This is a genomic window from Tissierella praeacuta, from assembly GCF_040396155.1.
Classification (GTDB): domain Bacteria; phylum Bacillota; class Clostridia; order Tissierellales; family Tissierellaceae; genus Tissierella; species Tissierella praeacuta_A.
Genome location: NZ_JBEBOY010000007.1, coordinates 57,672 through 115,342 on the forward strand (window position 1 = coordinate 57,672; position 57,671 = coordinate 115,342).

Sequence of the window (57,671 nt, forward strand, 5' to 3'; positions counted from 1 at the left end):
CCCCTATTATCAACCCGTCATGATCATTATGCATTAAACGATAAAGTGCATCAGCAGCATAAACGCTGCTATGATGTATTAACACCATAATCAAAATTAAAGCTATGCAATACTTTCTAGGAATTCTCAAATATATCACTCCCTATGAAATTATATTATACTTTATCACTATACTACTGACATTGTCATTCTACTTTTACTTTCTTCTTTCCATTGTTTCAATTATATACTAAACCAAATTGATTAATCAAGATATAATAAACTTAATTAACAAAATCTATTATCTTTTCATCTTCTTAAAGAAAGCAGATGGATAATTAATATTGTTAAAATTGCCTATATAATAAAATAAAAGAAACATCTCATTACTAGATATTTCTTTTATTAAAATTTCATTTATCTTTGTTCATAAATCTTTCTTAAGGATTCTAATGCTAAAATAATTTCCCTTCTTTCTCCTTCTACTGTGCCTACACTTTCCATAGCATAATCTACTATGCCTTTTTTTGTATCCGATTTATACTCCACAACATTATTTAATATACTGGCAGTTTTTACTTTTCTAATTTGCCCCACTACAAATAAGGATGCTGTTTCCATGTCTGATGCAAGTATATTTTTTTTATTCCATTTTTCCATTATTTCATCTTCTTCATCAATATAGAATGAATCATGGGATCTAATTACACCACAATGATATCTATACTTCAATTCCTCACATGTATCCATAATTAAATTTGTAAATCTAATATCTGATACTGCAGGATAATTTGATGAAACATACATATTAGTAGTTCCATCCTCCCTTACAGCTGCTGAGCAGATAACCAAATCTCCTAATCTAATATTAGGTTGAACTGCTCCCGCTGAACCAATTCTAATGAGATATTTTGCTCCACAAGATATTAATTCCTCTATGGCAATTGCAGCAGATGCTCCTCCTATTCCAGTAGAAGTAACTGTTATAGGTACACCTTTATAATATCCTTTTATAGTTCTAAATTCTCTATTATATGCTATTTCCTCATAGGAATCTAAAAATTCTCCTACTCTCAATACCCTTGCTGGATCTCCAGGAAGTATTACATATTCTGATATATCTTTTTCTTCACATAATATATGAGGTTGTCTCATTGTATCACCTTCTTATATTTTGATTGCAATAAAGCTTCTAATATTGTTTCTGTTAATGTAGGATGAATGACTAAGTTAGACAGTATTTCATCTACTGTTTTCCCTTCCTTTATTAAATATCCCATTAGTCCAATATGCTCAGATACATTTTCCCCTATCATCCATATGCCTAAAATCTTATTGTCTTCACCTATTATGACCTTTACAAAACCTTCTTCTATGTTCTTTGCCCATCCTCTCCAGCTATCTTTAAACATAGAGATTCCTAATTTATATGGAATATTATCTCTCCTTAGTTCCCATTCCTGATTACCTACTCCAGCCATTTCTGGTAATGTAAATACTGCTCTAGGTAGGATTTCATATGATATATCTATTGGTATATCTTTTAATATATAATCTGCCACCTGTACCCCCTGCTGAATAGCCACATGAGCCATACCTAAAATCCCATTAATATCTCCTATGGCAAAAACATTTTCTTCATCAGTTAATAAGTTTTCATTAACTATAATTCTGTCTTTACTTATTTTAATTTTAGTGTTTTCAATTCCCTTTGGAAAATTTGGAACTCTCATTAAGGTAACTAAAGCCTTTTCACCTGAAACAAATCCTTCATCATCAAGTAGTATTTTAACACCATAATTATCTATTTCCGCACTTTTAGCCCCTACACCTTTTATTATCTTTACGCCTTTTCTTTTGAGATACTCCTCTATAGGAAGGACTAAATCTTCATCATTTCCAATTAAAATATTGTTTTCTTTCTCTATAAGAGTAACTTCTATACCCATTTCCGCATATAAAGCTGCAAATTCTACACCTTCTACATTTCCACCTAAAATTACTATACTTTTAGGCATATTACTTAAATCTATAGCTTCCCTATGAGTAATTATATTTACTCCGTCAATTGGAATATCCTTTATACTAGCTGGTCTAGTCCCTGTTGCAATAATAAAATACTCAGCTTCTATTATCTTATCCGTTAATTTAAATCTCTTAGAATCTATAAACTCACCATTTGCCCAATATATATCTATATTATCCTTTAGTAAATTATCATTCATTTTCTTTTCTAATTTTTTTAAATCGTCATTCCATTTTGTTACTAGATTTTTTCTAATTTCCTTTATCTGAGTATAATTATCTTTCTTTATACCTTTAAATGAATCTAAAATCTTCTTTACTGGCAATGCACCCCATCTTAATGCAGTACCTCCTAATTTATCCTTCTCTATTAAGGCTACAGACTTTCCTCCTCTTTTTAAAGCCCTAGCACTGTAATATCCTCCTACTCCTCCACCTATGACTACTACATCATATTTTTTAACCCTCAACATTGTTTGCACTACCTTTATTCTTCTTAGACATCTGTCTTTTAGTTACAATAATTAATGCAAATATAGTTGCTAAATAGGGAATCATTTGAGTAAATTGAGAAGGAATTCCCACAACTTGTAATCTACCGCCTAAGGCATCAAAGAATCCAAATAATAAAGCTGCAACAAAAGTACCTATAGGATTAGCCTTACCAAATATTATTGCTGCTAAGGCAATAAATCCTCTATTGGCACTCATATTTTCCGTAAATAAAGTTAAATATCCTAAGGAGAGATGGACTCCAGCCAATCCACATAATATTCCACAAGCCATTGAGCTAATATATTTCATTTTTCTTGGACTAACTCCTGCTGTTTCTAAAGCATCTGGATACTCACCAGAAGCGCGAAGCCAAATTCCCTGTGGCGTTTTATATAAATATATATATATCAATATTACTAAAATCCAACTAATATAAATAAATATTGTATGATTATTAAATATAGTATTTAAAAAAGGAATCTTATCTAATATTGGAAAACTAAGTCTTGGTAAAGGTATTATATCTGGTGAAGAAAAGGCTCCTTTAACTCCAAATATACTTCTAAGCAAAAATACTGTTACTCCTCCTGCAAAAATGTTTATAGCTATACCTATTACGAATTCATCTGATTTTAAATCTATAACAAATAGAGCAAATAATAAACCTACTAATAACCCAATAAAAACTGCAAAAATCACGCCCGCAAGTGAACTTCCAAAGAAATAACTCCCTACTACTCCAAAGAATGCCCCTAAAAGGATCATTCCTTCCATGCCTATATTGAGTATTCCTGCCTGTTGAGTAAGTAATCCACCCAATGCAGCCAATATAAGAGGTGTAGCAGTTCTTATAGTATGTTGTATCAATGCTAAATTAAAAATTTCACTAAACATTTTTCTCACCTACTCTTCCTTGAGCAACTTTTTTTAATCTCCAATTCTTATAAATATTTTTAAATCCTGGTCCTCCAGCAATAAATAAAATTATTATTGACTGAATAACTGATACTAACTCTGATGGTATGCCAGTAGCATTTTCCATAGAAATAGAACCTGTTTTTAAAGCCCCAAAGAATATTGACATAAATAATACTCCTATAGGATTGTTTCTTACTATTAAGGCTATTAGCATACCATCAAATGCATAGCCTGGAGATAAATGTTGTAAAAATCTATAATGAACTCCTATAACTTCAAATACTCCTGCAATACCACATAATGCTCCAGATATTACCATGGCTATTACCATTTGCTTTTTATCTTTTATTCCTCCATATCTTCCGAATAAAGGATTTTGTCCAACCATCTTACAATCATATCCAAATGATGTTTTCTCCATTAAATAATATATAAATATGGCAATAATCCCCATATAAAATATACTTGTATTTAATGTAGATAATCTTACTAATCGGGAAAATTGAAATTGTTCTGCTATAATTTCTGTTCCTCCCATCTTTCCCTGAGCTGCAGCAAAAGGATAGTTAACCAAATATCCGGTAAATAATGTAGCTACTGTATTTAGCATTATTGTAGTTATAACTTCGTCTACATTATACTTCACTTTAAGTAAGGCAGGAAAAAAAGCATAAATTCCTCCTGCAATGGCTCCTGCAATGATTGCCAAGATTATACCAATAAAACCCGGAAGACTAGTAAAGGTTATACCAACATAAGCTGCTGCAAAAGCACCTAAATAAAGCTGCCCCTCACCACCAATATTTGATATTCCTGACCTAAAGGATATGGCAGTTGCTAATCCTGTTAATACTAATGGAACCGTTTTGGCAAGAGTTGTAGCTACATTATATTTGGAGCCAAATCCTCCCTTTATTAATGCACCATATCCTACTAAAGGACTTCTCCCATTTGCCATCATAATCAAAGCACCTATTAATAATGAAGCAAATATAGATATAAAAAGTGAAGTTAGATATTCTAAATTTCTTTTTCCAAATATTTTTTTCATCTTATACACCTTCTCCCGAGCTACTCATATTTTTTCCAGTCATATAAAGTCCTATTTCTTGTTTTGATATATCTCCTTCATTAAATTCACCAGTAATACTGCCTTCGTAAATAGTCATTATCCTATCTGATAATCTAAATATTTCATCTAGCTCTGCGGAAATCAATAGAATAGCACAACCTTCATTTCTCTTTTCAATTATTTGATTGTGAATAAATTCAATTGCCCCTATATCTACTCCTCTAGTAGGCTGAGATATAATTAATATAGGAGTATTAAAAGTAAATTCCCTAGCAATAATCATTTTCTGCATATTTCCCCCAGATAGATTTCCCGCAAGAACTTCCTCTGAAGGTGTTCTTATATCAAACCTATTTATAAGTTCTTTACTATTTTCTTTAATCTTAGATTTATTTAATTGTATTCCTTTAGCTGCATAAGGCTTTTTATGCTGAGAACCCATAAGAATATTTTCGGAAATAGTGGCATCTTTGGATAATCCCATTGCTAATCTATCTTCAGGCACATGTGCAATCCCTAATTTTCTAATATCCCTTGGAGATTTATTAGAGGATTCAACTTCATTTATATAAAATTCTCCATTCTCTTTCTCCCTAAGTCCAGTTAATACTTCAACTAATTCAGATTGCCCATTTCCTTCTATTCCAGCTATACCAAGAATTTCACCAGATTTCAAACTAAAGCTAATATTCTTTATAGCTAAAAGTCCTCTATTATTTTGGGCACTTAAATTTTTTACTACTAATACTTCTTTCTTTTCAGTATTTTTCCTATTTAATTTATCGAATAAAACTTCCCTGCCTACCATCATCTCTGCTAATATATGCTCATTTGCATCCTTAGTATCTAAAGTTCCTATCATCTTTCCTTGACGCATGACACTTACCCTATCTGATATTGATAAAACCTCTTGAAGTTTATGAGTGATGATTATTATTGTCTTGCCTAATTCATCTACTAGTTTTCTTATAACCTTAAATAGCTCATCTGTTTCCTGAGGTGTTAAAACTGCTGTCGGTTCATCTAGTATTAATATATCTGCGCCTTTATAAAGTGCCTTCAATATCTCGACTCTCTGCTGAATTCCTACAGATAACGCCTCTACCCTCAACATTGGATTTACCATTAATCCATAAGTATTTGATAATTCTCTTGTAACTTCAATGGCTTTTTTCCTATTTACAAATATTCTTTTTTTCCTAGGTTCCGTACCTAATACTATATTTTCTGCCACAGTGAAAGATGGTAATAACATAAAATGCTGATGCACCATCCCAATTCCTAACTCTATTGCATCTAAGGGACTCGTCAATTTTACAGATTTACCCTTGAAATAAATTTCTCCTGTAGTAGGCTGGTGAAGTCCATATAATATGTTCATTAATGTAGACTTTCCGGCACCATTTTCTCCAATAATTGCGTGAATTTCTCCTTTTCTTATATCGAGGTTTATATTATCATTAGCTAATACTCCAGGAAATCGCTTCGATACATTTTTCAATTCTAAAAGTTTCTCATCCACTTAAATTCTCACCTCTTTATCCTATATTTTATTGTAAAATGGAGAAGTAGATAACTACTCCTCCATTGAATATTACTTACCTATTTGTCCTTAATTGTTAGTTTCATAATTTAATTTCTTAACAGGTACTTCTATTTCTCCACTGATGATTTTTGCTTTAATATCTTCAAGTTTTGCCTTCATTTCATCTGTTACAAATTGAGGCATATCATCTGTACCATATCCGATTCCTACACCATCTTCAGGTAAACCATAATAAACTACCATACCTTTTTTAACATTACCATTTTGTATGTTTTCTATAGTCTCATAAATGGATTTCCCTACTTTCTTAATCATGGAAGCCATTATAACATCAGGGTTTATATGGCGTTGGTCAGTATCTACACCTATGGCATACTTACCCATTTCTTCAGCAGCTTCAAATACACCTTCTCCTGTTTTTCCTGCTGCTTGGAATACAATATCTGCTCCTTTTCCATAAAGAATTGTTGCGTATTCTTTACCTTTTGCTGGGTCTTCAAAGTCTTCAGCAAATACAGTTTCCACTGTGATTTCAGGATCAATATATTTTGCTCCTGCCTCATATCCGACTTGGAAGTTTCTGATTACAGGAATATCCCTTCCTCCAACCATACCTATGAATTTACCATCATCTATGCCTTCTATAGATGTTTCAGTTGTAAGCATAGCAGCTAAAGCACCTGCTAAAAATGCTCCTTCATTTTCTGCATAAGATATAGTAATTAGATTGTTAATTCCTCCAATTTCATTATCTACATAGATATATGAAACTTCCGGAAATTCCTTTGCTATCTCTTGTACAACATCATAAAACTCAACTCCAACAACAGCTACTATTGAACCGTATTGAGAAGCTTGTACTAACTGGTCGTTAAATAAAGATGAATCATTTCTACATTCATACACTTTGTATTCAATGCCTAAATCATTTTTAGCTTGTTCTACACCTTCAAAAGATGAATCGTAGAATGAACGGTCACCTAGTCCACCTGCTAATACTAACCCTACCTTTGTTGCTTCACTACTATCTGATGAATCATTAGTAGCTGGCACATCACTTGAAGATGGTGCATCAGTTTTCTTGCATCCAAGTAATGATGCTGACACCATTAACATTAGTGATAGTAAAATTATAAGTTTCTTTTTCAAAGGAAACTCCCCCCTATTATTTATTACATAAAATCGATTTCTCTCGATTTTATTGACATAATTATTCTTTTCGACTTAAGATTTCTTCCTTCCTAAGTCCTTCCATATCAATAATATTAATCGAATTATTGGATACCTCTATGATATCCTTTTCCTTTAACTGCTGAAGTACTCTGTTTATGCTTCTAGATGTAACTGCAAACTGCTCACTTAACTGCTCCTTATTTATTTCTATTTCTATGCCAATACTTGATTTAACTCCTGAATCTAATCTATATAAAAGATAGTTACATATTCTGTATTTTAAAGAATACAAGGTGTTCTCACCTGCTAATTTTGACAGTTTATAAAAACTATCACATAATGTTTTTGTTATATGTAAAGAAAAACACCTGTCCTTATCAATCCATTTAAAGAAATTTTCCCTTCCTATACGGATTACTTGGGTATCTGTTAAAGCCTCAATAGAACAAATATATGGTTTGTTATCAAATATTTCTAGCTCTCCAAAATAATCACCATTTTTATATATGGCTTGAGAATACTTTTTCCCATTTTCTGCTGTCAAAAATATATTTGCATATCCTTTGACTATGATGGAAAAGTATTCATATTTCATGTCTTGATGACAAATCGTTTGTCCTTTAAAATATTCTTTGAATTCCCATTTTTTCAAGATATCATAGGGACAATCCCTTAATATCCTTTTTATTGCTTTGTTGGACTCAATAATTTCAATTATACGCAAAACTCCCACTCCTTAAAGTATATAATAAAATTGATACTCTAATGAAGGACATATGTCCTAAAAAACTACAAATTTCTCATAAATTATATCACATTTAATAAATACTGAGAATTATGTCCTACTATTTATTGCTATAAATTTATCTGCCTAGATTTTCCCTAAATTTGCCTCTTTATTTTTAAGTATTGATCTTTTATCTATTTCAACATCTTTATGATTATGATAATTCTATATCTTCCTTATTATATATTCATATAATAATTAATAGCTTCATATCAAAAATTTGTATTGTTATTATATTCTCCGTGATATAATGTACTATAAAAAACTTAAGGGGTGATATTATTGGCTAGATTAATTGGCGATAGAATAGTATTAAGAGAGTATAGAAAAGAAGATTTACCTTATATGAGAAAATGGGTAAATGATATTGAAATTACCCAATATTTAAGCAATATATTTTTATATCCCCATACTTTAAATGAAACCGAAAATTTCTTAAATAATATTTTACAAGGTAATTCTAACTTTAGAGGTTTTGTTATAGCTCATAAGGACACTGAAGAATACATTGGCCAAATTGATTTAATAAGGATAGATTTGGTTAATAGAATTGGGACATTAGGCATTGTAATAGGTACTAAGAATAATTTAAGTAAAGGCTATGGAAGTGATGCAATTAAACTCATTCAAGAATTTGCTTTTAATAAATTAAATCTTCATAAATTAGATTTAGAAGTAAGGGCATATAATGAAAGAGCTATTCACTGCTATGAGAAATGTGGATTTAAAGAAGAAGGCAGAATAAGAGAAAATTTCTTTGTTGATGGAAAATATACAGATACTTTATTTATGGGAATATTAAAGACAGAATATAATGAAAGGATGGTCTAATCCATCCTTTTTTATGACTATAATTCTAATTCATTTAATATACTTTTAAGCTTTTTTAACTCCTCAGTATTTAATGTAACTCCTTTTCCCATTTTAGTATGTTCTGGATCCCACTCTCTTATATCATACTTAGCTGGATAATTATTCCATGACACTAAATTGATTTCCTTAGTCCAACCTTTAGCTGATTCTGATAGTACACCTAAGTTTTCTTTTATTTCATATTTTATTTCTGCCATACTACTCCTCCTAATTAATCTTATAAAAGTATTTTTCTTGAATTCTCTTTAGTTTATATTTCTACAATAGTATAACACAAAATATTTATTTTTCTATATAATATTTAAATCCTATTTTTACTCTGTTCTTTCATTATATTTCTGGGTATAATAATACTATAAAATATTTAATTAGGTGATATTATGTGCGGTAGATTTTCTCTAGATACAAGTATAGATATGTTAATAGAAAGATATGAAGTTATAAAGACTGTAGGAAAATTTAATCCTCTGGAGGAAGTATTTCCTACAAATATGGTTCCTATTGTAATAAATAATAAGAGTAATGAACTGAAGGTAATGAAATGGGGATTTATGCCTGCATTTGCTAAGAAACCCATAATAAATGCAAGGGCTGAGACAGTAGATATTAAACCATTATTTAGAAATTCCTTTTACAATAGAAGATGTTTAGTTCCTGTAACCAGTTTTTTTGAATGGCAGAATATAGACGGAAAGAAAATAAAGAGAAAAATATCTGTGAAAGATGAAAATATCTTTTCCTTAGTAGGATTATATAATATTTTTAGAGATACAGATGGTAAAGAATATGAATCCTTTACCATAATTACAACAGATGCTAATGAAGATATGAAAGAAATCCATCATAGAATGCCTGTTATTTTACCTAGAGAAATGGAAAAATACTGGCTAGATGCAAATCTTAGAGATTTAGATATTATAAAATCTATAATGAAACCATATGAGGGGAAAATAAAAATATCCTAATAAGTTTGCAAACTTATTAGGATATTTTTATAAACTTACTCTATACCATAAATCAATCTATCAATTTTTTCTATTAGTCAAAATATACCCAACCCTGGTATAATATACACTATGGATTGTAAGCTTTAATTATATTCATAAATTTTAATAGGGGGAATTTATAATGAAAAGTCCTAGAGAATATTTAGCTGATTTCAATAATGGTATGGGAAAGGTTTCAAAAACAAATTCAGAACATTTATCTGCCTTTGGAAAATTTGTAGAAACTACATTTAAAGATGGGGCTATTGATGTAAAGAAAAAAGAACTAGTCGCTATTGGAATTTCTGTATATAGCAGATGCGAATATTGTATAGTCGGACATGCCTATAATGCTCTAAAAGCAGGTTTGACTAAGGAAGAAATAATGGAAGCTGCAATGGTTGCAATTGCATTTGGTGGTGGTCCATCTATGGCTTACACAGTAACTTTACTGGAAAGTTCATTAGAAGAATTTGCTAAGGATTTTGAATAATAATATCGACTTAAAACTACCCTAAAATTAGGGTAGTTTTTATACTTTCTAAGATATATAATAATCTTGAAAGGAGCGAGGTTTTATGCTTACTATTAGCTGTCAAGAAATGAAAGACATGGATTCTTATTCTATAAAAGAAATTGGTATTCCCAGTATAGTTTTAATGGAAAATGCGGCTCTTAAAGTAATTAGTCATATTGATTCTAACAATATAAATAGCTTTACCATAGTATGCGGAGTTGGAAATAACGGTGGAGATGGTTTAGCTATAGCTCGTCATCTCGTGATAAAAGAAAAAAATGTAGATTTATTTATTATTGGTAACCTAGACAAGGGGACTACTGATTTTAACATTAATTTAGATATCCTTAAAAATCTAGGATTAAAAATTAATTATATAAATGAAGAAATAGATTTAAACTCCCTGAAAAAAACTTTATTAAAAAATGATTTAACCATAGATGCAATATTTGGCATTGGTCTTACTCGTAAAGTTGAAGGAATATTTAGAGAAGTAATTTCTTTGATTAATGATTATTCTAATAATATTCTTTCAGTAGATATTCCCTCTGGGTTAGACGGTGATACAGGAGAAGCCTTAAGTGTCTCTGTTAAAGCGAATAAGACTATTACCTTTCATCTTATGAAAAAAGGATTGTTAAAAGGTAAAGAATATACTGAAGAAATAATAGTTGAAACTATTGGAATCCCTGAGAAAGCTACTAAGACCATATTAAAAAGGATGGAATAATCTATCCTTTTTAATATATAATAAGATTTTAAAATATATTACTGACCTAGCATCAAAGAATGATTCCATTCTTCTTCCTTAAAACCAACTAATACAATATCTTTACCTACGAAAATAGGTCTTTTAACAAGCATCCCATCAGTAGCTAAAAGTTTGATTTTATCATCATCTGACATATCTGCCAGTTTATCTTTTAACCCTAATTCTTTATATAGATTTCCACTTGTGTTAAAAAATTTCTTAATAGGATATCCACTTTTTGTTATCCATTCTTTAAGTTCAGACTCAGTAGGATTATTTTCCTTAATCTCTCGTCCATTATATTCTATATTATTTTCATCTAACCACTTCTTAGCCTTTTTGCAGGTACTACATTTGGAATAGCAAATAAATAAGTTTTTCATAAAATCCTCCTATTGTTTATATGCAAGCTGTAATTTTAAGAACTATAGCTCTCTATTAACTTATTCCCATTTTTTCTTATTTACCTACATTTTAATGTCAAAAAACTTACCTTTTTCCTCATGAAGTAAATCTTTAGTATTATCCTTAATATCTTTTATATCCTTATTTTTATAATTCACTTCAGCCTTATTTACTGCTTCTACTAGATATTCACCATATTTTTCATCAACTTTATCTAAGACAATGTTTGCTTCCATTTTTGCCTGTAATATAATGTCCCTGGCCTCTTTTTTATTTTTTGCACGTTTCAATCTACTTTCAAGCTCTTTTCTTCTTTCATTTGCTCTTTTAGCTTTTTCCAATTTTTCTGGATCAATTTCTGTGAGTTTATCCCTTTCTTCTCCTGTTAGACTTTCTCCTCTTGCTATCTTTTTTGCAATCCTATCTTCTACTATATCATCTATAATCTTCTTATTCATCACAGAGCCAATATTTCCGCCGCCCTCTACATTCTCATTCTTCTTTTGTTTTATATTATTAAATCCAAATATATTCTGTCCCGACATAATAGTTTTACTGTTCCAAGGTTTAAAGCCTATATCTTTTTTATTATTTCCCATAAAGTCATTGAGTTTTAATTGATTTCCCATTATTTTCACATCATCAACTCCTTTTTCTATCCTATAAAATATATATCGGTAGAAAATGGAATACTTACATATTAATTATAAAGATTTGGCATACTTTCATTGCATTTAAAGCATTTAGATGGCTTTCTGGTGTTACTCCTGCACAGCATTTTGCATCTACCAATATCTTTATCTCTGGTAAAAATGCCTTAATTAATAATGCATTGGAGATTACACAGATATCAGTGCAAAGGCCTACTAGCTCTATTTCATCTATTTTCTCTTTTCCATCCATATTCATAAGATATTGAACTAGATCCTTTGAACCAAAGGTATCTTTATTATAAATATTATTTTCAGTGTCCTTCATTAATTTTTTAATATCTTTATGTACTTCCCATCCTTCTGTATTTTCTATACAATGCTCTACAGGTAAACATCTTCCTTCTTGTATAGATAAATAATCCTTATTATGAGTATCTCTTGTATATATGATTTGTCCATCATAGTTCTTTATCTTCTCTATTACATTTGGAAGAATACTGACTGCTTCCTTTGTACCTAATGCTCCGTCTATAAAATCATTTTGCATATCAACAACTATTAAAACTTTATTCATTTTTCATCTTCCTTTCTATCTATAAAAACTTGTACATCCACCAAATAGCACTCCAAATCCAATTAAAATTGCCCCTATTATTAAAGTTGCCCTAGAAAAGTTTTGTAAGTTTTTATTTGTGTTCTCACTAAACCCCCACACAAAATACATTAGTATATTTAGAATAGGAATAGCAAGCACAATCAATACCCCTATCCATTCTCCTACTGTCATTACATCATCGTTGCTTTTCTTAAAACCTGAACTCTCCCAATGTCCAGAACTATGGTCATAATTATTATAGTTGAACAAATTCCTCCCCCCTACTATCCTTTTTAATCCCATTTAATATATTCGATATATATTTTAAAATTCCTTCTTTTCTAGAGATTTCTACCTATACATCCTTTTTAATATTTCATCAAATAATCCGAAAATTCAATAATGAAAACTTTGGTAAAACTCGTCGAATGATTTATATCTATATGATACAATATACATTGAATTTACATTAATGGAAAATATACAAATATTGCATCAATTAACATTAAAGAAGCAATTTCTAATGAAGAAATCAACTCTCTAGCTAATAAAGCAGGTGTAGATCCTAGTTTATTTAAAGAGATGGAAAACAAAGGACAGTTTTATAAAATGCTAAACTCCTATAGAAAGGAAGAAACTGCTCCTGCAACTCAACCAGTAGAACCAATTAAGCCAGTTGTAGATACAAATCCAGAAGTCACAGAGATAACAGAGATAACAGAGATAACAGAGATAACAGAGATAAAAATTTCATCTCCTGAAATAAAGAAATATACAGTTGAATCAGGAGATGTATTATGGAAAATAGGTAGAAAATATGATAATACTTGGAAAGAATTAGCTGAATTCAATAATTTAAAAAATCCACACAGAATATATCCAGGTCAAATAATAATGATACCTTAATATAAATAAAGACAAGCCCTTTACTAATTGGGCTTGTCTTTATTTATATTCCTATTTTGTCAAGTTCATCTAATTTATATTGTTTAATTATATTCATTAGTTTTATTGGGTATTGGGAATCTGTTGCATACCCTGCTCTCCTTAATGCCCAAGCTCCTTGGGTGCTATCATGCATTACATCTCTAAAAATACCATATCTTTCACCTTTTAGAAGTAAATCTTTATGATTTAGCCAACTTTCATTAATATTATTGTATGCTCTAAAGTCTGCATCAATTCTAAATTTGGTTCCATTATACTCTTCCCATGTATTGGATATAACTGAACCTGCTGTTCCATTTCCCTTAATTCCAAATAGATTGTTGGAAATCTTACCAGTATATTTATCTACAGGTACAGACTGTCCCCATCCCGTTTCTAATATGGCCTGAGCCGTTTGTAGAGCAGCAGACATGCCAGTATTTTTCCAAGATTCTTTTGCTAGATTAGATGCCACTCCCAAAAACTTATCTTTAGCAACTATTGGTTTAGGTCCATAGGTTTTCCCTAAATAAATCTTAATTGGTATCTCTTCACTTGTAATGGTCTTGCCATTATATACACCTACTGCTTTAATATGACTATAATTTACATCCCCTTTAGTTGGTGTAAATTTATATTCTACAGAAGGATTTTGTCCAGATGCCAAAATCTTTTTTGTTCCTTTAGCTGGATTTATTAGAATATAGTCAACGCTATTTAATCCAATATTGTTCAAAGCTTTTAGATTTACTTCTGCTGTAATTACTTGTTTAGGTCCTACTCCTTCAATTAATAAATTAGGTTTTCCAGATAATTTAACAGAAATCCCCTTAGTTTGGTGTACTATTCCAAAGGTATCTTTTACTCTGACTAGAAGTTCTTTTGTACCTGAGTACTCTGGACTTGGGAACCATTTATAGCTTCCATAGCCCTGTTTTTTAAGTACCTCTTCTGCTCCTGTATTTGGGTCTCTTAAAATATATTCAGTTTCTATAACATTAAAATTCCTAGTAGCAGATAAATTAACTGGTTTATCTATTATCATACCTTCTTTAACTCCTGAAAATCCTAAAACATATGGAACTTCAACTTTAATATTAACAATTTCACTTGGATAAGCATTGTTATTCTCATCATATGCAATTACCTTTACAGAGTAATTTCCATTTTCATCAACCATAGGTGACCAATTATATGGTCCTTGTGGATCCCATTCTGTTGTTAAATTTGTTTTATTTTTATCTAAATTAACTATTTCATATTTTACATATGAAGCTACAAAATTAATATCTGCACTTAAAGATAAATTATCATCTATTACTTGTCCTTCTCTTATTCCTGTTACAGATACATTTGGAATTATATTAATATTTACAGGTACTGCATCACCTGAAAGGAAATTTCCCTTATTATCATATATGGCAGCCACAAGAACTTTCTTTCCATTGTTTTTTATACTTGGCAGCCATGTATATTTTCCACCTAAATCATTTCCTCTAGCTACAACTTTTCCCTTAGCTGTTTTAGGGTCTAATAATAGATATTTTATTTCTGTTCCATTTTTTGATACATCATTAGATAAATTAAGCTGTACCTCTGTTTTACCATTAATATTATTATCAGAAATTAAAATCTTTTCTTGAAAAAATGGAGTAAAATCTGATGCAATATTAGAATTGATATTTACTGTACTATTTTCCCCATCCCATTCAATTCCAATACCTAAAGCATTACTTACTAATCTCAAAGGTGTGTAAGTACGTCCATCTATTATTACAGGTGCTACATCAGATAAAAAATATTTTTCTTCTTTATCAACATACTGAACTAATCGGCTATCAATCTTTAATGATATTGTACTATTTCCTTTTTCAATTTTTACAATCCTATCATAGTTATTCCAAGTAACTGTTGCCCCTAATTCCTCTGAAACAAAACGCACAGGGACTAATGTCCTACCATTTCTCACTATTGGCATTGATTTAGAAGTTATATCTTTTTCGTCTACTACTAATTTAATATTTCCTGCTGCTAAAGATTTATAATTCCCCCTAAGACCTAATACCAATAGAATCATAAAAGTAATTATCGTTTTCTTATTAAATATTCTATTTCTTTTTTTCATCTTTTCTCCTTTCTTAATTTAGTCCTATGAAATTATTTTATTTCTTCAAAAGCCATTTTAGACTGATTGCATGTTGGACATTTCCAATCCTCAGGCAAATCTTCAAAGGCAGTATTAGGATCTATATCATGTATCTTGTCACCCCTTTCTGGTCTATAGGTATAGCCACATACTGTACATTTATAACTGTTCATATTATCATCTCCTTTTATTTCCCTTGTATATATTATATCCTTTATAAACATTTTGAATATTGTTCGCACCACACCATATGATCATTAACCATGCCTATTGCCTGCATAAAAGAATAACAAATAGTTGAACCTACAAATTTAAATCCCCGACCATATAAGTCTTTGCTTATTCTCTCAGAAATCTCTGTACTTACAGGAACTTGAGATGGATCTATCCATTTATTCACTATTGGATGATTATCAACAAATTTCCAGATATAACTATTAAAAGAACAATATTCTTCTTGAATACGGAGAAATGCCTGTGCATTACTTACTAATGCATTTATCTTAGCCTTATTTCGAATAATACCGGGATTAAGCAATAGCTCCTTCTTTTTCTCTGCACTGTATTCAGCAATTATTTGAGGATTGAAACCATCAAAGGCTATTCTCATATTTTCTCTCTTATTTAAAACCGTAGTCCAGCTCAATCCAGCTTGCATACCTTCCAAAATAAGCATTTCAAACAATAGATTATCATCATGGACTGATTTCCCCCATTCATTATCGTGATACACTATATCTAAGTCTTTTTTTGCCCAAGGACATCTCTTGGCTTCCATACTAATTCCCCTTATATTTATTTTTTATCTGTCAAATATTTCTTTACTACTTGGACCATTAAACATTAATTTTATAATAACACATTTATATTTCCACATCAATTTATACCTAATATAAGTTGTTGAATAACAACCTTTTTAATTAATATAAGATTGAGTTTAAGCCATTAACCATATTTCTTAAAAATCGAATCCAAAATTTAGCAGTTTTCAAAATTAATCATTCAACAATTTATTTTCCTTTTTATCTTAATCTATGCTCTAAGACAACTGAGATTCATTATTTATTAATAAGGAAATACTCTTTTCCAGCTTTTTATTTAACCAGAAAAGAATATTAGTTTACTTATAGATATTGCTATTCTATAGATTTCAATATATTATTTAAATCAAAACCTTTCTAAAGGTTATATTGCTCCTTAATTAAATCAAATAGTCCTACTTTTTCTAATAATCCCACTGGGGCTAAAAAAGTAACTGTTGCTGTTCCCGGATATCTGCCAATTTCTAATCCACCTGTTATTGTAGTTCTATTCTTAACTTCTGGTACAGTTATTCCCAAAAGACTTGCAGCTCTACTAAGTCCATTGTCAATGGCATCATTTAAGTTTTTACCTGTACCTACAAAACTAATTGGAGCAGTACTTTCCACTTCTTTTACTCTCCATTTATCTGCCATTACCTTTGCTTTCTTCATTTCTTCTTGAGTAATTGGCTTAGCTAGATAAGGCAAATCTTCTTTTACTGGTAATATAATCGGTCCATCTATATTTAAGTTCTTAATTACTTTTACTTTTAATGTGACCACTGATGATACATCACAAGTATGACCAGCTATCTCACCATCACCTTGCATAGCATGTACGTCTCCTACATATACTCCTCCACCTTTTACTTTAACAGGACATATTACTACTGCACCTTCTCTTACTCTATTGATATCCATATGTCCATCAGTTTTATGTGTGGCTAATTCTTCCCCTGTCAATGCATATTCATGTGGAGCCCCTATTAAAAATGATCCAAAATCACCTGCATTATGAGAATCCGGTATAGCTTTAGATGGTGTTGTTCCAAGTTGACCTATAAATGGTTTTAATCTTGAAATGCTGCCCACCATATCATGTGGAGCAAAAGTAACTATAGGATTTTGAATAGAATTATCTGGAATTGACATATATGATTTTGCATCTGCTGCAACTTCTTCTGCCACTTCTTTAGTTAATGTAACTCCTATTGTTTTTTCTTCATTAAATGCTATTGTATATCCATGAGTAAATTGGAAAGGCGCAATTTCTTCACCACATTTTGCACAATGTACTGATGCTTGTCCAATGCCTACTAATTCAGTTTTTGGATGTAGAGTTCCACATTTTGGGCACTTTCCCGCAACAAAAGGATCCCCTACAAAATTTTTAGGAACTGTAAATTCATTCCCTGATGAAACTACAGTAGATGTTACTGTAACAGATTTAATATATATTGCAATAGCATCACCTATTTCTGCATTTTCAACATATACTGGCTTTGTTACTTCATGCCCTCCCCTTAATTCTGGAGTTATCATAGGTCCCCAACATCCAGGTGCAGTATTAGCAACTATTAATCCGCCATCTTTTATTGGCCCTAACATTTCTTGATTTGGGTCTAGTATTCCATTAGTAAATTCATTAACAAGTACACTTTCTTTAGACATATCTATTTCCTCCTCTAATACTATTTTAATATATACACATTATAGCTTTTACCCTTTGGACAAATATAATAACAGCAATTTAGTCAATAGATATAATTATAAAATGATTCACACACTGTTTATCCTAAACTATTCTTATTTTTATGTTATAATATGTATGAGAAAATTAAAATAGGAGGTCAGTTATGTTAGATTTATTAATGAAGCGAAGAACAATAAGAAAATATAAGAATCAAGAAGTAGGAAAAGATATACTTGATAAAATATTACAAGGAGCATTAACTTCCCCTTCTGGTAAAAATATAAAACCTTGTGAACTTGTTGTAGTAAATAATAAGGAGCTCCTTGAGAAATTAGCTGCTTCTAGGGGTGGGGCCTCTCACCCTATATCAAATGCAGAATTAGCAATTGCAGTTTTAGTAGATTCTAATATTACAGATACTTGGGTAGAAGATGCTTCTATTATGGCTACTGTAATACAATTAACCGCAGCATCTTTAGGACTTGGTTCTTGCTGGATTCAAGTAAGAAATAGGTTAACTGAAGATGGAGAAAATGTAGAAGATTATGTAAGAAATGTTTTAAATATCCCTGAAAAATATAATGTACTAAATATTATTTCATTAGGATACCCAGATGAAGAAAAAAGTCCTCATGATTCTAAGGCATTACCTTATGATAAAATTCACTATAATGAGTTTAATGTAGGAAAATAAATTTTAAAAAGGACTATCTCAAAACTGATCAATATATCAATTCTTAAGATAGTCCCTTTTTACACATGTTTATCTATATTTAACTGTTCATTTATTCTTCTCCCAAATAAGCCTTTCTTACTCTATCATCATATAAAAGTTTATTAGCATCACCTGAAAATAAAATTTTCCCTGTTTCTATTACATATCCTCTATCTGCTGTCTGCAGTGCAATATTAGCATTTTGCTCAACAAATAAAAATGTAAGTCCGGTTTTTTTGTTTATCTCCTTAATAGATTCAAATATTTCTTCAATAACTATCGGTGCTAATCCCATAGATGGCTCATCTAACATTAGTAGTTCTGGATCTGATAAAAGCGCTCTACCTATGGCTAGCATTTGCTGCTCCCCGCCACTTAGGGTTCCTCCATACTGTTTAGTTCTTTCCTTTAATCTAGGAAATAATTTATATACAAATTCAAGGTCTTTACCTATTTTTTCCTTGTCTTTTCTCAAATAAGCTCCCATAAGAAGATTTTCTTCTACAGTCAATGCAGTAAATATTCTTCTTCCCTCTGGAACATGAATAAGTCTTTTAGCTACTATTTTTTCTGCACTTAGGTCATTGATTTCTTCATCCTTATATTTTATGCATCCTTTAGATTTTACTAAATTAGATATGCCCCTTAAGGTACTAGTCTTTCCAGCTCCATTACTTCCAATTAAAGTGATTATCTCTCCCTTTTTTATTTCAAAAGACAATCCTTGTAATGCATGTATACCTCCATAATATACATTTAAGTCTTCAACCTTTAACATTGTTCAGTACCCCCTTTACCTAAGTAGGCTTCAATTACCCTTTGACTTTGCTGAATCTCCTGTGGTACCCCTTCAGCTATTTTATTTCCATATTCTAGTACTGAAATTCTGTCAGATATACCCATTACTAGTTTCATATCATGTTCAATAACTAAAATAGTATTTCCTTTATCTCTAATTTTCTTTATAAGATTAGTCATCTCAACCTTTTCACCTGAGTTCATACCTGCTGCTGGCTCATCAAGTAAAAGTAATTTAGGTTCTGTAGCCAATGCTCGGGCAACCTCTACTCTTCTTTGATAACCATAGGGTAAGCTAGTAGCTATTTCATCTTTTAAATGAGTTAATTCTAGAAAGTCCAGAATCTCCATTACCTTAGTTTCAACTTCCTTTTCTTCTTTTACAAGCTTAGGAGATTTTAATATGGTAGCCAATAAGTTTGATGATGTTCTGCAATATTGTCCGACCATTACATTTTCAAGTACCGTCATAGTGCTGAACAATCTTATATTCTGGAATGTTCTGCCGATACCCATTTTTGTTATTTCATAGGGTTTAGACTTTTTAACCTTTTCTCCTAAAAACGTTACTTCTCCTGATGTTGGCTCATATATACCAGTTATTGCGTTGAAAAAAGTTGTTTTTCCAGCTCCATTAGGTCCTATTAAACTTACAATTTCATCTTTATCTATATGAAAATCTACATTGTTTACAGCTGTCAAACCTCCGAAACACATTGTTATTCCTTTAGCTTCCAGAATTCTCATTTTTCGCACCTCCCTTTAGACTAGACATACTAATTATTCCTTGAGGTCTTACTATCATCATCATTACTAACAATATACCATATATAGCATATCTATATGTGGATATACCTCTTAAAGCTTCTGGTAATATAGTCAGCACTGTTGCACCTACGATAATACCTGGTATACTTCCTACCCCACCTAGTACTACCATTGTTAACATTACTACTGATTCCATATATGTGAAGTTATCTGGATTTACATAGTGGATAAATGAAGCAAATACACCTCCAGCTAATCCTGCTATGGCAGCACCTAAAACAAATGCAAGTATTTTTAAAAAGGTTGGATTTATCCCCATTGCTTCTGCAGCTACTTCATCATCTTTTACTGCTACTAGTCCTCTTCCCAATCTAGAATTTAATAGTCTATAGGATATAAATATAGTCAAAAGAGCTAAGATATATAAGATATAATAATATCCAGTATTACTGCTTATTGTATAACCAAATATATTAGGTGATGGAATACCTGGTATACCAGCTGGCCCCCTTGTAAAGGATGCCCAGTTTATTAAAACTAACCTTAGTATTTCACTGAAACCTATTGTTGTAATAGCTAAATAGTCTCCTTTTAATCTTAGAGTTGGAATACCTAGCAGCAATCCAAAAACTGCGGAAACAATTCCGCTGAAAAGTAAGGCAATCCAGAAAGGAACATGATAGGTCACAGTAAGAATAGCAGTAGTATATGCACCTACAGCATAGAAGGCAGAATGTCCCATGGAAAGCTGTCCTGCAAATCCTAGAACAAAGTTTAGGCTTAATGCCAATACTATATATATCAGCACTAATACACTTGTCCTTAATGCATAAGTATTATTAAATAAAATTAGAGGTAATAATGCTCCTAATATTAAAAACACATAAGTTACAATTTTTCTCTTTTTATTATCTAAATTCATAAATCTCTTTGTACCTATATCGAATATCTTTGAAAGCACAATAATTCCCACATATAATATTCCTGAATATAATATTAAATTGAATAAAACCTTTGAAATATTACCCATCTTCATCCACCTCCTATACCTTTTCTTTAATGCCCTTGCCTAATAATCCATCAGGTTTTAGAATAAGTATGATTATTAAAATTATAAAGGCTATAGCATCTCTGTATCCTGAGGAGATATACGCTGCACCTAAACTTTCTGACACTCCCATTATAAGCCCTCCAAGCATTGCACCTGGAATACTTCCTATACCACCTATTACTGCTGCAATAAATGCCTTTAGTCCCGGTACATAACCCATCATAGGATATGCTGCTTTATAATATATTGCAACTAAAGTACCTGCCGCAGCCCCAAGAGCAGAACCAAGACCAAATGTAAAATATACTACCTTATTTGTATTAATTCCCATAAGCCTTGATACATCCATATCTTGAGATACACATCTCATCGCTCTTCCAATCTTTGTATATTGGACTATATAAGTTAATAATGCAACTAAAACAATTGTCGTACCTAAAATTATTAGCTGAATAGTATTAACTCTAATTCCTATAAAACTAAATACTTTGTTATTTATTACATTTGGAAATGACTGAGTTTCAGGACCCCATATAAGCATTGCGAAGTTTTCCAAAAATATACCTACTCCAACTGCTGATAGGAATAAATTTATCTTAGGTGCCTTAAACACAGGACTATAGGCAAACTTTGCAATTAGTATTCCGAAAATTGATGCCCCGGCCATTCCAAATAAAAATGCCAGCATTATTGGCATATTAAATAATGTCAATGCTGTATATGTTAAAAAAGTACCGATCATATATACATCACCATGGGCAAAATTTATCAGTCTAATGATTCCATAGACCATTGTAAAGCCTATAGCTGTTAGAGCATAAATACTCCCTAGAGCTATACCGTTACTTAACTGCTCCATAAACATATTTTTCACCCTCCTTTGTGTCTGTTAGGGAGCCCCTTAGAGAATCCCCATATCTTTAGTTTAATTGATCTTCTGCTAAAACTATTTTACCGTCTTTAACTTCTAGGATTAGAATACTTCTAGTTACATCATTGTTTTCAAAAGAGATAGGACCAGCTACTCCTGGGAAATCCTTAGCTTCTTGTAAATATTTTGTTATGCCGTCTCTTGTTGCTCCATTTTTCTTCATACCTTCAAGAATAAGTTTCGCTGAGTCATATGCCAATGCTGCATAGTTATCAGGTTCCTTATTATATTTTTCTCTGAATGATTCTACGAATTCTTTTGTTCCAGGGAATTCAACATCTGGATGGAAAAATGCAGCGAATCTTATTCCTTCAACAGCTTGTCCCCCTAATTTAATTAATTCGTCCGAACTGATTCCCTCTGTTCCTATCATTGGAACGTTTAATCCTGCTGGCCCTGCTTGTTGTGCAATTAAAGCTGTTTCTACATAATAGCCTGCGACAAACATTATATCAGGATCTTGACCCTTTATCTTTGTAAGTTGAGGACTGAAATCCTTTGATTGTCCTTCAAAATATGTTTCTGATGCTACAACCTTTCCACCCAGACTTTCGAATTCATCTGTAAAGTCATTTTTAAGGCCTGTACCAAAATCATTAGCTGTAAATAAAATAGCCGCCTTTCTTTTTCCTAATACATTATAAGCATATTGTGCTAAATTTTTCGCTTGTGTAGTATCAGTTAATGAAATACGATATAAATGAGGTGTAGAGCCATCAGTTATTTGTTTATTAACTGAATCTGTAATAACTGGTATACCTGATGCTTCATAAATTCCCCTTGCAGCTAGTGTACAGGAACTGTTCCAGTGACCGATTACTGCTAAAACTTTATTATCCCCTGCAAACTTTTGAGCCACGTTTGGTGCTTCTTTAGGATTTCCAGTATCATCACCAACAATTAGTTTTACTTGCTTACCATCAATACCACCTTCTTTATTTACTTCATCTAATGCTAGCTCTATGGCTTTAACCTTCATATCTCCAAATTGAGCTGAGTCCCCTGTCATAGGATTGGCTGAAGCTATATATAGCTCTGAAGAGCTAGAATCCCCTCCACCACCACCGCATGCAGTAAGTGCAACTATACTTAAAACCAATAAAATTGCTAGAAAGCCTTTCTTTTTCATTAAAAATCCCCCTTTATTTTTAGAAACTCTTCCAGTCTTTTATATATAAGATAAGAAAAGTTTCAATTATATTTTGATACCGTTTATTATTGCAAATGCCATGCCATATCTTTTTATATTTATAATCACCAATAAACCGCTATTTACTATCTATAACTGCATTAATTATTAGAATATAATAGATAGTATCTCTGCAATTAATTCATACTATGAAATTTTTTCATACCCGTGGTATAATAATACATAATAAAAATTTAAAATTCTGAGGTGTAAAATGATTAGAAAGAGAATCTTATCCATTTTCTTATGCAGCATAATCCTTTTATATTTTTCTTTGCCCAGTAATGCAATTACATTACAGGATATTAGCAAAGAACCTTTAAAAATTGGTGGAGATAATAATTATCCTCCATATGAGTTTGTAGATGATAATGATAACTTTAGAGGTTTCAATGTAGATATTATTAGGGCTATTGCCATAGAACTAGGACTGGAAATTGAGTTGATTCCCAATAGCTGGGAAGATACTATGGAAATTTTGAAAAATGGAGAAGTTGACGCTATTCAAGGCATGACTGTTACACCAGAGCGAAGTAAAATATATGATTTCACTCAAGAAATAGTAATGAATTCTCAAAATATATTTGTATTAAAAAATTCTAGTATAATCCATAATATAAACGATTTATCTGGAAAAAGGGTTTCCATTCAATCAGAAGATGTTTCTAAGGAGATTACGAGGAGAATATCAGATGTTACTGTTATACCAAAAACAAATCAATTAGAAGCCCTTCAATCCTTACTATCTGGAGAAGTAGATGCTTATGTCGGCAATAGACTGACTGGAATTTATTATGTGCAGACCCTTGGTTTAACAGAATCTGTAAAGATTGTTGGTGAACCACTTTATTCCACTAAATATTCTATAGCTGTTAAAAAAGGAAATAAGGAATTATTAAATCTACTAGATTCAGGTTTAGAGGCAATAAAACTCAATGGAACCTATGATAAAATTTATAAGAAGTGGTTTGGAGAAACTATTTTAGATATTAACCAAAAATGGATTAACCTTCTTTCTATGTCATTAGTTGCACTTTCTATATCATTGATAATTATTTATATAGTATATTACTGGAATAAAACACTGAAAAAAGAAGTTGAAATCAGAACAAAAGAAATTATTGAACTAAACAATCTTGCAATGCACAATGATAAGATGCAAGCATTAGGAAAATTATCATCAGGAATAGCCCATGAATTAAGAAATCCGTTAACATCTATTAATGCCTTCGTGGATTTAATCCCTTTAAAAATAGATGATGAAAACTTTAGAAAAGAATTAATGAAAATTGTTCCTAGCGAAATAAAAAGATTAAATGATTTAGTAAGCTCCTTACTTGATTATTCAAAGCCAAAGAATCCAAAACCTGAAAAAATTATGTTATCTGAAATCCTGCCAGACGTTTTAACTCTCCTAAAACAGAAATTTAGGGAAAAGAAGATTAAAGTAATTACCCAGAATATAGATATCTGTCTTTACGCCGATGAATCTCAAATAAAGCAAATATTGATAAATATCTTGCTTAATAGTATTGATGCCATTGATAACAATGGGCAAATAGACATAGAAGGAGATATTGTAAACATAAAGGCATCTATCAGTATAAAGGATAATGGATCTGGAATTCCGGAAGAAATGTTAGATAAATTATTTGATCCTTTTTATTCCTCTAAAAAAACTGGCTATGGAATTGGACTTTCCGTAACAGAAAGATTAATAAAGGAAAACAATGGAGATATAAAATTAGAAAGCAAAGATGGTCAAGGTACTATAGCTACAATTTATATACCTACTGAACCACCTTGTAGAAAGGAGAAATAATATGCATAATGTTTTAGTTATAGATGATGAAATTTCAATCCTTACTGCTTTAAGATTTGCTCTTGAAGACCACTTCAACGTATATACAACTGCAGATGTTTTAGATGGTTTAGAAATAATTAATAATAAAAATATAGACTTAGTCTTACTTGATCAGTATTTAGGTGATTATAAAGGTCTTGAAGTATTAAATACCATAAAGTCTGAAAATCCAAGAGTAATTGTAATTGCAATGACAGCCTATGGCTCCATCGAAGATTCTATTGAAGCAATTCAAAGGGGAGCTTATTATTATATTACTAAGCCTCTTGATATAAACGGTCTAATATCTTTAATAAATAAAGCCCTTGATTATCAATCACTTTCCGAACAAGTGGAGGATTTAACGAGAAAGGTTAATGCAGATAAATCTAGTTTAAAAATGGTTTCCTCTAGTCATGCTATGAATGAAGTATTTAAAATGATTGACAGGGTAAAAGATGTGGACATTACAGTTCTTGTATCTGGAGAATCAGGTACGGGAAAGGAGCTTATTGCTAAAGCAATTCATGAAACAAGCAGAAGAAAAAATCAAAATATGGAAATAATAAATTGTGCAGCAATACCTCATAATCTTTTAGAATCTGAATTATTTGGATACGAAAAAGGTGCCTTTACTGGTGCCAATAATAAGTATAAGGGGAAATTTGAATTAGCTCATAAGGGAACTTTATTTTTAGATGAAATTGGTGATATGGATATACAATTACAAGCAAAACTTTTAAGAGTTATACAGGAAAAGACAATTACTCCCCTTGGAAGTGAAAAGTCTATACCTGTTGATTTTAGGTTAATAGCGGCTACGAATCTAAATCTAAGTGCTGAAGTTAAAAAGGGAAATTTTAGGGAAGATTTATTCTTCCGCTTAAATGTTGTTAATATAGAAGCCCCTCCTTTGAGAAACAGAAAGGAAGATATTCCAGCACTTACAAAACATTTTATAAATAAATTTAGTAAGGCTTTTAATAAAGATGTTACTGGCATAAGCAGAGTTGCTATAGATGTTTTAGAAAATCATGATTATCCAGGTAATGTCAGAGAACTTCAAAATATTATTGAGCGAGCAGTAGCTCTTGCTGATAAAAGTACTATTCAGATACAAGATTTGCCAAGTGAAATCATTCCCAATACTCATAGGGTTTTATTAAGCGAAAATGTTCCTATCTATATTGGTGATACTATAGAGTCTGCTGAAAAAAAGCTAATTCTTGCTACACTGGAATATTGCAATAACAATAAAAGAAAAACTGCAAAAATGCTAGGTATGAGTGAAAGACATCTTTATAATAAATTAAATCAATATAATGTAATATAAAAATAAGTATCACAAATGGTGCCAGGCACCATTTATGATACTTATTTATTACAATTCTATTTCCATTTCCAGAAGTGCCATTCCAAGAGACTTCCCATGTTTATCTATAGCAAGACTTCTGGTGACCCCTCCTCCTAAGGATTCTTCCAATACAAAATTAAATGCGCATATATTATCAAGTTCGTATCTTTTAACTCCACCAAAACATATTTCAGAAAAGAATTCTTCTACTCTCTTTGCAGTTAAAAATTCTTTAAGCATAGGATAATCTTTTTCATCATATGGAATAACAGCAATATTGGACATATTACCTTTATCTCCAGTTCTGGCATGTGCTATTTCTTTAAGTTTCATGTCTATACCTCCCAATAGATAATCTCAGTATTTATATCTTCCTTCGGAATAATAATCCCGCCTACTGATAATACTTGTCTCACTTGGGACTCTATTCCTGAAGAACCTGCAGGTCCATTTGTATAAAGATAGTCTAATTCTTGAGCTATAAGCATTGCATCTTCAAATTTCTTTGTTCTCCCGCTTATTCTAAGTCTTATCTCACTATGCTCTTTAGGGGCAAAGCTATCTGAAATATTTGTTTTATATAAAGAATTATAACCTATATAATCAGTTCTGTACTCATCTATATTAGCACCCACAATCTTTAATCGTTTTTCAATTATATCAGCACACATCTTCGCACGAGGAAGGGAATTTAATCCGCCAAAACTTACTTCACCTTCACCAATATAGCAATCACAATACCCAACATTTACTTTATAAGTATCAGGTACTCCTCTTGACATAGCTCCCGTTACAAATACAATATCTTTCTCAATTTGTTTAAAAGCAACATTTGTAAAATCAACTATTGCATTAGGAGTAATATAGCAAGATGGATCTGTAATCTCATATAATAATTGTTCTTTGCATGTACGTAGGGATACTTCACCGCCTGAACCCTCGACCTTAGTAACTATAAAATCTCCAGTTTCTTCTATTTCAGCAATTGGATGACCTAGAATATGGAGATCTTCTACATCTTTATATCCTGGATCTGCAAAATATCCTCCTGTGATCTGTCCTCCGCATTCTAAGAGATGCCCCAGTAAAGTTGCCTGCCCTATCTCATATAAATCATTTTCTGTCCATCTAAATTCATGCATCATAGGCCCTACAAATAATGCCACATCAGCAACACGTCCTGTAACTACTATATCTGCTCCCTTATCAAGGGCTTCTTTTATCGCTTCGGCTCCTAAATATACATTTGCTGATATTATTTCAGCGTCAAGCTCTCCCAGAGTTTTTGTACTTTGCCACATTATTATATCTTTATACTTATCTAGACCCTCCGTTATATTATCCCCTGAAACCATAGCAATTTTAATATCTGTAATATCCATTTCTTTTGCAATTTTCATTATGAGACGAACAGCAGCCTCAGGATTTGCCGCCCCCATATTAGTTACTATTTTTACTCCTTTCTCTTTTGCTTGCTTTAGAATACCTCTCATTCTCGCCTCAAGCATTGGAGTATATCCCTTTGATGGATCCTTTAATTTTTGTTGTTGATTATTTGCAATTGTTCTTTCAGCAAGGCATTCAAATACAATATAGTCAATATCTCCTTCTTCCACCAGCTCTATTGCTGGTTCCAATCTATCATAGGAGCATCCTGCTCCACATCCTATTCTAACTTTTTTCATATTTAAGCTCCCTTCTTCAAATGCAGCCACAGTAGAATAAGTCAACTGTGGCCGCATTTATTTTCTTATTTATTTTCATTAAGAGTCCAAAACAATATCTTCTTTTTCAACTTCTCAAATAAAAGCATAACAACAACTATAAAACACCCCATAAATAATAACCCAGCAATTACCCTTGCATAATCAGAGAAATCCGCATAATATTGGATGAAATGCCCCAGTCCAGAATTTGTTGCAAACATCTCAGCTATTGCAAGCAAAATAAATGCAAAATTCAGAGCCGTTCCCGCTCCTGCTAAAATAGACGGCGCAGCAGCAGGCAAAATTACATTAAATAGCTTTTTATAACCCTTTAATTCTAATACCTTAGCATTATCCAAATATTTTTGATCTATTAGAACAATTCCATTTATAGTGCCATTTAAAAACGGCCAAAAACATCCTATAAAGATAACAGCTACAGATGACAAATAAAAAGTCGGCATAATAGCAATAAGATACGGTGTCATCATAGACGGTGGAATCGGATTAAGTGCAAATATAATTGGTTTCAGATTTTTATTTAATTTTGGATTAGTTCCTATTAGAATCCCTAGTAATATACCGGAAAAAGCAGCACCAAAATATCCTGGTATCAAAAGTTTTGAAGAACTAATGAGACTCTTCCACAATTTAGGCATTGAATCATAGAATTTAGGCCCAATTTTTGAAAATCCCGGAAATAATACTGGATCAAGAACATTATAAACATCAGTAGCAAATAGATAAATTAAAAATGCTGAAATTAGAATTATAATAGTCCCTATATAATTTTTGATGTTTTTTTTACCTTTTAACACTTATGCTCACCTACTATTGTAGTAAATACCATCTAGGCATCCCTGAATTTATTTTAATGTTTCTGAATTATAGCTTACAAATTTTTCTTGAAGTTCCTTATAGAATGCCTCATCAGGATTTTCAACTGTAAGCTCATCTAAAGCTTCTTTATATATCTTTACATTAATATGGTCATTTACATCTATATCAGCTGGATCAATGTATTTCATATCAATTAAACGATTCCACATATAGCGAACTCCATCACTCTTAGGATCCGTATCAAAAACTTGATTTGTTTCAAGAAGCATAGTTCTTGCATTTTCTTCATCTAGTTCAAGGTACTTCATATTTAATTGAACTGCATACTCTGGCTCTTCTTTCAATACCTTTTCAGCACGTATATATGAACGTAAAAATGCCTTTACAGCATCCCTATTTTCTTCAATCCATGCTGTGTTTGCAACTGGTCGACAGCAGACATGAACTGGATCCCAAAATTCATTACTCCAAGCAATAGTTTTTAGACCTGCCTCAAGGGACTGTAAATATGTTGAATTTGTTCCTATACCAATATCCGCATTTCCTGATTTAACAGCTTCTAACACTTCACTTGGTTTTTTAAATTCGAGAATAGTTACATCCTTTTCTAAATCATAACCAGACTCCATCATAGCTCCACGCCATACAATATCAGGAGTATACATTCTTGCCGTAGCGACCTTTTTACCAACAAATGACTCTAAACCTTTGTATTCTAAGTCTGATACAGCATAAACAGGCATACCACCAGATAAATATCCACCAAATATGGTAAAATCTGCACCATTTGTAACATATGTAAGAGGTGCTGCAGTTCCAAAAGAAACAGCTATGTCAATCTTTTTAGCTTGTAATGCTGTTAAAGCATCTGTTGAATTAGAAAATGGAACAAGATCAATTTCAATACCTTCCTCTGCTGCAATTCCTTTATCAATAGCAATAAATCCTAAAATATTTCCTGTCCCCGGATTATATGCCACATTTATTTTATGTGGTTCTTTTTTATCAGTTGTCTCAGGTGCTTCCGACGTTCCTGTTACTTCCACATCATCTTTTACTTTATCTGTTTCTTTGCTGCTACAACCAACCACAACTCCTACTAACATAAATACTGCAAGTGTCAATGTAATAAAACGCATCTTTTTCTGTCTCATCTTACAATCTCCCTTCAATCAATTTTTCTTCGATATCTTTATTTATAATATGGATAAGCTTATTTCGTAATTCTAAGGTTTCCTCATTTTTAAACAAAGAGTCTCGGTCAACTTTTTCTTCATCTTTAAAAGAATGTGTGTAAATGATTTTACTAGGACTTGAACCGAATACAAATATTTTTGTAGATAAAAATAAAGCTTCATCTACATCATGGGTAACAAATAAGATAGTCTTTCTGTTTTCCTTATCTTTTCGCCAAAGATCTAATACCATGTCCTGTAATTTAGCACGTGTAACGGCATCTAAAGCACCAAAAGGCTCGTCCATGAGTAAAATAGGAGGATCTAAAGCAAAAGATCGACATATGGCAGAGCGTTGGCGCATACCTCCCGAAAGTTCATTTGGATATTTATCAAATGTGGATTCTTCAAGACCTACCTTTTTCAAATAATACAAAGTACGCTTTTTCAATTCCTTTTTACTCTCATTTCTAAACTTTTGCTGCAAGGAAAGTACAATATTCTTTCCTGTAGTTAACCATGGAAATAAGCTATAGTCTTGGAAAACTACACCTCTATCCAGACTTGCTCCTTGTAATGGCTTATCTCCAACAAAAATAGTGCCTGAATTTGGTTCTGATAGTCCTGCCATCAATCTAAGGAAGGTGCTTTTACCACATCCAGATTGACCTAGCAGACAAACAAAGTCTCCGGCCTCTATTTTCATATTTATATTTTCAAGAATAGGATTCTCGTCATAGGAAAACATAATATTCTCAACTGTAATGTCATGCATAGTCAACCCTCCTGCACCTATGTGATATTAATATTCTAAATTACCATATAATTTTATTGTATTTGCTAACTCAAATCAAATTAAGAATAATTATAACATTTATCATATATATAGATTGTTTCTATAGCAAATTTAAGACTATTATTTAACAAAAAACGGATATACAAACTGAATATAAAAATAAGTATCACAAATGGTGCCAGGCACCATTTGTGATACTTATTTTTTCATATGTTTAAGTTTTCCATCATTCTTAATCAATAATATTTCTGACATTATACTCATTGCTATTTCTTCAGGGTTTCCAGATGATATTTCTAATCCTATTGGTGCATATACTTTATCTATATTTTCCTCTGATATACCCTTATGCCTTAAGTTATCCATCATAGTAATTACTTTACGTTTACTTCCCATAACCCCTATATATTTTGCATCTGAATTTATAACTTCTGTTAAAGATTCTTCATCATATTTATGACCTCTCGATGCTATGACTATATATGTATTGTTATCTATCTTATAATCTCTAAGTTTTTCATCTATAGGTCCTAATACTAATTCCTTTGCTAATGGAAATCTTTCATGAGTTAAAAATTCTTTCCTGTCTTCAAATAATACTATGTCAAAATTAAGTAAAGAAGCAATATTATATATAGCGTATCCAACATGTCCGCCGCCAATTATTAAAAGTTTCGGGTTAATCTTATATACATCTATAAATACTTCTACTTCTCCCCCACAAATCATCTCAACACCTTTTGTATCTAAAGGTAAGCTTATAGATTTACTATTTCCTTCTCTTATGGTTTCAATACAGAGTTCTATAATATGTTTTTCTAAAGCTCCTCCTCCAATAGTCCCATGAATTGAGCCATCTTCTAATACTGCCATCATAGTTCCTATTCCTCTAGGAGTTGAACCTTCGGATTTTGTAATCGTGGCAACAGCCAATTCTTTTCCATTATTTATATCCTCTAGAACCTTTTTCATTACTGAAAGATCTCCCATTTAAATCTCCCTTCCTTTCTTTAGATACATTATACCTTCTAATACTCCCCCTCCTATTGCTCTAGCCTTGTCTGATATTGTATATGCATATTCTTCTATTCCACGAGGGTCTATATCTCCTATCTTTTCTCCTTCTTTCACATAAAGCCCTTCCTTTATAATGCCCCTTAGTATACCTGAGATTTCCGCCGCTACTTTCACTTCTCCAATTTCACATACTATATCTCCAACTTCTACTTTATCTCCTATATTATAATATGATTTAAATATTCCAGCTTTCTTTGCTCTAATTACCCTTTCCTCTGTATAACCCATAACGTTTCCAGGAATTCCAGTGTTATTCTCAGCTTTCCCTTTGTATATTACTTTCCCTAAATTATGACCTCTTTTTGTCTCAACTACTAAATCCACATTCACTCCAGCTTCAAACCCAGGCCCTACACCTATGGTTATAGGAGCCATTTCCCTATTAGTTCCAAGATTCTTCTTAGCAATTATACTATCTACTACTGCCATTGGTTTTATACCATCTATTATTTCTCCTTTTTCATCAATGTAAACGGGAATAAATCCATTATCAATATTTTTATATATTTCATCTAAATTTTTGGTTAAGATAGCCTTAACTCCTTCTACTATAATAGCATTACTATATATGGCTTCACAAAAGGATACTTTCCTTCTAATTGCCAATGGTTTTTCTATATCTAATACTATTACCTTAAATCCTGCCATAAATAACCTATGAGCTATACCTGTAGCTAAGTCTCCTCCGCCACGAATAACTATTTTCTCCATATCTTATCACCTACTTAGGTATCTTTTGTCATCTAAAATCCAGTTATTTTCAATGCTTCTAAATCCTCTAAACTATCTATGTCCATACCCTGTCTTTCTTCTTCTATATAAACTTTCTTCACTTTAGGAATATTACTCTTTACTATATCTCTACCACCTTTATCTCCAGTAATCCTTAGAAGTTCTTCTTTGAATATAGAAGAAATAATCATAGGCATTCCCCTATGTCCATTATAATAGGGTACTAAAATAGGCAAATCTGAATTATTATATTCTTTAATTAACCTATTTATCAATTCAGATGTTATAAAAGGCTGATCCCCTACTAGAAACATATAGGATTTAGAACCTATAGATTCTTTTACTCCTAATTTTAATCCTTCAGATTGACCTAAATGAGCATTTTCATTATATATTGTTTTGATATTATACTTCTCTCCTATTTCCTTAACTTCATCAATTCTATAAACTAGAATTATCTCATCTAGGTTTGAACCAACACATGCCTTAATAACTCTTTCTATTAACTTATTTCCATCTATTTCTATTAATAGCTTGTCCTTTTTCATCCTTCTTGAAAAACCTGATGCTAAAATAATCCCTGTTATCATAATTATTCCCCTAGTAAAATTTTTTGTCTTTAATGTTTGCTATAATTACATTTTTAAAATTATTATTACCTAATCTCTCTCGAATTTCTATTGCATTAGAAATTCTAATCTTGTCATCAGCTTTGTTTAACAGCAAAATCCTATGTCCATAACTATTTTTAAATATTCCGTTTTTATCTAAAACAAGCTTTACAATAGTCTCTTCATCAATAATATCTAGTGATTTTTCACCTGTTATTTCTTTCAACAATTCTGACCTATGAACTGTATCCCCGTCTATTTTCTTTCCCAATGAATCTAGACCTATGACTCCTATGGTCTTAGTGCTACAAATTGGAACTACTGGTTCATGACTGGCGGGAGCTTTAATGGGTTTTCTATTAGCACCATCTGCCTCTATTAGGATAATATCAAATATACCTGTCTTAAAGATTTCATCTGCATTTTCTGGAGAAATGCCTATTAGTTTTTTATCTTTTGTTTCCCATCCTAATATTGTAATACTAGGATTTTGAGGGTTGAAATTTCTCTTTATATCCTTTAAAAAGAAATAATCATATTCATCTTCTAAAGGTACACCTATTTTAGTTGTAGTAGATATAAGAACTTTTTTGTTTAAATTAGTAAATTCTTTTGCTAATTGAAAAATTGTAGTAGTCTTGCCTCCACCTCCGACGAAGGAGATCATTTCTCTTTTTTCTATATCTATTTTCATAATTCTATGTATAGACATTTTAATCTCCATTATATATCTTTTATAATTGAATCTAAAGCAAGTCCTATTTCATACAATCTTCCTCTTTCATCTGTAACTGTAAGGAATTTAAATAGTTTTCCATCCTCCACCCTTTTTTTAACTGGAGTTATTATATATTCTTTTTTCTTTTTCTTTAGCTCTTGGAAAGACGAATCTGCTTTATATAGATTTAATCCTTTAGCAGCTTTCTCACTAGTAAATTCTACAATTCCTGATGTATCAGTAATATATATTGCATCTATTCCTACTTCTTTCATTAACTTATTTATCATATCATCACTTACGTTTTTATTATTCATAAAATATTCCTTTACAGTATAGACCTTCTTTAACATCTTCTCTTCCATTAATTTACCAACTACAAATTGCTGCATATTATATACATGTCCTCTTATTTCCTCTACTACATCCTTTAAATTCCTTGCTCTATTATGCTGCTCTACTGTCTGTTCCGTAGTTTGTACTACATGAGCTGCTGTTTCTTCAGAGAATTCTGTAATTTTAGTTATATTAGTTGTTATTTCTTCTATCATGGAATTGCTCTCACTTGTGATTTCTTTTATCCCCTCTAAACTTTCCTTACCTAAACTTAAGGTTTCTATTATTGAAACAAATTCTCTATTTGTATATTCGATGACATGGCAATTCTCATCCATATATTCCATTTCTTCCTCCATGGATTCAGAAATAAGTATTATTTCATCCCTCAGTTTATTAATTACTTCTTCTATCTTTTTAGATACTACCTCTGTTTCGTTAGCAAGCTTTCCTACTTCCATTGCCACTATGGAAAATCCTTTACCATGTTCTCCGGCCCTAGCTGCTTCAATTGAAGCATTTAATGAAAGCATCTTAGTTTGATTAGATATTGCATTTATAAAGTCCATAAGTTTTCCTACTTCATCTGAATAGTTCCTCAACTCCATTATTCGCTTGGAACCTTTTTCTACCATATTTTTAGAATTTATTATTCTTTTTTCTATATGTCCTATTTCTTCTATTCCTTTTTGAGCAGAAGTAATAGAATTTGATATAAATTGGATTTTATCAATTATATCATTGTCTATTTTCTCCATAGATGAATAAATCTTTTGAGCTAAATTATTAGTTTCATTAAGCATTTGACTTTGTTCTAATGCACTAGCATCGACTAATTCTGCCGAAGATGCGATTGATTCTGAACTTGATAGAGACTCTGTAGCTAATAGTCCTAAACTTTCACATATATTAAATATATCTGTAGATATTTCTATTTGAGTTTTTAGATTTTCCCTTATTTGATTACAAATACTTTGTAGCTTTCCCTTTGCTTCTTCTGATATATCTATATCATTAGAGAAATCTAAATCCTTAATATTAGACAGATATTTTATTATCTCTCCTACTCCCTTATTGCCCTGAGTTTTTAATAATAATAGAGATAATCCTATTGAAAATAAAAGAGTTAAGCTAATTTTAATAATGGGACTTTTAAAATATAAAATTGTAAAATAATTAACTCCCATAAATACAGTTGAAAGTATAAATACCTTTAAGAAGCCTCTAATTTCTTTTTTCACTAATGCTACCTCCTATGTGATTATCATATTTTTAATTTTTCGCCTCCTTCAGAGCTCTGATAAATCTCTCTGGTGTAACGGGTAATTCTGTAACCCTCACCCCTGTAGCATTGTATATTGCATTTAATATAGCTGGGGCCATTGGGATCATAACAGGTTCTCCTATTCCCTTTGCACCGTAAGGAGCCGTAGATTCTGGATCTTCTACTATAATATTATTTACATCTATCATATCCATAGCTGTAGGTATTAAATATTTTGAAAACTTATTATTCTTCATTATTCCATTTTCAAGGTTCAAATCCTCAAGCAGTGCATATCCAAGGCCCATGGCAAATCCACCATCCATTTGACCTTCAAGGATTTTAGGATTTACTGCTCGACCTGCATCTTGAGCAAAAGTAGATCTTAAAATATTAATTATACCAGTTTCAGTATTTACTTCTACTTCTACTGCACAAGCGTTAAAAGTATATGGCCAATAGGGAGCCCCTTGACCAGTTTCCGGGTCCATTTCAGTTGTTTGAGCAGCAAATTCCCCTTTGGATTCTATTATACCATCGTCTTTATATATTTCAGCTAATTTCTTATAAGATATTCTTTTTTTTGGAAAAAAACTTAATACTACTTCCCCATTTTCCAATACTAAACCTGCAGTGGAGTTTAAACCTAATTCTACTTTAGCCCTATGAAATAATTCATTTTTCATGTTTTCACAAGCTACCTTTATGGCATTTCCTGTATTATATGTTTGCCTAGTTGCTGCTGCCGTTCCTGAATCAGGCATTAAAGATGTATTTTCATGTATTAATTCAATATTCTCTATATTTAAACTAAGTACCTCTCCCCCTATTTGTCTCATAGACGTCTTAGCTCCCTGACCCACCTCTGTTACCCCACAATATATTCCTATTTTCCCACCTGGAAGAAGTCTAACTATTGCCCTTGATATATCTGGAAATCCATTGCCGTAGCCTGTTCCGTAAAATGAAATCCCTATGCCTATACCTCTCTTTTTCATGCAAGTACCTCCCCAAATATTCTCGAAAACCCAAAATCTTCTTCTACTTTTTCGATACATTTATCTAAAGGAACACTTTCTATAAGCATTTGACCTGTAGCTGTCATAGATCCTTTCCTAAATATATTTTTCATTCTAATTTCAATAGGGTCCATACCTAGCTTTTCTGCCAGCATATCCATTTGCTGCTCATGAGCTATAGGAACTTGCGTGGCTCCAAAACCTCTCATGGCTCCAGTAAATGGATTATTTGTATATACTGCATAAGTATCGACTTTTACATTTGGTATAACATAAGGTCCTGTAGCATGAACTCCTGCTTTTCTTAGTACATTTATTGCCCAAGAGCAATGAGCACCCGAATCTCCAATTATTTCAGTTTCCATATATTGAAGTATTCCATTTTCATCTGCTCCAGTTTTATATTTCATAATCATTGGATGACGTTTTGAATGTGTTAAAAATGATTCTTCCCTTGAATATATAACCTTCACAGGTCTATTTAATACCATAGCTGCTAATGCCAAATGAATCTGAGGCGATATATCTTCTCTGCCTCCAAAAGCTCCCCCTACTGCTGTGTTAATTATCTTAACCTTTTTTTCTGGTAAACCTAAATTTCTAGCTACTTCCTCCCTATCATAATGTGGATATTGAGTAGCTACTGCAACAACTACTGTACCATCTTCTTCAACATAGGAAACTCCTGCTTCTGGTTGTAAAAAAGCATGTTCCACCATTGGTGATTTATACACATTCTCCACTATATATTTGCATTTTCTCTTACCTTCTTCTATATCTCCATGTCTTAATTTATAATGAAATACAATATTAGAATTTCCATGTACCTTCGGTGAATCTTCATTCATAGCTTCTCTTGGATCGAAAACTGCTGGCAATTCTTCATAGTCTACTTTAATTTTTTTATACCCTTCATCACAAGCCTTCTGGGTTTCTCCTACTATGAATGCTATTGGTTCTCCTATTCTTATAACCTTTTCACTTGCAAATACTTCATGATCTTTAATTACTACTCCATGGGAATTTTCCTTTGGTACATCTTTAAATGTAAATACCTTTAGCACTCCTTCTACTTTTTCTGATTCTGTAATATCTACTTTTATTTTAGCATGAGGTAGTTTTGACCTTAAGGTTTTACCATAGACCATATTATTTAAATATATATCTTGAGGATAAACTGCCTTACCTGTAACTTTACTATATGCATCAACTCTAAGAATGTTTTTTCCTATTACATTTAGCTCCATTACCTTCCCTCCTCCATATACTTTATGGCTCTCTCAGTTGCATCTACCATCTTATTATATCCTGTACATCTGCATAGATTACCAGATATTCCTTCTCTAATTTCATCCCTTGTAGGATGGGGATTTTTATCTAATAAAGCCTTAGTAGATAAAACCATCCCTGGAATACAAAATCCACATTGTACTGCACCTACATCTATATATGCTTGTTGTACTGGATGAAATTTTCCATTCTTTTCTAATCCCTCTATAGTTAAAATACTGCTTCCGTTGGCTTGAAAAGCCATTACAAGACAAGAGTTAACAGTTTCCCCATCCATAATAACAGTACAAGCACCACATTCTCCTTCTCCACAACCTTCTTTAGTTCCTACAAATCCTAACTCATCCCTTAATAAGTCTATTAATCTTAAATTTTCATCTACAGAAATTTCGAAAAATTCACCATTCACTTTAAGGCTTATATCTACCATGATATCACCTCACTGCCTATTGTCACTGCTGATTCAAGGGCTTCTTTTAATATACCTGATACAGCCACCCTTTTATATGGTAATGTAGCCCTCCCCTTTAATCTTTCATCCATAACCCCTTGCAATACCTCTATGACTTCCTTTATAGCTTCCTCTTCAATTCTTTTCTCAGTTAAATAATTTTCTACTTCATATTCTCTCATAGGACATTTCCCCAATGCACCACTGGCAACTCTAATAGATTTAATAAAGTCTTTAGAATCAAATTCAATGAAAGTAGCTAATGTCAATCTTGATATGGCTAATGCCTTTCTAAGTCCAAGTTTTGAAAAGGAAAGAATTTGATTTTCCATTGGTTTCTTAAACTTAATCGTTTTGATAAGTTCCTTATGATTTACAGGTTTATTATAGTACTCCTCTAACGATATTTCTCGTATTCCGTCTATACTTACAAGTTTCACTATGCTTTCTAATGCCATTAGAGGCGGTATAGAATCTGCCGCTGCAGACCCATTTGCAATATTCCCCCCTATGGTTCCCTTATTTCTTATTTGAGGTGAACCTACCATTCTACAGGCCTTATATAATCCATATAAATTTCTTTGAAATAATGGATTTCTAGTGATTTGAGTAAAAGTCACAGCTCCACCTATTTTAATATATTCCCCATCATCCTCTATGTTTTTCAAGTCTGTAATCTTAGTAATGTCTATTAACAATTTAGGTGATATTTTCTCACTTTTTAAGGCAATTACAATATCCGTGCCTCCGGCTATTATTTTTGAATCACTGCCATATTTGCCAAGTATTTCTATCACTTCATCAATAGTACTTGCATTATATACTTGATTTAAGGTCATATTTACACCTCTCATAGGATTTTTTATTTTAAAAAGCCGCCTCCATAGAGAAGGCGGCCAGTAATTATTACATAAATATAGTTTTTAGTACAAATAATGCAGCTAAAATATACATAATTGGTGATACATCTTTATGTTTTCCAGCTAATACTTTCAATACTACATATGAAACCATACCAAAGACAATACCTTCAGCTATACTGTATGCAAAAGGCATCATAACTATTGTCAAGAATGCTGGTATTGCTTCTGTAAAATCATCTAAGTCTATCTCTTTAATTGGACTCATCATAAATAATCCAACTAAAATTAATGCCGGTGCTGTTGCAGCTCCTGGTATCATGCCAAATAATGGGGAAAGTATTAATGCTAATCCAAACATAACTCCTGTTGTTAAAGATGTAAGTCCTGTTCTACCGCCTTCAGCAACACCTGAAGCTGACTCTACAAATGTAGTTACTGTAGATGTTCCTAGACATGCTCCAACAGTAGTTCCTATAGCATCTGCTAGTAATGCTTCTTTTACCTTAGGTAATTTACCTTCTTCATCAAGCATTCCAGCTTTTGATGACACTCCTATTAAAGTACCTACGGTGTCAAATATATCAACGAATAAAAATGTAAATACTACTATAAGCATGTCGAATGAGAACATTCTGCCCCATTCAAATTTAAATGCTACTTCACTAAGAGATGGCGGCAATGAGAATATACCTAGAAAATCTCCATTAGGCACAGAACTAACTCCCATTGGTAAACCAATTAATGTAGTCGCTATTATTCCAAAGAATAATGCTCCTTTAACCTTTTTTGCTAAAAGAATTCCAGTTATAACAATACCTATTAATGCTAACAATGCTGAAGGAGATTTTAAATTCCCAAGGGTAATTATTAATCCACCTTCATTTAATACTTTAGCCCCATTTTCTATTACAGGAACCCCATTTTCCATTAAAATTTTTCCTGTATCTACTATTCCAGCATTTATTAACCCAATTAATGCTATAAATAGACCTATACCTACTGATACAGCTTTTTTAAGATTCATAGGGATTGAATTAAATATTGCTTCTCTTACTTGGAAAAATGATAATAATATAAATATAATCCCTTCGATAAATACTGCTGTTAAAGCAAACTGCCATGAATGTCCCATACCAAATACTACAGTATAAGTAAAGAACGCATTAAGTCCCATACCTGGTGCAAGTGCAAAAGGATAGTTGGCCAAAAATGCCATCATAATACATGCGATAAATGATGAAAGTGCCGTTGCCGTAAATACTCCGCCATAATTCATACCAGAATCTGAAAGTATACCTGGATTTACTGCCAAGATATAAGCCATAGTCATAAATGTAGTAATCCCTGCCATTACTTCTGTTTTTACATCTGTATTATGTTCCTTTAGTTTAAATCGCCTCTCAAAAAATCCAACATTTGAAGCCCCTTCACTAGACATAATATTCCTCCTATTAAATTTATTTAAAAAAACTACCCTCCTCTCTTTTAAGGATCCTATTTTACTATTATACTAGATTTTCAAGGATAACCATAATATTTTTTATTTAATAACAGGAGATAAAATCTTAAAGTTATTTACATCTATAAGTCCCTTATCTGTTATCTTCCATGCTGGGCTGGTGGATAATGCTAAGAAAGATAGATGCATTAGGGGTGCATGAATCTTACATCCTAAGTCTTTAGTTATTATTCTTTCTAGTTCAGCTGTCTTTTCGGCTACTTGATGTCCATCTAATTCATCTGTAATTAATCCACCAACTGGCAATCTCATCTCAGATAGTATTCTTCCTCTATTTGCTACTGCTATTCCTCCACCCATTTCTATAACTGCGTTTACAGCAATAGTCATATCCCTAATATTGGTTCCAGTGACTAATATATTATGAGTGTCATGGGCAACAGATTCTGCAAAAGCACCTTCTCTCATACCAAATCCTTTTACAAATGCTTTACCTATATAATTAGTTCTATTATATCTTTCTACACAGGCTATATATAATACACCTTTAGTTATATCTGCTTCAACTAATCCTCTGCTAACTCTTAGAGTTTCTTCGGATTTTCCTGTTAAGTTTTGATCTGGAATTACTTCTATACATCTTACTCTAGCAGATGTTCCTTCCGACTCTATTTCTAAATCCTTATCTGAAATTGGTCCTATTTTTACTGAAGATTTAACTTCTTCTGGATAGGTGTATTTTGGTAAGTCTATTAGCAGTTCTCTTTTTGATGCTACTAATTTGCCTTTTAAAAATACCCCTGCTATGGTCATTTCATATATATCATCTATTATTGCTATATCTGCTTGTTTTCCCGGAGCCAAGACTCCCACATGATCAAAGCCAAAGTATGTAGCAGGGTTTATAGTAGCCATTTGGATTGCTTCTTCTGGACTTATACCTTGCTTTATTGTCCTTCTAATTATTTCATTCATATGTCCCAATGTTTCTAAATCTGCTGCTACCATATCATCTGTAGCTAGAATACATCTTCTTGAATCCATTTTTTCTTCTGTTACTGCTCTAATACATTCTGCCATATTCTTTTGGGTAGAACCTTCCCTCATAAATAGATATACACCTTGACGAAGCTTTTCCATTGCCTCTTCCTTTGCAGTAGTTTCATGACAAGAACATTTTCCTGCTGTTGCTATTATATGAGCTGCCAGTTCTTTACCGAATAATTCTGGTGCATTTCCATCGACTACCATGTTTTTAGATCTTGCATATATGGTTGAAGCAAGTAAGTCTGTTATTATCTCTGGTGTATTTCTATATACATGCTTTGCATTGCTAAATCCCTGTAATTCTCCAATACCTATAATATTTTTATAATTAAGTAAATCCTCCATATCTTTAGAATCCACATCATATCCTGCTGTTTCTAAATCTGGGCAATCCGGAGTTAAAGATGGAACTACTAAATATACATTAGATGGAACATGGTCTATCTCATCTGCCATTGCCTTCATCCCTACTGGTCCTAATGCATTTCCTATTTCATGTGGATCTGCCACTAATGTTGTAGTGCCTGATGGTATAGAAAGCCTTGAAAATTCTGTGACTGTAAGCATACTAGATTCAAAATGCATATGAGAATCTATAAATCCTGGAGATAAATATTTACCAGTTACATCAATGACCATAGTTTCTGGTCCTATTAAATCTCTACAATCTCCTACTAATAAAATATATTTATGTTTAATGGCAATATCTGCCTTATAGATTTCTCTTGTTATTACATTTACAACCTTTCCCCCTATAAGAACTGTATCTGCATGTTCTTTGCTGCCCATAAGAGCATCTATAGAAGATCTATATTCCATTGCCATTTTTAAATACTTAGTATCTTTCAAATTTATTACCTCCTCCCTATTCTTTTAATAGAGTTTTATTTACATCAATTTCATCGATTATTCCTACTATTGCTGCATCTATTGGTGCATCCATTTTTCTTGCTGCAATTCTACTGGCAGTACCAGTGGTAAATACTATTAATTCCCCTATGCCAGCACCTACTGTATCTACTGCAATAAGTGGTTCTCCTTTAGGTAAAAAATCTAAATCGAGAGGCTGTGTAATCATTAGTTTAGTTCCTACTAGCTTTTCGTCTTTTCTTGTTGCAACTACTGTTCCAATTACTCTACCAATATGCATATTAGCCCCCCTATCTTATTTCAATCTTTATATTCTTCTCTATCGCTTTATCTTTGGCTAAAGCTGTAATAATACTTCCTTTAGGTAAAATCAATTCATTGTCTGGGGATATATTTAATATATCCCTTTCTGTTATTACCTTTTTATTCCCTTTAATTTGTATTTCACCATTTATATTTGTTTGTAAATTCCCAATACCCTTTATAACGTTTTCTAATAAAGTTTCATTATCTATCTCTATAGCTCCCATTTTCTTTACAATATCAATATATTTGTTTATTTGATTTAATATTTCCTTGTTCTTTATTTCTTCCCCTAAGTATTTTCTTACTGAATTAAAGTCAAGATATACTTTCTTTTCTTTACATAAAAATGTCCAAATTATATTTGATATAAAACTATCTACCATTCCTAAGGATATTTTAGAAAGAGTATTCATAGTAATATTCATTCCTATTATCATAGAATAATCTTTGAAAATATCTTTGAGTCTAAATATATCCCGCTCTTTATATATATTAATCGGACATAAGGAGCTAATTATCCTTTCGGTATCTAATATTTGTTCTGCCATGAAGGAAAAAGCTAGGGATATTTTTATCCCTTTATCTTTCAATCTCTTAATATTTTCTATTTTATTATATATTTCTATATCTGAGCCATTGAAAACTATAAGAGCCTTATCTCCACCTTTTAAACTTTCTTCTCCTTTAAGTCTCCTAGATATATCCTCCAATATGTTTGAAGTTATCTTTGTTTTCATCTAAAACACTCCAATTTAATTATTCATATTGTTTCAAGATAACTCTTTCAACCTCTGCATGTGGTCTTGGTATTACATGTACTGAGTGCAGTTCTCCAACATTTCTTGCGGCCTCTGCTCCTGCATCTACTGCTGCCTTAACTGCTCCTACATCTCCTCTTACCATTACTGTTACAAGACCAAAACCTATTTTTTCATATCCTACTAATGTAACATTTGCTGCCTTTACCATAGCATCTGCTGCCTCAATACTACCTACTAATCCTTTAGTTTCAACTAATCCTAATGCTTGACTCATTTTTATTCCTCCTTATCAGCTTTCTTATTATTTGCTTCTTTTTTAACTTCCTTTTTTGTTTCCTTTTTCTTTTCTTCTTTATCTTTTATATTCTTAGAAAACTTAGCTATTAATCCATCAACCTCATCATGCGGTCTTGGTATTACATGGGATGCGAAAATTACTCCAACCCTATTTCCTGCATCTACTCCTGCATCTACTGCAGCCTTAACCGCTGCTACTTCTCCTGCTATTTGAATATTTACACCTACAGCTTTACCTACTCCTATAATCTTTTCAAATCCGACTAAGGTTATATCTGCAGCTTTGCTGGCTGCATCCAATGCTGTAACCGCTGTTGTAAGTCCCAATGCTTCTATAAGTCCTAATGCTTTATTCATTTCACACCTCCGTCCTTAACTAACGGTTATTTTTTATTTTATTTACTGCTTCATCTAAAGTTATTGCTGTATTTTTACTTCTTCCTTCCATAACCATTTTCTCACCATTGATTATGTCCGTTATAATTTTTTCTTCTTTACTATCTAAATTGTCTGCCTGAGTCTCTACTCTAGTACTAATTATTGGTTTATTATCCTTTATTAAATTTTGCATTGCAATTCTAGATAATGGATTCACCATGATTATTCACCACCATCAAAATCAAAAATTTTGTCTACTTCATCATGAGGTCTTGGAATTACATTAGCTGAAACTACTTCTGCTATTTGCCCACCTCTTATTTTACCTGTTTCTACAGCTGCCATTACTGCTGCTACATCCCCTGTAACTGTAACCGATACTAATCCTGAACCAACTATTTGAAAATCAGCAATCCTTACACTTGCAGCCTTTACCATGGCATCTGCCACCTCCATAGCTGCAACAAGGGATCTAGTTTCAACCATTCCTATTGCTTCTTTCAATTACCTCACCTTCTTTTTTATATATTTGGAAAATATTTATTTATGTCTATGTTCTCATATCCAGGTATAATAGCTCTATCAAATTTCCCCTTTTCATCATTTAAAGGTTTTGTTGCATCTATACCTACTTTATCTGTGACTCCTCTTAAATCATGAGATGGCTCAAGAGATGAACCTAATGCCCCTTCAACTATTACAAAATCAAGGGAGGCTTGTGATCTTGTAGTTATTGCCCACTCAATATCTTGACTATTAAATATATCTACATCTTCATCTACTATAACTACCTGTTTTAAATCCTTATTTAGACCAAGTGCTGAAAGTATTGCTGTTTTAGCGTCACCATCTCTTTGTTTTCTAATGGATATAAAAGCGTTAAATCTATATCCTCCGCCTTCTGTTACATATACATCTACTACATCTAATTGATTCTTTAAGTGATAATATAGTTCTATTTCCCTTATCATTCCATTTGACACATGTTCTTCTCTACAAGGAAATGCTGTTTGATAAATTGGATTATTTCTATGCATCGCTCCATCTATTTCTATTATTGGATGGGGAGCAACATGTCCATAGTATCCCATTAATTCTCCAAATGGACCTTCTATCTCCCTTTTTCCTGGAACCATATGTCCTTCTAAAACAATCTCTGCATTAGCTGGGACTAAAATATCTACTGTTTCACAGTTTACTAACTCTAATGGTTCTCCCCTTAAACTACTATCTATTTCATATTTATCTATGCCGTAGGTAGCTGAACTAATTTGAGATGCCATTAAAAATGGTGCATCATATCCAAATACTATTGCTATTTCCAAAGGTCTATTTAATTTTTCTAATTCTAAAAAATCATTAGTTAGTTTAGGTGATGCTATTAGAGCTGAGAGTTTATTTCCTCCATTTACTTGAAATCTTCTAATGGATGTAAAATATCTTCCTGTAACAGGATCTTTTACCACCATTACTCCTGCTGTTATGAAGTTTGATAAATCCTTCTCTTGAAATTTATTGATAGGTAAAAGGTTTGGTAAATCTATATTTCTTCTTATGATATTTTCTTTTATTGGTCCCTCTTTGACTATTCTATATGGCTGTGGATTTGCTATGGCATTCATAAAAGTTTCTATTCTACTTTCATGATTAGTACCTAATAAACTATATATTATATCTCTATCTCCATAAAGGCCTCCTATGGATAATAAGGTACTGTTCTTTATCTTATTAAATAAAATCGGTTTTTTGTTGTTAAAGTATTTAAGGACTGCCCCCATTTCATATACTGGATCTACCTCTTTATTACATTCCAAGAGTAAATTATTGTCTCTTAGTTTTTCTAGAGTATGTCTAAGCATAATCATCCCTCCTTTCTATTTACCAATCCATCTTTTTACTAAATTGTTTTCTATCTCTAACATATCTAGAATCCGTCCTGTCATGTTAAATATAATATCCTCTATTGTTTCAGGATGATTATAAAATCCCGGACTCAATGGCAATATAGTAACATTCATTCTAGCTAGCTTTAACATGTTCTCCAAATGAATTGGGCTTAAAGGTGTTTCTCTAGGTACTAATATTAGCTTACGTCCTTCCTTTATAGTTACATCACAAGCTCGTGAAATCAAAGAATCAGAAAACCCACAAGCAACAGATGACAATGTTTTCATAGAACAAGGAAGAACTATCATCTTATCTACTTTAAAAGAACCACTAGCTATTGGAGCTGCAAAATTTTTATTATCATGATAATATGTGACAAGGGATTTTAGTTCTTCTATATTAATACCACATTCATGTTCTGTTACATATTCTCCCATAGTAGATACTACAAGATGAGTCTCTATATTTAATTCCTTTAATGCCTTTAGGAGGGAAACTGCATAAATCGAACCAGAGCCTCCAGATATTCCAACTACTATCTTCATTGCAATTCCTCTCTTTCTATGTAGCCATTGGGCGGTTTTATCCACCCTATATGGAAATTAATCATTTATACTTTATTTTACTTTATTCTCTGTGTCTCCTCCGCCTTCCCATGGGTCAAGTCCTTTTTCCCACGCTTCTTTATATTCATCAAAAGTCATTAATTTCGTGAATATACTTAAATCCCTTAATCCTTGTTCATGCATTTCTTGATTCTTTGCATGTATAGCATCTGTAAGAGAAATAACTTTATATGCCCTTGCTAATGCATCTGTAGCTGTTGATCTTACACATACATTAGTCCAAGTACCTGTAACTATTACTGTATCTATATTTTCTTCTCTTAGATAAAGGTCTAAATCAGTATATGCAAATCCACTATGTCTTCTTTTCTTTACTATATATTCATCTCCCTCAGGTTTTAGCTCTGGAACAAAATCTGAACCCCAAGTTCCATCTACTGCATGAACTGGTCTTACTTTAAAATCTGCATCATTCTTTCTATGGGCTTCTTGAATATGAACTAATTGCACATCATCATTGCCTTTGGCATTTCTTTCCCTTACCCATTTGAATATTTCTTGAAGCTTTGGTGTTATAATAGCTGTTCCTTCACAATATAATGCTCCCTCTGGATTAGCAAAATCATTTAACATATCTATTACTAAGATTGCATGTCTTGACATTATTAAAATCCCCCTTAATTTTATTATTTTAGTATTTTATTTTTCTAGGTAAAATTTGTATACTTTGTCTCTTAATGAGTTGACCAAATCCTGGTTTAGATACTATCCCCTTTATTCCTCTTATATGTTTATCTATTACTTCTGGATGATTTATCCTATAACTTCTTTCATATTCAGCACTATTTAAATGAGGATATCTTTCAAATTGACCAGCATATTTTTCTTCTATTCCTTCTGGGAAATTATGGACTATTTTCTTTAATTCCTCATCTGTTAATTTAGCTAATGTACTTTCATCTATATCTTCAAATACTAGATGTCCACGTACTATGGTCTTTGTAACTCTTCCTTTTAATTTAATACCTTCAAGAGGAGTATATCCGCACATTGAAGCTTCATCTTTCGGATCTATAACCCATTCCTTATCTAAATCTATTATAGTAAAGTCTGCATCTGAGCCAATATTCATTGCACCTTTCTTTGGATATAAACCATAATGAATAGCTGCATTTTTACTTAATACATCAACTAAAGTAGATAGTGAAATTCTTCCCTTATTGTATCCTTCACTTACTAAAATAGGCACCATTGTTTCAACACCTGGAATTCCTGGAAATGCCGTCCATATATTAGTTCCTTCTTTTATCTTTTCACTTTCTAATTCATAAGGGGCATGGTCTGTAGCTATAAAATCTACACTTCCATTATTTAATCCTTCCCATAGTAATTCGTTATCCTTTTTAGTTCTAAGTGGCGGAGCTATCTTTGCACAAGCCCCATGTTCTGTCATAGCATCTTGAGCATTTATTGTTAAGTAATGCGGACAAGTTTCAGAAGTTACATTTAACCCTCTCTTCTTTGCTTCTCCAACTAATTTTGCACCTATTCCCGTACTCATATGAACTATATGAAGTCTAGCATCTGCTTCTTCAGCAAAGCTAATACCTAATTCTATAGCAACCTTTTCTGCCAATTCCATTCTTGCCTCTGCCCAAGCTGGTCCGTCCATTCTGCCTTGTTTTTGGAATTCTTTTACATAATAATCACACATAGAGTAATTTTCAGCATGGATTCCTACTGGAAGCCCAGTTTTTGCAACTGCTTTAAACGCCTCAAACATTTCTGGGTCTGTAACCCTTGGAAATGTTGGAACTGATGGAGTCATATATGCCTTAAATGCTACTACTCCCCAGTCAGCTTGCTCCTGTACATTATCAAGCCAACCTTCCCTTACATCTTCCCCTGTTACTCCGCCCCACAAAGCAAAGTCTACTAATGCCTGTGGCTGTATCAAATCAAGTTTTAAATCTAATTGTTCATTACTTCTTGCTGATGGAACGGAACAGCAAGGCATATCAATAACAGTAGTTATTCCACCTCGAGCTGCAGCAGCTGTACCTGTTAGGAAGTTTTCTCTATGTGGAAACCCTTGATACATAAAATGAGTATGTGAGTCTATACAGCCTGGTAATGTTAAATGCCCTTTTGCATCGATTGTTTCTTTTGCCTCTATCCCTTCAATATTATCTAAGAATCCAGCTATCTTCTCATCCTTAACTAGAATATTAGTTAATGCAGTGTCATCGCCTTGAGGAATTTTTGCATTCTTTACAATAACATCGTACATACCTATCTCCCCTTTTCATTTATTTTGTACTAATAATAACATATTGCTATAAAATATGCCTTGTTAGTTTACTATAAAAATATACTTAGAGACCTAAAATTATAACAAATCTTTTGTATAATTCTAATAATATTTTTGTATATCTTTTATATACCTTTAATTTAGGTAAGCAGTTATAATAATATAAATAATATTGGGGAGGGGATTTAATGACATTAAAACTAATTGACCTATCTCAAGAAATTTACCAAGGTATGAGTGTTTTCCCTATGCACCAGAAAACATTTATAATGACCAATATGACCCATGAAGAAAATATGGAGCTTACTGGAAGTAAAACCTTAGGTTTTTCTGCAAGAAATCTACTTATTAGTGAACATGGCGGCACACATTGTGATGGAGTATGGGAGTTCAATCCAGAAGGGCCTACCATAGATAATATGCCTTTGGAATATTTCTGGGGCTCAGCTATTTGTATTGATTTATCTCATATAAGATATCCAAATTATTTTGAACCAAAGGATTTAGAAGAAGCCCTATCTCGTTCTGGACAAGAGATTAGACAAGGTGATATAGTCCTACTATATACTGGACATCATGATAGAACCTTTGGTACTGACATGTTTCAAACTGACTATTCGGGACTAAGCTATGAAGGTGCAAAATGGCTAGCAGAGAAAGGCGTTGTAAATATAGGAGTTGATGCTCCAGCAATAGACTTAACTCCAGATGATATAAACTTCTCAGGTCACCTAGTTTGCGGAGAATATCATATAACTAATACTGAGAATTTGTGTAATTTAGACAAATTGGTAAATAAAAGATTTCTATATTTTGGCTTACCCCTAAAAATTAGGGATGGAAGCGGCTCGCCTATTAGAGCTGTAGCACTATTGGAAGAATAAAAAATGCCAAGGAAAACCTTGGCATTTTTTATTCTTTCATCCGATCTATTTTTTCTTTTATGTTTTTATAATCATCATCTCTAATAATCAGAAATCCTTTTTTAGGTTTTAAACCCTGTAATCCTGCACATGCTATATGGCATCCATTGACTGCTATAATAAAATCATACTCCTCATTCTCTGTAGCATAACTAAATTCAAGTTCTTTATAATCGGATCTTATTTTCTCTACAATAGTAGTGCGTTCAAATCTTGAGTTACAACCTCCACAATATTTTATACCTACCTTCACCTATTCACCACCATTTAAAATCTTTCTAGCAAAGGCTAGTATTTCCTCATCAACTTGATTGACTAAAATTACCTTATATATTGAATCTCCTAGTTTCTCTTTTAATATATTTTCCACGGTCTCCTCAATAGTAATCTGAGCAGAGGGACAGCCATGGCAACTACCTGTTAATGTTACCCGTACTATTTTATCAATAACAGAATTGACTTTTATATTTCCACCGTGCAATTTAAGCTGTGGTCTAATAAATTCTTCCACCACTTCTTCTACCTCATTTAATAAGCTATCTTTCAAAGCTACCCCCCCACTTAGATTATTCCTTTTTATTTATCCTTGCTAGTATCTACTTGTGCAACTTTTCTCGCCATTTCCTTCTTAGCTTCAAGATTTCCTTGGCGAGCAATCATTATTCTCTGAGCTTGCGGCGAACCAGCACCATGCATAGATTCAGTTCTATATCCAACTGCTGCAGTACCTAATGTAATATTTTCTATTAACCTTAATACTCTCATACGATTTTCTGTTGAAGTTCCAGTTTTTCCAGCTAAATATTTTTCAACGTATTTCCCTATTTCTGGATCTTTAAAATCCTTTTCCGATGGCATAGTAACCATCAATCCACCTGCTATATCTTCTGCTAAGCGTGCTATTTCGTATGGGAAACGAGTTACATTTTGCTTACATACGTTTGCCAATAATAAATCAATTAAATAATTTCCTGAATCTGTTTTACTTCCCTCTGCTGAACAGGCAACAGCACATGCCCATAGAGTTTCATTTAAATGCATCATTTCTATTAGTTTATCTTTTATATGACTAGCTTTATTTGCACCATTATAGTCTGCCGCCAAAGCTGCTGCACCTATTAATACATCACCTACACCTGTTTTACATGCATAGGATTGTCTATGATACCCAGCAAATCTTTCTACTAACATACCAGCATATTTTGCCTCTTTACACATAAATACTCTTTCATTTGGTACAAATACATCATTGAATATAACTAATGCCTCATGTCCGCCAAAGTTAGCATTTCCAAGGTCAATATCTGCACCTTCTTCTAGCTTTCTTGTATCACAGGATTGGCGACCATAAATCATTATTACACCTTCTGCATCGGATGGAACTGCAAAGGATACTGCATAATCTTTGTCTTCCTCTTTCAATGCAATAGTAGGCATTATTAAATGTTCATGGGAATTTATAGCCCCTGTTTGATGGGCCTTTGCTCCTCTTACTACTATCCCGTCTTCTCTCACTTCAGTAATACGAAGGTATAAGTCAGGATCTTCCTGTTGTGATGGTGAAAGTCCTCTATCTCCCTTTGGATCTGTCATCGCTCCATCTACTGTATAGTCATTTTTTTGGATAAACTTTAAGTAATTTGCAAATCTTTCATGATAGTTTGTTCCATATTCCTTATCCATTTCAAATGTAGTTGAATAAATTGCATTAAATGCATCCATGCCTACACATCTTTGGAAACAAGAAGCAGTTTTTTGACCTAATAATCTTTGCATCTTTATTTTTTTAATTAAATCTTCAGTACTTTGATGTATATGACAGAATCTATTAATTATTTCTCCTGTTAAATGTGATTTTGTGGTCATTAAATCTTTATATTCTTCTTGCTGAGCTAATTCATAAGTCATTGCTACTGAATTCATAGACGGTCTAATCACTGGATGGTCTACAGGATTTTCAATTAGTTCACCAAACATATATACTTTTAAATTCAACTTCCTTAAACTTTCTATATATTCCTCCCTAGTCATTAACGCCATTTAATACATCTCCTTTAAAATATATTTTTAACACTTTCTCTAATACGAAAACCCAATTTTCTTTTATATTAGAACTTATCTGCAAATCTGGTTTCCCATTCCTTTATAAGTTCATCTCTAAAATCTGGATGTGCTATATTTATTAAAGCCCTTCCTCTATCTTTTAGAGTCTTTCCCTTAAGATTTGCTACTCCATATTCAGTAACTATATAATGAACATCATTTCTTGAAGTAGTCACTGCTGCACCCTCATCTATTATAGAGACTATTCTTGAAACTGTTCCCTTTGACGCTGTAGAAGGCATTGCTATAATAGACTTTCCAGCCTTTGCCATAGATGCTCCCCGGACAAAATCTACCTGTCCCCCTACCCCGCTAAACTGTTTCTTTCCTACTGAATCTGAAACCACTTGTCCCATTAGATCTACTTGAATACATGAATTAATAGATACCATTTTGTGATTTTGCATAATAACACAAGGATCATTTACATAATCTACTGGATACATTTCTATATTTGGATTATTGTTTACAAAATCATATAATCTTTCTGTTCCCATTAAAAACGTGACTACCATTTTATCCTTATGAAGGGTTTTCATTTTATTTGTAATTACCCCTGCTTCATATAGCTCTACTACACCATCTGATATCATTTCTGAGTGGATACCAAGATCCTTTTTATCCTTTAGGAAAAGCAATACTGCATCTGGTATTGCTCCAATACCTAATTGCAATGTAGAGCCATCTTCAATTAAGGATGCACAATGTTTTCCTATTAAACGTTCAACATCTGATATCTTTGGCGGATTTAAGATTGGTAATGGACTATCAGCCTCTACAATATAATCTAAATCCTTTATATTAACAAAGGAATCTCCTAAAGTTCTTGGCATTTCTTCATTTATTTGAGCAATTGTTATTTTAGCACATTCTACCGCTGCCTTTGTGTAATCCACAGATGTACCTAGACTACAATTTCCATTTCCATCTGGGGCACTAACAGTAACTAATACAACATCTACAGGCAACTTCCCTTCTCTAAATAGTTTTGGCACCTCATAGAAAAAACAAGGAGTATAATCTGCCCTACCTGAATTTATTGCCTCTCTAGTAGATCCACCTGCAAATAAAGCATTATGTCGAAAATGTTTTTCCATACCTTCTTTTATATATTCGCTTTTTCCCATTGGAACCATATGAACTATTTCCACATTCTCATATTCATCTTTGTTTGCCACCATGGCTTCAATAAGTAAAGAAGGTTCTCCTACAGCATGACCTATAACTACTCTATTACCAGATTTTATATGTTTTACTGCTTCTTCTTTAGATACTAGTCTTTTATTATATTCTAATCTCCAATCCATATAATCACTCCTAATACAATCTAGCAAAAATACCTTTTATTTCGTCTCTTGATAACTCTGTATAGTTATTTGCTAATAATCGTTGTTGCTTCTCAAGTACCGATACTGTAAATTCCTCAATTTCCTCTTCCTTCATACCATATTCTTTAAGTGATTTTTTCGGTAATAGATTATTCAATATTTTCTCAAGCTCATCATATACATTTTCAACTGTAGTTCCGATTAAACCTGCTAACATCTTATTTACATCTTTGATTTTTCCATTTGGATTCAATCTATTGTATGTCTTAAATACTTCTACAAAGAATTGATAATTCACTTCTCCATGAGGTACATGATAAGTTCCTCCTACTGGATAGGATAGAGCATGAACTGCTCCTACTCCAGTATTTGCAAATGCTATTCCTGCATAATTACTTGCAATTAAGAAGTCTTCTATTATTTCTGTTCTATATTCTTCGCCCTTTTCAATAATTTCTAGATAGCCCTTTAATATGATCTCTATTGCTTTTATACTAAATAGCTCAGTATAACAGTTAGACTTTGGTGATACTAAAGATTCTATTGCATGTATCAAGGCGTCTATAGAACTTGTCACAAAAAATTTATATGGTAATGTTTTTACCATTTCAGGTATCATTATTGCATAGTCTGCATATAACTCATCTATTGCTAATCCCATTTTTGTTCCCTTGGATTTTATCTCAGCTATGGAAATATTAGTAGCTTCACTACCAGTACCGCATGTAGTAGGGATTATAATTAATTCCTTATCCTTTATTAGAGGTATAGTCTTTTCAAATAATTCCAATGCATTTGTTGCATTCTTAATTACAAATAATTTGGCAATATCAATTACAGAGCCTCCGCCTATTGCGATTACTCTATTGAATTCTTTGTCTTTAATATCGCTAAATATTTTATCTATCATTTCATCTGAAGGTTCCCCCAAACCATATTTTTCTTGATATACAGCATGGCATGGTAAATTTAAATGTCCAAAATAAGGTTGATAAATATATTCGTTAGTTAATATCAAATCTTTTTCAGTTATAGGAAATGATTCTATGAATTCAGCACAATTATTAAACTTATATATTTCTGGTTTTACAACTAATTGTTTCATTTACATACCCCCTTATTATATCTAAACCCAAATTTCCTCGTCTGCAGGTACAGTTATTCCTTTTTTTATAAATGCTACCCTAGATATATTTATTAGATGTTTGTAATTTAAGTTCTCTGATATACTGTTGTTTCCCCATGTTCCACATCCTAAGGTAGTAGTTGGTGATAAACTGTTAAACAAGGAACCACCTGCCGTAGTAGATGATGGTGCATTTACTACTAATCTTGAAACAGTAAGATTTACTCCAGCATATCTTATGTGTTCTTGATCATTTGAATGGATTGCAGTTGTATGTCCCTTTCCTTCCAATTCAAGATTAGTTTGAGCTATTGCTACTGCATCTTCGAATGTATTATATGGCAATACTATCATTACAGGGCACATCTTTTCTTTGCAAAGCAAATCTTCTTTTCCAATACCAGTTGGTTTTAACAATATTACTTTAGTTTCCTTTGGCACTGTAACATTTGCTAAATCTGCAATAAATTGTACTGACTGGCCTACTATGTCTCCATTAATCACTCCATTTTTAAATAAAACATCTCTAAATTTACTTACAGTCTCCTCTTCTCCAACATAAAATGCACCATTTACTTCCATCGCTTTTATAACCTCTTCATACTTATCTTCCGGCACTATTATGGATTGCTCTCCTGAACAAATAATACCATTATCAAATATTCTTCCTGAGATTACTTTTTCAGCAGCTTCTATAAAATCTATATCTCTATCTAAAATTACCTGGACATTGCCAGCACCTACTCCAAAGGATGGTTTTCCACTTGAATATGCTGATTTAACCATTGCCATTCCACCAGTGGCTAATACCACATCAGATTTTTGCATTAATTCATTTGTTAATTCGATTGATGGTTCTTCAATTATTTGAATTAAATTATCAGGTGCACCTAGTTTTTTAATTTTTTCATTCATTAAAGCTACTGCATGAGTGCTTGATTTTTTTGATCTTGGATGAGGTGCTACAATTATTGCATTTCCACCTTTTAGTGCAAACATTGCATTACACATAGGTGTAACAATTGGGTTTGTAGTAGGAGTAACAGCACAAACTACTCCTATAGGCTTAGCTATGGAAATCAACCCATTTTCATAGTTTTCATCTATTATACCTATTGATTTTTTTCCTTTCAGGCTATTCCAAATAGTCTTAGATTTACCCCTATTTTTCGCAACCTTATCTTCATATACTCCCATTTTTGTTTCTTCTACTGCTTCTTTTGCTAAAACTTCCGCATTATCATAAATTACCTTACCTATGCCCTTTACAACATTGTCTACCTGTTCTTGAGTAAATTTTTCAAATAACTTCTGAGCTTCTCTAGCTTTTTCCATCATCATATCCACAGTTGTCTTATCCACTAACCCATCCCTCTTTTCCTATTTATTTTACTTATTTAATATTGCAAGAAATATGCCATTATTATAAAATTTATGATATTTTTCCTTCACCGCTATTTACCTCGTTAAATAATTAACTATTATGTATAAAAAAATATTCCCAGTCAGAACTGTTGCATTATTGCATCGTTTTATTGGGAATATTTGATATTTTTTTAACTATATCGGCTAAAATGAGAACTTCTCTTTTATTTATATTTTTGATGCATCTTTACAACTGATTGCATCTTTACAACGCTCATTTATATTTCTGTCTCTTTCGTACAAAAGTAGAAGGATCTATTTCCAAAACCTTTGCAGCATCACGTACATTGCCATATGTGTTGAAAGCAATTTCTAGCAAATGTCTTTCCACTTTATTCAAAGCCTGTTTTAACGGCACTATCTCATTTTCATTAATTATATTCTGTTCTTTATCCCATACTAATATATTATTAGGGAGATCTGATTTACCAATTATATCTTTTTCTGACATTACCATTATTCTTTCAATAATATTTCTAAGCTCTCTTACATTCCCTTTCCATTCATAAGAATATAATATCTTTAGAGCTTCACTAGATATAGTTTTATTAAATCTATATTTCTTATTTAACTTATTTAAAAAATAACGTATGAGAGGTACTATGTCATCCCTCCTATCTCTTAGTGGCGGTATTATAATAGGTACTATGTTTAATCTATAATATAAGTCCTCTCTAAATAACTTTTCTCTTACCATTTCTTCAAGATTTCTATTAGTTGCAGCTAAAATTCTTACATCTACAGTTATCTCTTCTACTCCACCAACTCTAGTAAATTGTCCATCTTGAAGCACTCTTAGAAGTTTTACCTGCATGTCAAGTGGCAATTCTCCTATTTCATCTAAAAATATTGTACCTCCATCAGCTACTTCAAACAGACCTATTTTACCTTCCTTATTCGCTCCTGTAAATGCTCCTTTTTCATATCCAAATAATTCCGCTTCTATTAATGTTTTTGGTATGGAACCACAATTAATTTTTATAAATTGTTTACTCCCTCTATTACTATTTTTA

The 57,671-nt window shown here is 32.1% G+C and carries 64 protein-coding genes (2 of these 64 cut by a window edge); 9 read left to right on the plus strand and 55 right to left on the minus strand.

Features of this window, described 5'->3' with window-relative positions; genetic code table 11:
- The 8 genes from ABWP20_RS05315 to ABWP20_RS05350 all read right to left on the minus strand — a co-directional run.
- A protein-coding gene (locus tag ABWP20_RS05315; RefSeq protein WP_353094460.1) for a hypothetical protein crosses the window boundary here: on the minus strand, positions 1–130 show its 5' portion. The gene continues 671 nt to the left of window position 1, outside the view; only the first 130 of its 801 coding nucleotides appear in the window; it begins with the start codon at positions 128–130; its stop codon lies beyond the left edge, outside the window.
- A 266-nt stretch (positions 131–396) separates the two neighbouring features.
- The gene (locus ABWP20_RS05320; RefSeq protein ID WP_353094461.1) at positions 397–1,134 is read right to left on the minus strand and encodes a nucleoside phosphorylase; all 738 of its coding nucleotides are present in this window, start codon (positions 1,132–1,134) and stop codon (positions 397–399) included.
- Complete coding sequence (locus ABWP20_RS05325) at positions 1,131–2,477, minus strand: dihydrolipoyl dehydrogenase family protein (protein ID WP_353094462.1); 1,347 nt, start codon at positions 2,475–2,477, stop codon at positions 1,131–1,133. The genes ABWP20_RS05320 and ABWP20_RS05325 overlap by 4 nt, the downstream gene beginning before the upstream one ends.
- Positions 2,464–3,393, minus strand: coding sequence for an ABC transporter permease (locus ABWP20_RS05330; protein WP_353094463.1), 930 nt, complete (start codon positions 3,391–3,393; stop codon positions 2,464–2,466). Before ABWP20_RS05330 ends, ABWP20_RS05325 begins: the two co-directional genes overlap by 14 nt.
- Positions 3,386–4,468, minus strand: a complete 1,083-nt coding sequence (locus tag ABWP20_RS05335) for an ABC transporter permease (RefSeq protein ID WP_353094465.1) — start codon at positions 4,466–4,468, stop codon at positions 3,386–3,388. The genes ABWP20_RS05330 and ABWP20_RS05335 overlap by 8 nt, the downstream gene beginning before the upstream one ends.
- 1 nt (position 4,469) lies before the next feature.
- Positions 4,470–6,011, minus strand: coding sequence for an ABC transporter ATP-binding protein (locus ABWP20_RS05340; RefSeq protein WP_353094467.1), 1,542 nt, complete (start codon positions 6,009–6,011; stop codon positions 4,470–4,472).
- Positions 6,012–6,101: 90 nt separating this feature from the next.
- Positions 6,102–7,184, minus strand: a complete 1,083-nt coding sequence (locus ABWP20_RS05345; protein ID WP_353094469.1) for a BMP family lipoprotein — start codon at positions 7,182–7,184, stop codon at positions 6,102–6,104.
- Positions 7,185–7,245: 61 nt separating this feature from the next.
- Positions 7,246–7,932, minus strand: a complete 687-nt coding sequence (locus tag ABWP20_RS05350; RefSeq protein WP_353094471.1) for a Crp/Fnr family transcriptional regulator — start codon at positions 7,930–7,932, stop codon at positions 7,246–7,248.
- Positions 7,933–8,277: 345 nt separating this feature from the next.
- Here ABWP20_RS05350 and ABWP20_RS05355 point away from each other — a divergent pair, with 345 nt between their 5' ends.
- Positions 8,278–8,826, plus strand: coding sequence for a GNAT family N-acetyltransferase (locus ABWP20_RS05355; RefSeq protein WP_353094473.1), 549 nt, complete (start codon positions 8,278–8,280; stop codon positions 8,824–8,826).
- A 17-nt stretch (positions 8,827–8,843) separates the two neighbouring features.
- On the opposite strand, the gene ABWP20_RS05360 is transcribed toward ABWP20_RS05355, so the two are convergent.
- Entirely contained in the window at positions 8,844–9,065 is a 222-nt protein-coding gene (locus tag ABWP20_RS05360) for a YdbC family protein (RefSeq protein WP_353094475.1), read from the minus strand.
- 183 nt (positions 9,066–9,248) lie between these two features.
- Here ABWP20_RS05360 and ABWP20_RS05365 point away from each other — a divergent pair, with 183 nt between their 5' ends.
- The 3 genes from ABWP20_RS05365 (at position 9,249) to ABWP20_RS05375 (ending at position 11,101) form a co-directional block, all read left to right on the plus strand.
- On the plus strand, positions 9,249–9,833 hold the full coding sequence (locus tag ABWP20_RS05365) for an SOS response-associated peptidase (protein ID WP_353094477.1): 585 nt from the start codon (positions 9,249–9,251) through the stop codon (positions 9,831–9,833).
- A gap of 163 nt (positions 9,834–9,996) precedes the next feature.
- Positions 9,997–10,347 (plus strand): carboxymuconolactone decarboxylase family protein, encoded by a 351-nt coding sequence (locus ABWP20_RS05370; protein WP_353094479.1) that lies wholly within the window; start codon positions 9,997–9,999, stop codon positions 10,345–10,347.
- An 85-nt stretch (positions 10,348–10,432) separates the two neighbouring features.
- On the plus strand, positions 10,433–11,101 hold the full coding sequence (locus tag ABWP20_RS05375) for an NAD(P)H-hydrate epimerase (protein WP_353094481.1): 669 nt from the start codon (positions 10,433–10,435) through the stop codon (positions 11,099–11,101).
- A 38-nt stretch (positions 11,102–11,139) separates the two neighbouring features.
- Here ABWP20_RS05375 and ABWP20_RS05380 read toward each other — a convergent pair whose 3' ends face one another.
- The 4 genes from ABWP20_RS05380 to ABWP20_RS05395 form a co-directional block, all read right to left on the minus strand.
- Positions 11,140–11,505, minus strand: coding sequence for an arsenate reductase family protein (locus ABWP20_RS05380; protein ID WP_353094483.1), 366 nt, complete (start codon positions 11,503–11,505; stop codon positions 11,140–11,142).
- A gap of 84 nt (positions 11,506–11,589) precedes the next feature.
- On the minus strand, positions 11,590–12,165 hold the full coding sequence (locus ABWP20_RS05385) for a hypothetical protein (protein ID WP_353094485.1): 576 nt from the start codon (positions 12,163–12,165) through the stop codon (positions 11,590–11,592).
- A gap of 55 nt (positions 12,166–12,220) precedes the next feature.
- Complete coding sequence (locus ABWP20_RS05390; protein ID WP_353094487.1) at positions 12,221–12,754, minus strand: cysteine hydrolase family protein; 534 nt, start codon at positions 12,752–12,754, stop codon at positions 12,221–12,223.
- Between the two features lie 15 nt (positions 12,755–12,769).
- Positions 12,770–13,045 (minus strand): hypothetical protein, encoded by a 276-nt coding sequence (locus ABWP20_RS05395; protein ID WP_353094489.1) that lies wholly within the window; start codon positions 13,043–13,045, stop codon positions 12,770–12,772.
- A 339-nt stretch (positions 13,046–13,384) separates the two neighbouring features.
- Between ABWP20_RS05395 and ABWP20_RS05400 the strand changes: the two genes are divergently transcribed.
- Positions 13,385–13,681: a LysM peptidoglycan-binding domain-containing protein gene (locus tag ABWP20_RS05400; RefSeq protein WP_353094492.1), complete on the plus strand. Its 297-nt coding sequence runs from the start codon at positions 13,385–13,387 to the stop codon at positions 13,679–13,681.
- Positions 13,682–13,724: 43 nt separating this feature from the next.
- Here the strand turns inward: ABWP20_RS05400 and ABWP20_RS05405 are convergent, their stop codons facing one another.
- The 4 genes from ABWP20_RS05405 to ABWP20_RS05420 form a co-directional block, all read right to left on the minus strand.
- Positions 13,725–15,827: a stalk domain-containing protein gene (locus ABWP20_RS05405; RefSeq protein ID WP_353094494.1), complete on the minus strand. Its 2,103-nt coding sequence runs from the start codon at positions 15,825–15,827 to the stop codon at positions 13,725–13,727.
- Positions 15,828–15,859: 32 nt separating this feature from the next.
- Positions 15,860–16,021, minus strand: a complete 162-nt coding sequence (locus tag ABWP20_RS05410; RefSeq protein ID WP_353094496.1) for a rubredoxin — start codon at positions 16,019–16,021, stop codon at positions 15,860–15,862.
- 41 nt (positions 16,022–16,062) lie between these two features.
- Positions 16,063–16,626: a DNA-3-methyladenine glycosylase I gene (locus ABWP20_RS05415; protein ID WP_353094498.1), complete on the minus strand. Its 564-nt coding sequence runs from the start codon at positions 16,624–16,626 to the stop codon at positions 16,063–16,065.
- A gap of 400 nt (positions 16,627–17,026) precedes the next feature.
- Positions 17,027–18,322, minus strand: coding sequence for an acetamidase/formamidase family protein (locus ABWP20_RS05420; RefSeq protein ID WP_353094500.1), 1,296 nt, complete (start codon positions 18,320–18,322; stop codon positions 17,027–17,029).
- Between the two features lie 185 nt (positions 18,323–18,507).
- Between ABWP20_RS05420 and ABWP20_RS05425 the strand changes: the two genes are divergently transcribed.
- Positions 18,508–19,038, plus strand: coding sequence for a nitroreductase family protein (locus tag ABWP20_RS05425; RefSeq protein WP_353094502.1), 531 nt, complete (start codon positions 18,508–18,510; stop codon positions 19,036–19,038).
- Positions 19,039–19,129: 91 nt separating this feature from the next.
- On the opposite strand, the gene ABWP20_RS05430 is transcribed toward ABWP20_RS05425, so the two are convergent.
- The 5 genes from ABWP20_RS05430 to ABWP20_RS05450 are packed head-to-tail and all read right to left on the minus strand — an operon-like array spanning position 19,130 to position 23,736.
- Positions 19,130–19,837, minus strand: coding sequence for an ABC transporter ATP-binding protein (locus ABWP20_RS05430; RefSeq protein ID WP_353094504.1), 708 nt, complete (start codon positions 19,835–19,837; stop codon positions 19,130–19,132).
- The gene (locus ABWP20_RS05435) at positions 19,831–20,604 is read right to left on the minus strand and encodes an ABC transporter ATP-binding protein (RefSeq protein WP_353094506.1); all 774 of its coding nucleotides are present in this window, start codon (positions 20,602–20,604) and stop codon (positions 19,831–19,833) included. The genes ABWP20_RS05430 and ABWP20_RS05435 overlap by 7 nt, the downstream gene beginning before the upstream one ends.
- Complete coding sequence (locus ABWP20_RS05440) at positions 20,585–21,655, minus strand: branched-chain amino acid ABC transporter permease (RefSeq protein ID WP_353094507.1); 1,071 nt, start codon at positions 21,653–21,655, stop codon at positions 20,585–20,587. Before ABWP20_RS05440 ends, ABWP20_RS05435 begins: the two co-directional genes overlap by 20 nt.
- Before the next feature lie 13 nt (positions 21,656–21,668).
- Entirely contained in the window at positions 21,669–22,541 is an 873-nt protein-coding gene (locus ABWP20_RS05445) for a branched-chain amino acid ABC transporter permease (protein WP_353094509.1), read from the minus strand.
- 55 nt (positions 22,542–22,596) lie between these two features.
- Positions 22,597–23,736 carry an ABC transporter substrate-binding protein gene (locus ABWP20_RS05450; protein ID WP_353094511.1) on the minus strand — a complete coding sequence of 380 codons (1,140 nt, stop codon included), beginning with the start codon at positions 23,734–23,736 and terminating at the stop codon, positions 22,597–22,599.
- A gap of 274 nt (positions 23,737–24,010) precedes the next feature.
- On the opposite strand from ABWP20_RS05450, the gene ABWP20_RS05455 reads away from it, so the two are divergent.
- Together ABWP20_RS05455 and ABWP20_RS05460 are read left to right on the plus strand one after the other, a co-directional pair.
- Complete coding sequence (locus ABWP20_RS05455; protein WP_353094513.1) at positions 24,011–25,618, plus strand: transporter substrate-binding domain-containing protein; 1,608 nt, start codon at positions 24,011–24,013, stop codon at positions 25,616–25,618.
- A 1-nt stretch (position 25,619) separates the two neighbouring features.
- The gene (locus ABWP20_RS05460) at positions 25,620–26,972 is read left to right on the plus strand and encodes a sigma-54-dependent transcriptional regulator (RefSeq protein ID WP_353094515.1); all 1,353 of its coding nucleotides are present in this window, start codon (positions 25,620–25,622) and stop codon (positions 26,970–26,972) included.
- 48 nt (positions 26,973–27,020) lie between these two features.
- Here the strand turns inward: ABWP20_RS05460 and ABWP20_RS05465 are convergent, their stop codons facing one another.
- The 26 genes from ABWP20_RS05465 to ABWP20_RS05590 form a co-directional block, all read right to left on the minus strand.
- Positions 27,021–27,326 carry an AtuA-related protein gene (locus ABWP20_RS05465; protein ID WP_353094516.1) on the minus strand — a complete coding sequence of 102 codons (306 nt, stop codon included), beginning with the start codon at positions 27,324–27,326 and terminating at the stop codon, positions 27,021–27,023.
- A 2-nt stretch (positions 27,327–27,328) separates the two neighbouring features.
- Entirely contained in the window at positions 27,329–28,678 is a 1,350-nt protein-coding gene (locus tag ABWP20_RS05470; protein ID WP_353094518.1) for an acyclic terpene utilization AtuA family protein, read from the minus strand.
- 65 nt (positions 28,679–28,743) lie between these two features.
- Positions 28,744–29,517, minus strand: a complete 774-nt coding sequence (locus ABWP20_RS05475; RefSeq protein WP_353094520.1) for an ABC transporter permease — start codon at positions 29,515–29,517, stop codon at positions 28,744–28,746.
- A gap of 48 nt (positions 29,518–29,565) precedes the next feature.
- Positions 29,566–30,693, minus strand: coding sequence for an ABC transporter substrate-binding protein (locus tag ABWP20_RS05480; protein ID WP_353094522.1), 1,128 nt, complete (start codon positions 30,691–30,693; stop codon positions 29,566–29,568).
- Position 30,694: 1 nt separating this feature from the next.
- Positions 30,695–31,489 carry an ABC transporter ATP-binding protein gene (locus ABWP20_RS05485; protein ID WP_353094524.1) on the minus strand — a complete coding sequence of 265 codons (795 nt, stop codon included), beginning with the start codon at positions 31,487–31,489 and terminating at the stop codon, positions 30,695–30,697.
- Between the two features lie 219 nt (positions 31,490–31,708).
- Positions 31,709–32,500 carry an XdhC family protein gene (locus tag ABWP20_RS05490; RefSeq protein WP_353094526.1) on the minus strand — a complete coding sequence of 264 codons (792 nt, stop codon included), beginning with the start codon at positions 32,498–32,500 and terminating at the stop codon, positions 31,709–31,711.
- On the minus strand, positions 32,501–33,298 hold the full coding sequence (yqeB, locus tag ABWP20_RS05495; protein ID WP_353094527.1) for a selenium-dependent molybdenum cofactor biosynthesis protein YqeB: 798 nt from the start codon (positions 33,296–33,298) through the stop codon (positions 32,501–32,503).
- A gap of 32 nt (positions 33,299–33,330) precedes the next feature.
- Positions 33,331–33,909, minus strand: coding sequence for a nucleotidyltransferase family protein (locus ABWP20_RS05500; RefSeq protein ID WP_353094529.1), 579 nt, complete (start codon positions 33,907–33,909; stop codon positions 33,331–33,333).
- Between the two features lie 10 nt (positions 33,910–33,919).
- Positions 33,920–34,642 carry a selenium cofactor biosynthesis protein YqeC gene (gene yqeC / locus ABWP20_RS05505; protein ID WP_353094531.1) on the minus strand — a complete coding sequence of 241 codons (723 nt, stop codon included), beginning with the start codon at positions 34,640–34,642 and terminating at the stop codon, positions 33,920–33,922.
- A gap of 11 nt (positions 34,643–34,653) precedes the next feature.
- A complete protein-coding gene (locus ABWP20_RS05510) occupies positions 34,654–36,225 on the minus strand; it encodes a methyl-accepting chemotaxis protein (RefSeq protein ID WP_353094533.1) in 1,572 nt (523 codons plus the stop codon).
- A gap of 31 nt (positions 36,226–36,256) precedes the next feature.
- Positions 36,257–37,246: a xanthine dehydrogenase family protein molybdopterin-binding subunit gene (locus ABWP20_RS05515; protein ID WP_353094535.1), complete on the minus strand. Its 990-nt coding sequence runs from the start codon at positions 37,244–37,246 to the stop codon at positions 36,257–36,259.
- A complete protein-coding gene (locus ABWP20_RS05520; protein ID WP_353094536.1) occupies positions 37,243–38,514 on the minus strand; it encodes a xanthine dehydrogenase family protein molybdopterin-binding subunit in 1,272 nt (423 codons plus the stop codon). The genes ABWP20_RS05515 and ABWP20_RS05520 overlap by 4 nt, the downstream gene beginning before the upstream one ends.
- On the minus strand, positions 38,514–38,987 hold the full coding sequence (locus ABWP20_RS05525) for a (2Fe-2S)-binding protein (RefSeq protein ID WP_353094538.1): 474 nt from the start codon (positions 38,985–38,987) through the stop codon (positions 38,514–38,516). Before ABWP20_RS05525 ends, ABWP20_RS05520 begins: the two co-directional genes overlap by 1 nt.
- On the minus strand, positions 38,981–39,847 hold the full coding sequence (locus ABWP20_RS05530; protein WP_353094540.1) for an FAD binding domain-containing protein: 867 nt from the start codon (positions 39,845–39,847) through the stop codon (positions 38,981–38,983). Before ABWP20_RS05530 ends, ABWP20_RS05525 begins: the two co-directional genes overlap by 7 nt.
- Before the next feature lie 67 nt (positions 39,848–39,914).
- Positions 39,915–41,309 carry an NCS2 family permease gene (locus ABWP20_RS05535; RefSeq protein WP_353094542.1) on the minus strand — a complete coding sequence of 465 codons (1,395 nt, stop codon included), beginning with the start codon at positions 41,307–41,309 and terminating at the stop codon, positions 39,915–39,917.
- Positions 41,310–41,411: 102 nt separating this feature from the next.
- A complete protein-coding gene (gene ade / locus ABWP20_RS05540; protein WP_353094543.1) occupies positions 41,412–43,226 on the minus strand; it encodes an adenine deaminase in 1,815 nt (604 codons plus the stop codon).
- Positions 43,227–43,242: 16 nt separating this feature from the next.
- On the minus strand, positions 43,243–43,527 hold the full coding sequence (locus tag ABWP20_RS05545; protein ID WP_353094545.1) for a EutN/CcmL family microcompartment protein: 285 nt from the start codon (positions 43,525–43,527) through the stop codon (positions 43,243–43,245).
- Between the two features lie 10 nt (positions 43,528–43,537).
- Complete coding sequence (locus tag ABWP20_RS05550; RefSeq protein ID WP_353094547.1) at positions 43,538–44,290, minus strand: flavoprotein; 753 nt, start codon at positions 44,288–44,290, stop codon at positions 43,538–43,540.
- Positions 44,291–44,309: 19 nt separating this feature from the next.
- Positions 44,310–44,588, minus strand: a complete 279-nt coding sequence (locus ABWP20_RS05555; RefSeq protein ID WP_154439522.1) for a BMC domain-containing protein — start codon at positions 44,586–44,588, stop codon at positions 44,310–44,312.
- Between the two features lie 2 nt (positions 44,589–44,590).
- Positions 44,591–44,968: a BMC domain-containing protein gene (locus ABWP20_RS05560; protein ID WP_353094550.1), complete on the minus strand. Its 378-nt coding sequence runs from the start codon at positions 44,966–44,968 to the stop codon at positions 44,591–44,593.
- A gap of 19 nt (positions 44,969–44,987) precedes the next feature.
- Positions 44,988–45,209, minus strand: a complete 222-nt coding sequence (locus ABWP20_RS05565; protein ID WP_353094552.1) for a hypothetical protein — start codon at positions 45,207–45,209, stop codon at positions 44,988–44,990.
- Between the two features lie 2 nt (positions 45,210–45,211).
- Complete coding sequence (locus ABWP20_RS05570) at positions 45,212–45,493, minus strand: BMC domain-containing protein (RefSeq protein ID WP_353094553.1); 282 nt, start codon at positions 45,491–45,493, stop codon at positions 45,212–45,214.
- Positions 45,494–45,510: 17 nt separating this feature from the next.
- On the minus strand, positions 45,511–46,848 hold the full coding sequence (locus ABWP20_RS05575; RefSeq protein ID WP_353094555.1) for a UbiD family decarboxylase: 1,338 nt from the start codon (positions 46,846–46,848) through the stop codon (positions 45,511–45,513).
- Between the two features lie 15 nt (positions 46,849–46,863).
- Entirely contained in the window at positions 46,864–47,421 is a 558-nt protein-coding gene (locus ABWP20_RS05580; RefSeq protein WP_353094557.1) for a UbiX family flavin prenyltransferase, read from the minus strand.
- A 72-nt stretch (positions 47,422–47,493) separates the two neighbouring features.
- Positions 47,494–48,105 carry a cysteine hydrolase family protein gene (locus ABWP20_RS05585; RefSeq protein ID WP_353094559.1) on the minus strand — a complete coding sequence of 204 codons (612 nt, stop codon included), beginning with the start codon at positions 48,103–48,105 and terminating at the stop codon, positions 47,494–47,496.
- 28 nt (positions 48,106–48,133) lie between these two features.
- Positions 48,134–49,732 (minus strand): dihydroorotase, encoded by a 1,599-nt coding sequence (locus ABWP20_RS05590; protein WP_353094561.1) that lies wholly within the window; start codon positions 49,730–49,732, stop codon positions 48,134–48,136.
- Positions 49,733–49,941: 209 nt separating this feature from the next.
- Here ABWP20_RS05590 and ABWP20_RS05595 point away from each other — a divergent pair, with 209 nt between their 5' ends.
- Positions 49,942–50,637 (plus strand): cyclase family protein, encoded by a 696-nt coding sequence (locus tag ABWP20_RS05595; protein WP_353094563.1) that lies wholly within the window; start codon positions 49,942–49,944, stop codon positions 50,635–50,637.
- A gap of 28 nt (positions 50,638–50,665) precedes the next feature.
- Here ABWP20_RS05595 and ABWP20_RS05600 read toward each other — a convergent pair whose 3' ends face one another.
- The 7 genes from ABWP20_RS05600 to ABWP20_RS05630 form a co-directional block, all read right to left on the minus strand.
- Positions 50,666–50,929, minus strand: coding sequence for a hypothetical protein (locus ABWP20_RS05600; protein WP_353094565.1), 264 nt, complete (start codon positions 50,927–50,929; stop codon positions 50,666–50,668).
- On the minus strand, positions 50,930–51,223 hold the full coding sequence (locus tag ABWP20_RS05605) for a NifU family protein (protein WP_353094567.1): 294 nt from the start codon (positions 51,221–51,223) through the stop codon (positions 50,930–50,932). It lies immediately after the preceding gene.
- Positions 51,224–51,252: 29 nt separating this feature from the next.
- The gene (locus ABWP20_RS05610) at positions 51,253–52,716 is read right to left on the minus strand and encodes a 4-hydroxyphenylacetate 3-hydroxylase family protein (RefSeq protein ID WP_353094569.1); all 1,464 of its coding nucleotides are present in this window, start codon (positions 52,714–52,716) and stop codon (positions 51,253–51,255) included.
- Between the two features lie 68 nt (positions 52,717–52,784).
- Entirely contained in the window at positions 52,785–54,086 is a 1,302-nt protein-coding gene (locus ABWP20_RS05615; protein ID WP_353094571.1) for an acetyl-CoA hydrolase/transferase family protein, read from the minus strand.
- Between the two features lie 10 nt (positions 54,087–54,096).
- Positions 54,097–55,212 (minus strand): 4-hydroxybutyrate dehydrogenase, encoded by a 1,116-nt coding sequence (locus ABWP20_RS05620; RefSeq protein WP_353094573.1) that lies wholly within the window; start codon positions 55,210–55,212, stop codon positions 54,097–54,099.
- A gap of 21 nt (positions 55,213–55,233) precedes the next feature.
- On the minus strand, positions 55,234–56,595 hold the full coding sequence (locus tag ABWP20_RS05625) for an aldehyde dehydrogenase family protein (RefSeq protein ID WP_353094575.1): 1,362 nt from the start codon (positions 56,593–56,595) through the stop codon (positions 55,234–55,236).
- A 277-nt stretch (positions 56,596–56,872) separates the two neighbouring features.
- A protein-coding gene (locus ABWP20_RS05630; protein WP_353094577.1) for a sigma-54 interaction domain-containing protein crosses the window boundary here: on the minus strand, positions 56,873–57,671 show its 3' portion. It continues 578 nt past the right edge of the window; only the last 799 of its 1,377 coding nucleotides appear in the window; its start codon lies off the right edge, out of view — the gene reads right to left on this strand; its stop codon occupies positions 56,873–56,875.

Coding starts and splice junctions, on each gene's coding strand:
- ABWP20_RS05320 (WP_353094461.1), bottom strand. CDS start 1,134: ATGAGACAACCTCATATATTATGTGAAGAAAAAGATATATCAGAATAT.
- ABWP20_RS05325 (WP_353094462.1), bottom strand. CDS start 2,477: ATGTTGAGGGTTAAAAAATATGATGTAGTAGTCATAGGTGGAGGAGTA.
- ABWP20_RS05330 (WP_353094463.1), bottom strand. CDS start 3,393: ATGTTTAGTGAAATTTTTAATTTAGCATTGATACAACATACTATAAGA.
- ABWP20_RS05335 (WP_353094465.1), bottom strand. CDS start 4,468: ATGAAAAAAATATTTGGAAAAAGAAATTTAGAATATCTAACTTCACTT.
- ABWP20_RS05360 (WP_353094475.1), bottom strand. CDS start 9,065: ATGGCAGAAATAAAATATGAAATAAAAGAAAACTTAGGTGTACTATCA.
- ABWP20_RS05365 (WP_353094477.1), top strand. CDS start 9,249: ATGTGCGGTAGATTTTCTCTAGATACAAGTATAGATATGTTAATAGAA.
- ABWP20_RS05370 (WP_353094479.1), top strand. CDS start 9,997: ATGAAAAGTCCTAGAGAATATTTAGCTGATTTCAATAATGGTATGGGA.
- ABWP20_RS05375 (WP_353094481.1), top strand. CDS start 10,433: ATGCTTACTATTAGCTGTCAAGAAATGAAAGACATGGATTCTTATTCT.
- ABWP20_RS05380 (WP_353094483.1), bottom strand. CDS start 11,505: ATGAAAAACTTATTTATTTGCTATTCCAAATGTAGTACCTGCAAAAAG.
- ABWP20_RS05390 (WP_353094487.1), bottom strand. CDS start 12,754: ATGAATAAAGTTTTAATAGTTGTTGATATGCAAAATGATTTTATAGAC.
- ABWP20_RS05400 (WP_353094492.1), top strand. CDS start 13,385: ATGCTAAACTCCTATAGAAAGGAAGAAACTGCTCCTGCAACTCAACCA.
- ABWP20_RS05405 (WP_353094494.1), bottom strand. CDS start 15,827: ATGAAAAAAAGAAATAGAATATTTAATAAGAAAACGATAATTACTTTT.
- ABWP20_RS05410 (WP_353094496.1), bottom strand. CDS start 16,021: ATGAACAGTTATAAATGTACAGTATGTGGCTATACCTATAGACCAGAA.
- ABWP20_RS05415 (WP_353094498.1), bottom strand. CDS start 16,626: ATGGAAGCCAAGAGATGTCCTTGGGCAAAAAAAGACTTAGATATAGTG.
- ABWP20_RS05420 (WP_353094500.1), bottom strand. CDS start 18,322: ATGTCTAAAGAAAGTGTACTTGTTAATGAATTTACTAATGGAATACTA.
- ABWP20_RS05425 (WP_353094502.1), top strand. CDS start 18,508: ATGTTAGATTTATTAATGAAGCGAAGAACAATAAGAAAATATAAGAAT.
- ABWP20_RS05430 (WP_353094504.1), bottom strand. CDS start 19,837: ATGTTAAAGGTTGAAGACTTAAATGTATATTATGGAGGTATACATGCA.
- ABWP20_RS05435 (WP_353094506.1), bottom strand. CDS start 20,604: ATGAGAATTCTGGAAGCTAAAGGAATAACAATGTGTTTCGGAGGTTTG.
- ABWP20_RS05440 (WP_353094507.1), bottom strand. CDS start 21,655: ATGGGTAATATTTCAAAGGTTTTATTCAATTTAATATTATATTCAGGA.
- ABWP20_RS05445 (WP_353094509.1), bottom strand. CDS start 22,541: ATGTTTATGGAGCAGTTAAGTAACGGTATAGCTCTAGGGAGTATTTAT.
- ABWP20_RS05450 (WP_353094511.1), bottom strand. CDS start 23,736: ATGAAAAAGAAAGGCTTTCTAGCAATTTTATTGGTTTTAAGTATAGTT.
- ABWP20_RS05455 (WP_353094513.1), top strand. CDS start 24,011: ATGATTAGAAAGAGAATCTTATCCATTTTCTTATGCAGCATAATCCTT.
- ABWP20_RS05460 (WP_353094515.1), top strand. CDS start 25,620: ATGCATAATGTTTTAGTTATAGATGATGAAATTTCAATCCTTACTGCT.
- ABWP20_RS05465 (WP_353094516.1), bottom strand. CDS start 27,326: ATGAAACTTAAAGAAATAGCACATGCCAGAACTGGAGATAAAGGTAAT.
- ABWP20_RS05470 (WP_353094518.1), bottom strand. CDS start 28,678: ATGAAAAAAGTTAGAATAGGATGTGGAGCAGGATGCTCCTATGATAGA.
- ABWP20_RS05480 (WP_353094522.1), bottom strand. CDS start 30,693: ATGAGACAGAAAAAGATGCGTTTTATTACATTGACACTTGCAGTATTT.
- ABWP20_RS05485 (WP_353094524.1), bottom strand. CDS start 31,489: ATGCATGACATTACAGTTGAGAATATTATGTTTTCCTATGACGAGAAT.
- ABWP20_RS05490 (WP_353094526.1), bottom strand. CDS start 32,500: ATGGGAGATCTTTCAGTAATGAAAAAGGTTCTAGAGGATATAAATAAT.
- yqeB (WP_353094527.1), bottom strand. CDS start 33,298: ATGGAGAAAATAGTTATTCGTGGCGGAGGAGACTTAGCTACAGGTATA.
- ABWP20_RS05500 (WP_353094529.1), bottom strand. CDS start 33,909: ATGATAACAGGGATTATTTTAGCATCAGGTTTTTCAAGAAGGATGAAA.
- yqeC (WP_353094531.1), bottom strand. CDS start 34,642: ATGTCTATACATAGAATTATGAAAATAGATATAGAAAAAAGAGAAATG.
- ABWP20_RS05515 (WP_353094535.1), bottom strand. CDS start 37,246: ATGAAAAAGAGAGGTATAGGCATAGGGATTTCATTTTACGGAACAGGC.
- ABWP20_RS05520 (WP_353094536.1), bottom strand. CDS start 38,514: ATGGAGCTAAATGTAATAGGAAAAAACATTCTTAGAGTTGATGCATAT.
- ABWP20_RS05525 (WP_353094538.1), bottom strand. CDS start 38,987: ATGGTAGATATAAGCCTTAAAGTGAATGGTGAATTTTTCGAAATTTCT.
- ABWP20_RS05530 (WP_353094540.1), bottom strand. CDS start 39,847: ATGACCTTAAATCAAGTATATAATGCAAGTACTATTGATGAAGTGATA.
- ABWP20_RS05535 (WP_353094542.1), bottom strand. CDS start 41,309: ATGTCTAGTGAAGGGGCTTCAAATGTTGGATTTTTTGAGAGGCGATTT.
- ABWP20_RS05545 (WP_353094545.1), bottom strand. CDS start 43,527: ATGCATATTGGTAGAGTAATTGGAACAGTAGTTGCAACAAGAAAAGAC.
- ABWP20_RS05550 (WP_353094547.1), bottom strand. CDS start 44,290: ATGAAAACAAAGATAACTTCAAACATATTGGAGGATATATCTAGGAGA.
- ABWP20_RS05555 (WP_154439522.1), bottom strand. CDS start 44,588: ATGAGTCAAGCATTAGGATTAGTTGAAACTAAAGGATTAGTAGGTAGT.
- ABWP20_RS05560 (WP_353094550.1), bottom strand. CDS start 44,968: ATGAATAAAGCATTAGGACTTATAGAAGCATTGGGACTTACAACAGCG.
- ABWP20_RS05565 (WP_353094552.1), bottom strand. CDS start 45,209: ATGGTGAATCCATTATCTAGAATTGCAATGCAAAATTTAATAAAGGAT.
- ABWP20_RS05575 (WP_353094555.1), bottom strand. CDS start 46,848: ATGCTTAGACATACTCTAGAAAAACTAAGAGACAATAATTTACTCTTG.
- ABWP20_RS05580 (WP_353094557.1), bottom strand. CDS start 47,421: ATGAAGATAGTAGTTGGAATATCTGGAGGCTCTGGTTCGATTTATGCA.
- ABWP20_RS05585 (WP_353094559.1), bottom strand. CDS start 48,105: ATGTCAAGACATGCAATCTTAGTAATAGATATGTTAAATGATTTTGCT.
- ABWP20_RS05590 (WP_353094561.1), bottom strand. CDS start 49,732: ATGTACGATGTTATTGTAAAGAATGCAAAAATTCCTCAAGGCGATGAC.
- ABWP20_RS05595 (WP_353094563.1), top strand. CDS start 49,942: ATGACATTAAAACTAATTGACCTATCTCAAGAAATTTACCAAGGTATG.
- ABWP20_RS05610 (WP_353094569.1), bottom strand. CDS start 52,716: ATGGCGTTAATGACTAGGGAGGAATATATAGAAAGTTTAAGGAAGTTG.
- ABWP20_RS05615 (WP_353094571.1), bottom strand. CDS start 54,086: ATGGATTGGAGATTAGAATATAATAAAAGACTAGTATCTAAAGAAGAA.
- ABWP20_RS05620 (WP_353094573.1), bottom strand. CDS start 55,212: ATGAAACAATTAGTTGTAAAACCAGAAATATATAAGTTTAATAATTGT.